Origin of the sequence: Nocardia xishanensis NBRC 101358 (assembly GCF_001613365.1) — a bacterium.
GTDB lineage: Bacteria > Actinomycetota > Actinomycetes > Mycobacteriales > Mycobacteriaceae > Nocardia > Nocardia xishanensis.
Genome location: NZ_BDCF01000038.1, coordinates 1 through 57,106 on the forward strand (window position 1 = coordinate 1; position 57,106 = coordinate 57,106).

The 57,106-nt window shown below is 69.7% G+C and carries 56 protein-coding genes (1 of these 56 cut by a window edge); 27 read left to right on the top strand and 29 right to left on the bottom strand.

Annotated features, from left to right (window positions below):
- A partial coding sequence (locus tag NX1_RS24960; protein ID WP_068063990.1) for a DUF3710 domain-containing protein occupies positions 1 to 581 on the bottom strand: 581 nt, incomplete at its 3' end.
- A 7-nt stretch (positions 582 to 588) separates the two neighbouring features.
- Positions 589 to 1,089, bottom strand: a complete 501-nt coding sequence (gene dut / locus NX1_RS24965; RefSeq protein WP_068063994.1) for a dUTP diphosphatase — start codon at positions 1,087 to 1,089, stop codon at positions 589 to 591.
- Between the two features lie 62 nt (positions 1,090 to 1,151).
- On the opposite strand from dut, the gene NX1_RS24970 reads away from it, so the two are divergent.
- Positions 1,152 to 1,664 carry a DUF3093 domain-containing protein gene (locus tag NX1_RS24970; protein ID WP_084501739.1) on the top strand — a complete coding sequence of 171 codons (513 nt, stop codon included), beginning with the start codon at positions 1,152 to 1,154 and terminating at the stop codon, positions 1,662 to 1,664.
- 55 nt (positions 1,665 to 1,719) lie between these two features.
- On the opposite strand, the gene NX1_RS24975 is transcribed toward NX1_RS24970, so the two are convergent.
- Entirely contained in the window at positions 1,720 to 2,022 is a 303-nt protein-coding gene (locus tag NX1_RS24975) for a DUF4193 domain-containing protein (RefSeq protein WP_068063997.1), read from the bottom strand.
- 376 nt (positions 2,023 to 2,398) lie between these two features.
- Here NX1_RS24975 and cei point away from each other — a divergent pair, with 376 nt between their 5' ends.
- Complete coding sequence (cei, locus tag NX1_RS24980; RefSeq protein ID WP_068064110.1) at positions 2,399 to 3,085, top strand: envelope integrity protein Cei; 687 nt, start codon at positions 2,399 to 2,401, stop codon at positions 3,083 to 3,085.
- Between the two features lie 85 nt (positions 3,086 to 3,170).
- On the opposite strand, the gene NX1_RS24985 is transcribed toward cei, so the two are convergent.
- Positions 3,171 to 4,076 (bottom strand): inositol monophosphatase family protein, encoded by a 906-nt coding sequence (locus NX1_RS24985; RefSeq protein WP_373864912.1) that lies wholly within the window; start codon positions 4,074 to 4,076, stop codon positions 3,171 to 3,173.
- Positions 4,077 to 4,254: 178 nt separating this feature from the next.
- Between NX1_RS24985 and ppgK the strand changes: the two genes are divergently transcribed.
- From ppgK to NX1_RS25005, 4 genes are all read left to right on the top strand, one after another.
- Positions 4,255 to 5,013, top strand: a complete 759-nt coding sequence (gene ppgK / locus NX1_RS24990; protein WP_068064000.1) for a polyphosphate--glucose phosphotransferase — start codon at positions 4,255 to 4,257, stop codon at positions 5,011 to 5,013.
- Between the two features lie 222 nt (positions 5,014 to 5,235).
- Positions 5,236 to 6,615: an RNA polymerase sigma factor gene (locus NX1_RS24995; RefSeq protein ID WP_068064001.1), complete on the top strand. Its 1,380-nt coding sequence runs from the start codon at positions 5,236 to 5,238 to the stop codon at positions 6,613 to 6,615.
- Between the two features lie 239 nt (positions 6,616 to 6,854).
- The gene (locus NX1_RS38570) at positions 6,855 to 8,123 is read left to right on the top strand and encodes an MHYT domain-containing protein (RefSeq protein ID WP_307651505.1); all 1,269 of its coding nucleotides are present in this window, start codon (positions 6,855 to 6,857) and stop codon (positions 8,121 to 8,123) included.
- 78 nt (positions 8,124 to 8,201) lie between these two features.
- A complete protein-coding gene (locus NX1_RS25005) occupies positions 8,202 to 8,951 on the top strand; it encodes a rhomboid-like protein (protein WP_245668670.1) in 750 nt (249 codons plus the stop codon).
- Here NX1_RS25005 and NX1_RS25010 read toward each other — a convergent pair.
- Positions 8,948 to 10,129 carry a cation:proton antiporter gene (locus NX1_RS25010; RefSeq protein WP_068064006.1) on the bottom strand — a complete coding sequence of 394 codons (1,182 nt, stop codon included), beginning with the start codon at positions 10,127 to 10,129 and terminating at the stop codon, positions 8,948 to 8,950. The two genes, NX1_RS25005 and NX1_RS25010, sit on opposite strands and share 4 nt — an antisense overlap.
- A 3-nt stretch (positions 10,130 to 10,132) precedes the next feature.
- Positions 10,133 to 10,615, bottom strand: a complete 483-nt coding sequence (locus NX1_RS25015) for a cation:proton antiporter regulatory subunit (protein WP_068064009.1) — start codon at positions 10,613 to 10,615, stop codon at positions 10,133 to 10,135.
- A gap of 123 nt (positions 10,616 to 10,738) precedes the next feature.
- Here NX1_RS25015 and NX1_RS25020 point away from each other — a divergent pair, with 123 nt between their 5' ends.
- Positions 10,739 to 11,959, top strand: coding sequence for a sensor histidine kinase (locus NX1_RS25020; protein ID WP_068064112.1), 1,221 nt, complete (start codon positions 10,739 to 10,741; stop codon positions 11,957 to 11,959).
- 250 nt (positions 11,960 to 12,209) lie between these two features.
- Positions 12,210 to 12,857, top strand: a complete 648-nt coding sequence (locus tag NX1_RS25025) for a response regulator (protein ID WP_068064011.1) — start codon at positions 12,210 to 12,212, stop codon at positions 12,855 to 12,857.
- Positions 12,858 to 12,867: 10 nt separating this feature from the next.
- On the opposite strand, the gene NX1_RS25030 is transcribed toward NX1_RS25025, so the two are convergent.
- Complete coding sequence (locus NX1_RS25030) at positions 12,868 to 13,227, bottom strand: DUF952 domain-containing protein (RefSeq protein WP_068064013.1); 360 nt, start codon at positions 13,225 to 13,227, stop codon at positions 12,868 to 12,870.
- 275 nt (positions 13,228 to 13,502) lie between these two features.
- Between NX1_RS25030 and NX1_RS38150 the strand changes: the two genes are divergently transcribed.
- Entirely contained in the window at positions 13,503 to 13,697 is a 195-nt protein-coding gene (locus tag NX1_RS38150) for a DUF7455 domain-containing protein (protein ID WP_029903635.1), read from the top strand.
- 128 nt (positions 13,698 to 13,825) lie between these two features.
- Here the strand turns inward: NX1_RS38150 and NX1_RS25040 are convergent, their stop codons facing one another.
- Positions 13,826 to 14,581 (bottom strand): TetR/AcrR family transcriptional regulator, encoded by a 756-nt coding sequence (locus NX1_RS25040; RefSeq protein WP_068064017.1) that lies wholly within the window; start codon positions 14,579 to 14,581, stop codon positions 13,826 to 13,828.
- 61 nt (positions 14,582 to 14,642) lie between these two features.
- Here NX1_RS25040 and NX1_RS25045 point away from each other — a divergent pair, with 61 nt between their 5' ends.
- Both NX1_RS25045 and NX1_RS25050 read left to right on the top strand, forming a co-directional pair.
- Positions 14,643 to 16,556, top strand: coding sequence for a DEAD/DEAH box helicase (locus NX1_RS25045; RefSeq protein ID WP_068064019.1), 1,914 nt, complete (start codon positions 14,643 to 14,645; stop codon positions 16,554 to 16,556).
- A complete protein-coding gene (locus NX1_RS25050) occupies positions 16,556 to 17,101 on the top strand; it encodes a hypothetical protein (RefSeq protein WP_068064021.1) in 546 nt (181 codons plus the stop codon). The genes NX1_RS25045 and NX1_RS25050 overlap by 1 nt, the downstream gene beginning before the upstream one ends.
- 3 nt (positions 17,102 to 17,104) lie before the next feature.
- Here NX1_RS25050 and NX1_RS25055 read toward each other — a convergent pair whose 3' ends face one another.
- Positions 17,105 to 17,845: an SDR family NAD(P)-dependent oxidoreductase gene (locus tag NX1_RS25055; protein ID WP_068064022.1), complete on the bottom strand. Its 741-nt coding sequence runs from the start codon at positions 17,843 to 17,845 to the stop codon at positions 17,105 to 17,107.
- Between the two features lie 104 nt (positions 17,846 to 17,949).
- Between NX1_RS25055 and NX1_RS25060 the strand changes: the two genes are divergently transcribed.
- Positions 17,950 to 18,546 (top strand): TetR/AcrR family transcriptional regulator, encoded by a 597-nt coding sequence (locus NX1_RS25060; protein ID WP_068064025.1) that lies wholly within the window; start codon positions 17,950 to 17,952, stop codon positions 18,544 to 18,546.
- A 12-nt stretch (positions 18,547 to 18,558) separates the two neighbouring features.
- Here NX1_RS25060 and NX1_RS25065 read toward each other — a convergent pair whose 3' ends face one another.
- Positions 18,559 to 20,325, bottom strand: coding sequence for a DEAD/DEAH box helicase (locus NX1_RS25065; RefSeq protein WP_068064027.1), 1,767 nt, complete (start codon positions 20,323 to 20,325; stop codon positions 18,559 to 18,561).
- 167 nt (positions 20,326 to 20,492) lie between these two features.
- On the opposite strand from NX1_RS25065, the gene NX1_RS25070 reads away from it, so the two are divergent.
- The gene (locus NX1_RS25070; protein ID WP_068064029.1) at positions 20,493 to 21,602 is read left to right on the top strand and encodes a YihY/virulence factor BrkB family protein; all 1,110 of its coding nucleotides are present in this window, start codon (positions 20,493 to 20,495) and stop codon (positions 21,600 to 21,602) included.
- A gap of 20 nt (positions 21,603 to 21,622) precedes the next feature.
- Here NX1_RS25070 and NX1_RS25075 read toward each other — a convergent pair whose 3' ends face one another.
- Positions 21,623 to 21,859, bottom strand: coding sequence for a DUF3039 domain-containing protein (locus tag NX1_RS25075; RefSeq protein WP_169812280.1), 237 nt, complete (start codon positions 21,857 to 21,859; stop codon positions 21,623 to 21,625).
- A 108-nt stretch (positions 21,860 to 21,967) separates the two neighbouring features.
- On the opposite strand from NX1_RS25075, the gene NX1_RS25080 reads away from it, so the two are divergent.
- Complete coding sequence (locus NX1_RS25080; RefSeq protein WP_084501740.1) at positions 21,968 to 22,384, top strand: DUF3099 domain-containing protein; 417 nt, start codon at positions 21,968 to 21,970, stop codon at positions 22,382 to 22,384.
- A 4-nt stretch (positions 22,385 to 22,388) separates the two neighbouring features.
- Here the strand turns inward: NX1_RS25080 and NX1_RS25085 are convergent, their stop codons facing one another.
- Complete coding sequence (locus NX1_RS25085) at positions 22,389 to 23,675, bottom strand: MFS transporter (RefSeq protein ID WP_068064116.1); 1,287 nt, start codon at positions 23,673 to 23,675, stop codon at positions 22,389 to 22,391.
- A 198-nt stretch (positions 23,676 to 23,873) separates the two neighbouring features.
- Between NX1_RS25085 and NX1_RS25090 the strand changes: the two genes are divergently transcribed.
- From NX1_RS25090 to NX1_RS25100, 3 genes are all read left to right on the top strand, one after another.
- Entirely contained in the window at positions 23,874 to 24,614 is a 741-nt protein-coding gene (locus NX1_RS25090; RefSeq protein WP_068064034.1) for a VOC family protein, read from the top strand.
- A gap of 95 nt (positions 24,615 to 24,709) precedes the next feature.
- Entirely contained in the window at positions 24,710 to 26,227 is a 1,518-nt protein-coding gene (locus tag NX1_RS25095; RefSeq protein WP_068064036.1) for a DUF7782 domain-containing protein, read from the top strand.
- A 210-nt stretch (positions 26,228 to 26,437) separates the two neighbouring features.
- On the top strand, positions 26,438 to 27,406 hold the full coding sequence (locus tag NX1_RS25100) for a sigma-70 family RNA polymerase sigma factor (protein ID WP_068064038.1): 969 nt from the start codon (positions 26,438 to 26,440) through the stop codon (positions 27,404 to 27,406).
- A 135-nt stretch (positions 27,407 to 27,541) separates the two neighbouring features.
- Here NX1_RS25100 and NX1_RS25105 read toward each other — a convergent pair whose 3' ends face one another.
- From NX1_RS25105 to NX1_RS25115, 3 genes are all read right to left on the bottom strand, one after another.
- Positions 27,542 to 27,847, bottom strand: a complete 306-nt coding sequence (locus NX1_RS25105) for a DUF4333 domain-containing protein (RefSeq protein ID WP_068064040.1) — start codon at positions 27,845 to 27,847, stop codon at positions 27,542 to 27,544.
- Positions 27,848 to 27,967: 120 nt separating this feature from the next.
- Positions 27,968 to 30,655 (bottom strand): bifunctional acetate--CoA ligase family protein/GNAT family N-acetyltransferase, encoded by a 2,688-nt coding sequence (locus NX1_RS25110; RefSeq protein WP_068064042.1) that lies wholly within the window; start codon positions 30,653 to 30,655, stop codon positions 27,968 to 27,970.
- Positions 30,648 to 31,913: an acetoin utilization protein AcuC gene (locus NX1_RS25115; RefSeq protein ID WP_068064044.1), complete on the bottom strand. Its 1,266-nt coding sequence runs from the start codon at positions 31,911 to 31,913 to the stop codon at positions 30,648 to 30,650. The genes NX1_RS25110 and NX1_RS25115 overlap by 8 nt, the downstream gene beginning before the upstream one ends.
- A 185-nt stretch (positions 31,914 to 32,098) precedes the next feature.
- Between NX1_RS25115 and NX1_RS25120 the strand changes: the two genes are divergently transcribed.
- Complete coding sequence (locus NX1_RS25120) at positions 32,099 to 32,788, top strand: iron-dependent transcriptional repressor DtxR (RefSeq protein ID WP_068064046.1); 690 nt, start codon at positions 32,099 to 32,101, stop codon at positions 32,786 to 32,788.
- Between the two features lie 3 nt (positions 32,789 to 32,791).
- Positions 32,792 to 33,772, top strand: coding sequence for a UDP-glucose 4-epimerase GalE (gene galE, locus NX1_RS25125; RefSeq protein WP_068064048.1), 981 nt, complete (start codon positions 32,792 to 32,794; stop codon positions 33,770 to 33,772).
- A 50-nt stretch (positions 33,773 to 33,822) separates the two neighbouring features.
- On the opposite strand, the gene NX1_RS25130 is transcribed toward galE, so the two are convergent.
- Together NX1_RS25130 and NX1_RS25135 are read right to left on the bottom strand one after the other, a co-directional pair.
- The gene (locus NX1_RS25130; RefSeq protein WP_084501741.1) at positions 33,823 to 35,178 is read right to left on the bottom strand and encodes a DUF4192 domain-containing protein; all 1,356 of its coding nucleotides are present in this window, start codon (positions 35,176 to 35,178) and stop codon (positions 33,823 to 33,825) included.
- A 264-nt stretch (positions 35,179 to 35,442) separates the two neighbouring features.
- A complete protein-coding gene (locus NX1_RS25135; RefSeq protein WP_245668671.1) occupies positions 35,443 to 36,150 on the bottom strand; it encodes a DUF5642 family protein in 708 nt (235 codons plus the stop codon).
- Between the two features lie 294 nt (positions 36,151 to 36,444).
- Between NX1_RS25135 and NX1_RS25140 the strand changes: the two genes are divergently transcribed.
- The 4 genes from NX1_RS25140 (at position 36,445) to speD (ending at position 42,371) form a co-directional block, all read left to right on the top strand.
- Positions 36,445 to 37,377: a PAC2 family protein gene (locus NX1_RS25140; protein ID WP_068064123.1), complete on the top strand. Its 933-nt coding sequence runs from the start codon at positions 36,445 to 36,447 to the stop codon at positions 37,375 to 37,377.
- A 66-nt stretch (positions 37,378 to 37,443) separates the two neighbouring features.
- The gene (locus tag NX1_RS25145) at positions 37,444 to 39,942 is read left to right on the top strand and encodes a DEAD/DEAH box helicase (RefSeq protein ID WP_068064050.1); all 2,499 of its coding nucleotides are present in this window, start codon (positions 37,444 to 37,446) and stop codon (positions 39,940 to 39,942) included.
- 96 nt (positions 39,943 to 40,038) lie between these two features.
- The gene (locus tag NX1_RS25150) at positions 40,039 to 41,151 is read left to right on the top strand and encodes a type III PLP-dependent enzyme (RefSeq protein ID WP_068064052.1); all 1,113 of its coding nucleotides are present in this window, start codon (positions 40,039 to 40,041) and stop codon (positions 41,149 to 41,151) included.
- Between the two features lie 8 nt (positions 41,152 to 41,159).
- A complete protein-coding gene (gene speD, locus NX1_RS25155) occupies positions 41,160 to 42,371 on the top strand; it encodes an adenosylmethionine decarboxylase (RefSeq protein ID WP_068064054.1) in 1,212 nt (403 codons plus the stop codon).
- Positions 42,372 to 42,460: 89 nt separating this feature from the next.
- Here speD and NX1_RS25160 read toward each other — a convergent pair whose 3' ends face one another.
- The 7 genes from NX1_RS25160 to NX1_RS25190 form a co-directional block, all read right to left on the bottom strand.
- Positions 42,461 to 43,855: a cation:proton antiporter gene (locus tag NX1_RS25160; protein WP_068064056.1), complete on the bottom strand. Its 1,395-nt coding sequence runs from the start codon at positions 43,853 to 43,855 to the stop codon at positions 42,461 to 42,463.
- A 201-nt stretch (positions 43,856 to 44,056) separates the two neighbouring features.
- A complete protein-coding gene (locus NX1_RS25165; protein WP_068064058.1) occupies positions 44,057 to 44,260 on the bottom strand; it encodes a tautomerase family protein in 204 nt (67 codons plus the stop codon).
- The gene (locus NX1_RS25170; RefSeq protein WP_068064059.1) at positions 44,260 to 44,997 is read right to left on the bottom strand and encodes an SDR family NAD(P)-dependent oxidoreductase; all 738 of its coding nucleotides are present in this window, start codon (positions 44,995 to 44,997) and stop codon (positions 44,260 to 44,262) included. The genes NX1_RS25165 and NX1_RS25170 overlap by 1 nt, the downstream gene beginning before the upstream one ends.
- Before the next feature lie 75 nt (positions 44,998 to 45,072).
- On the bottom strand, positions 45,073 to 45,663 hold the full coding sequence (locus tag NX1_RS25175; RefSeq protein WP_068064062.1) for a TetR/AcrR family transcriptional regulator: 591 nt from the start codon (positions 45,661 to 45,663) through the stop codon (positions 45,073 to 45,075).
- A 24-nt stretch (positions 45,664 to 45,687) separates the two neighbouring features.
- The gene (locus NX1_RS25180; RefSeq protein WP_218024181.1) at positions 45,688 to 46,230 is read right to left on the bottom strand and encodes a gamma-glutamylcyclotransferase family protein; all 543 of its coding nucleotides are present in this window, start codon (positions 46,228 to 46,230) and stop codon (positions 45,688 to 45,690) included.
- Positions 46,231 to 46,315: 85 nt separating this feature from the next.
- The gene (locus tag NX1_RS25185) at positions 46,316 to 47,095 is read right to left on the bottom strand and encodes an MBL fold metallo-hydrolase (protein ID WP_068064066.1); all 780 of its coding nucleotides are present in this window, start codon (positions 47,093 to 47,095) and stop codon (positions 46,316 to 46,318) included.
- 57 nt (positions 47,096 to 47,152) lie between these two features.
- The gene (locus NX1_RS25190) at positions 47,153 to 48,061 is read right to left on the bottom strand and encodes a hydrogen peroxide-inducible genes activator (protein WP_068064070.1); all 909 of its coding nucleotides are present in this window, start codon (positions 48,059 to 48,061) and stop codon (positions 47,153 to 47,155) included.
- Positions 48,062 to 48,171: 110 nt separating this feature from the next.
- Here NX1_RS25190 and NX1_RS25195 point away from each other — a divergent pair, with 110 nt between their 5' ends.
- The 3 genes from NX1_RS25195 (at position 48,172) to NX1_RS25205 (ending at position 50,243) form a co-directional block, all read left to right on the top strand.
- Positions 48,172 to 48,759, top strand: a complete 588-nt coding sequence (locus tag NX1_RS25195) for a peroxiredoxin (RefSeq protein ID WP_068064071.1) — start codon at positions 48,172 to 48,174, stop codon at positions 48,757 to 48,759.
- 106 nt (positions 48,760 to 48,865) lie between these two features.
- On the top strand, positions 48,866 to 49,405 hold the full coding sequence (ahpD, locus tag NX1_RS25200) for an alkylhydroperoxidase, AhpD family (protein ID WP_068064072.1): 540 nt from the start codon (positions 48,866 to 48,868) through the stop codon (positions 49,403 to 49,405).
- 163 nt (positions 49,406 to 49,568) lie between these two features.
- Positions 49,569 to 50,243 carry a PhzF family phenazine biosynthesis protein gene (locus NX1_RS25205; protein WP_157120043.1) on the top strand — a complete coding sequence of 225 codons (675 nt, stop codon included), beginning with the start codon at positions 49,569 to 49,571 and terminating at the stop codon, positions 50,241 to 50,243.
- A 56-nt stretch (positions 50,244 to 50,299) separates the two neighbouring features.
- Here the strand turns inward: NX1_RS25205 and NX1_RS25210 are convergent, their stop codons facing one another.
- The 4 genes from NX1_RS25210 to NX1_RS25225 form a co-directional block, all read right to left on the bottom strand.
- Positions 50,300 to 51,022: a DUF5134 domain-containing protein gene (locus tag NX1_RS25210; protein ID WP_068064078.1), complete on the bottom strand. Its 723-nt coding sequence runs from the start codon at positions 51,020 to 51,022 to the stop codon at positions 50,300 to 50,302.
- A 123-nt stretch (positions 51,023 to 51,145) separates the two neighbouring features.
- Positions 51,146 to 52,975 carry a vWA domain-containing protein gene (locus tag NX1_RS25215; RefSeq protein ID WP_068064080.1) on the bottom strand — a complete coding sequence of 610 codons (1,830 nt, stop codon included), beginning with the start codon at positions 52,973 to 52,975 and terminating at the stop codon, positions 51,146 to 51,148.
- Between the two features lies 1 nt (position 52,976).
- Complete coding sequence (locus tag NX1_RS25220; protein ID WP_068064081.1) at positions 52,977 to 54,035, bottom strand: AAA family ATPase; 1,059 nt, start codon at positions 54,033 to 54,035, stop codon at positions 52,977 to 52,979.
- Between the two features lie 81 nt (positions 54,036 to 54,116).
- A complete protein-coding gene (locus NX1_RS25225) occupies positions 54,117 to 55,154 on the bottom strand; it encodes an AraC family transcriptional regulator (RefSeq protein ID WP_245668672.1) in 1,038 nt (345 codons plus the stop codon).
- 217 nt (positions 55,155 to 55,371) lie between these two features.
- On the opposite strand from NX1_RS25225, the gene NX1_RS25230 reads away from it, so the two are divergent.
- On the top strand, positions 55,372 to 56,100 hold the full coding sequence (locus NX1_RS25230) for an SDR family NAD(P)-dependent oxidoreductase (RefSeq protein WP_169812281.1): 729 nt from the start codon (positions 55,372 to 55,374) through the stop codon (positions 56,098 to 56,100).
- Here NX1_RS25230 and NX1_RS25235 read toward each other — a convergent pair.
- Positions 56,097 to 57,106 carry the 3' portion of an acyl-CoA synthetase gene (locus NX1_RS25235; protein WP_068064084.1) on the bottom strand. 628 nt of this gene lie beyond the right edge of the window, so 1,010 of the gene's 1,638 nt are visible here — the last part of the coding sequence; the start codon falls outside the window, past its right edge — the gene reads right to left on this strand; its stop codon occupies positions 56,097 to 56,099. The genes NX1_RS25230 and NX1_RS25235 overlap by 4 nt on opposite strands.

Below are 57,106 nucleotides of genomic sequence, written 5' to 3' on the forward strand. Positions count from 1 at the left end.
GCCACCAGCGGCGCGCCGTCGTCGGCCGCGCCCGAGGGGCCCGCCGCGACGAGGCGCACCATCCAGCGGTAGCCGTCCACGCCGATGAAGCGCAGGTCGGCTCCTTCGGTGATGGCCAGGATCTCGCGGCCCCACGGACCGGTCTCCACCGCGACGCGCGCGCCCTCCTTGCGCAGTGAGTCGGCCAGGTCGGCCGCCACCGCGCGCCACTGGCCCGGCGATTTGGGCGCCGCGTAGGCGGCGACCGTGATGCGGCCGTGCTCGGTGGCCAGGTGCACCGCCTGCGGGGTGCCGTCGGGGCTCATCTCCACCTGTAGCTGGCCGCCGGGCGGCACCGGCAAGATGACCGAACCCAGGTCGAGACGCTGCTCGGCCACCGTGTCCAGCAGCTCGGACACGTCGTCGTAGTCGTACGGGCCGGTCCCCTCGCCCGCCGGGCTGTCGTCGAAACCGGCTGCTTCCTCGACGGATTCGACGATGGGCAGCTCGTCGGTGTCGTACTCCTCGTCGTCGTACTCGCCGTATTCGTCGTACTGATCCTCGTCGAACCGGTCCGACCGCTTGTTTCTCTTTCCGAACATCGTCGCCTCACGCCTCCCGGCCGGTCGCCCGGCCCACCCCGTCGGCCTCCGCGCCCAGGCTGGCGTGACCGCCGCTGGACCCGTAGCCGCCCGCACCTCGCGTCGTCTCGTCGAGCTGGTCGACCTCGACGAAGTCGACCAGCTCCACCCGCTGCACAAGCAGCTGCGCGATCCGGTCGCCACGGCGCAGTTCGATGCGCGTGCGCGGATCGTGATTGATCAGGCACACCTTGATCTCGCCCCGGTACCCCGCGTCGACGGTGCCCGGCGTGTTCACCACCGACAGCCCCGTCTTGGCGGCGAGCCCCGACCTGGGATGGATCAGCCCGACCGTGCCGACCGGCAGCGCCACGGCGACGCCGGTGCCGACCAGCACCCGCTCGCCCGGCTCCAGGATGACGTCCTCGGTGGTGCACAGGTCCACGCCCGCGTCGCCCGGATGGGCGCGCGTCGGCACGGGAATGCCCGGATCCAGCCGCAGCAGGGGTATCGGTGAAAGTGCGCTCACGTTGGTCGAGCCTACGCGTACCTCGGCGTTCGTCCGGCGGGACGGTGGCCTACTGTTGAGTCGTGTCGGACAGGCCCAACCCTTCGGTGACGGACAACGAGAAGCGGACTCGCCAGCCTTACAGTGAGCGCCTCTGGGTGCCGCTGTGGTGGTGGCCCGTCGCGTTCGGCATCGCCGGGCTGCTCGCCGCCGAGATCCACATGGGCGCACCGGGAATCCGGGCCTGGCTGCCCTACGTTCTGCTGCTCCCGATCCCCGCGTGGGTGCTGTTGTGGTTGAGCCGCCATCGCGTGGCGGTGACCGAGGACGACCGGGGGACGCCGGAACTGCGCGCCGACCGGGCCCATCTGCCGGTGAATTTCGTCGCTCGTGCCGCGGTGGTCGCTCCCACCGCGAAGAGTGCGGCCATGGGCCGCCAGCTCGATCCCGCCGCGTATGTGCAACACCGTCCGTGGATCGGCCCGATGGTGTTGCTGGTCCTCGATGATCCTGATGATCCGACGCCTTACTGGTTGATCAGCACCCGCAGGCCGGAGAAGATCCTTGCCGCGCTCGGGCTGCCGAGCGCGGGCTGACAGTCGTCCTCGGCCGAACCTGGTGGTCCGGCCGCCTTCCGAACTCCGCGGACGATCAGGCCGCGCAATCCATGCAGATCATCTGACCGCCGGATTCGCTGGCCAGCCTGCTGCGGTGGTGAACAAGGAAGCAGCTGGAACAGGTGAACTCGTCGGCCTGCTTCGGGATCACCCGAACCGAGAGCACTTCCTCGGACAGGTCCGCGCCGGGAAGCTCGAACGACTCCGCGGTATCGGATTCGTCGATATCCACGACGGCGGACTGCGCCTCGTTGCGACGAGCCTTCAGCTCCTCCAGCGAATCTTCCGACACATCGTCGGATTCGGTGCGCCGCGGTGCGTCATAGTCGGTTGCCATGTCGTCTTCCCCTCGTCCTTACTCCGTATATCCCGGACCGGCTGCCGACACTCCGATTCCTCGCCGGAATCGCGCGTCCACACCGCCCCGCCGGTGGTGCACATCACACGTGCACCGGTCACCTATCAGGGAGGATCACTAGGACCCATACCCGGTAGCGCTCGGTAAACGCAGGACATGCCCTACTTGTTCCCGCGACCGACCACCGTTTTCGCCGCTGGTGATTCGATCTGGGCCGCCAGACAATAGCGGACCGCGCGACAAAAGTCGCAATCAAAACACAGCCGAGTCGAAACTGTCGGGGAATCGACACCAAAGGTCGAACTCGCCGAGACCTTCCGCACCGTCACCGCGACATTTTCGTAGAGTGTGGCTCGTGGTTTCACTGATCACCGAAGGCAGCGCGTCGGATTCGCAGGGTCGACCCTACGCGCGGCGCCGCCCCAAACCCTGGCTCATCATGCTCGGCGTCATGGCGCTGATCTGCGCGATCGTGTGGATCAAGGCGCTGACGACGCAGGACACCGACACGACCGCGATGGCATGCAATTCGCCGAGCCCGGCCAGCGATACGGGCGCGACGCAAGCGGCTCCCGCCCCGAAATTGGGCCAGCGGGTGGGCCCGTCGCGCCTGGAGGACGTGGAACCCGCGCCGCTCGCGACGAGCAAGGTGCGCGTGCTCAACGCGAACAACCAGCGTGGACAGGCCGCGCACGTCGCCGCGCAGCTCGGCGACCTCGGCTTCGCGAGCGCACCCGGGACGCAGTACGGCAACGATTCCGTATACGTCAACGGCGACCTCGAATGCGCCGGCCAGATCCGCTTCGGCGTGAACGGCAGGCCCGCCGCGGCGTCGGTGCAGCTGATCGCGCCGTGCGCCGAGCTGATCGAGGACCAGCGCGAGGACGACAGCGTCGACCTGGTGCTCGGGTCGCTCTTCCGTGATCTGCGGCCGAGCAACGACGCCGAAGAGGTGCTGCGCTCGCTGAAGAACCCGGCGCCGGGCTCCAGCCCCGCGATCGACAGCGACCTGCTCGACGCCGCGCGCACCACGCACTGCTGACGCCGAACAGCTTGACCATTCACCCCGGCGTGTAGCCGGGGGCTCACCGTGCCGAGCCGCGCCCCCTAAGTGGCGCGGCTCGGCATCAACGATCCGGAATCGGCTCGGTCGCTCCGACTTCCGCGAGCAGCGCGCCGAGTTCCGCTGCGATGCCCGGCGCCGCGGCGACGACGAGATCGCCCGCCGTTCCGCTCGCGGTCGCGGGCGGAAGCGTCAGGCGCGCTCCGGCTTCGGCGGCGATCAACGCGCCCGCACCCCAGTCCCAGGCGTGCAGTCCGTGCTCGTAGTACGCGTCGACCCGTCCGGCGGCCACATGACACAGATCGAGCGCGGCCGCGCCGAAGCGGCGGATGTCGCGTACCCGCGGCAGCACCAGCGCGATCATCTCTGCCTGCCTGGCGCGCCGGTGCCTGCCGTAACCGAACCCCGTGGCCACCAACGCCATCGAGAGGTCCTCGACCGGATTGCAGCGCAGCTGTTCGACCGCGCCGTCGGCGGCCGTCGCCGTCGCGCCGAGACCGCGCGCGGCGCTGTAGGTCACCTCCCGCGCGACGTCGACCACCGCGCCCGCGACGGGCTGTCCGTTGCGCAGCGCGGCCACCGAGACGGCGTAGCCGGGAATGCCGTACAGAAAGTTGACGGTTCCGTCGATCGGATCGACCACCCAATGCACCGCGTCGTCGTCGGCGGACAGGCTGCCGCCGCCTTCCTCGCCCACGATCGGGTCGCCTGGCCTGTGTTCGGCGAGCAGCCCGCGGATCAGCTCCTCGCTCTCGGTGTCCACCACGGTCACCGGATCGGTGGCGTGACCCTTGGTCTGCACGGCCCCGTCGGCCGCGGCGCCCTCCGGGCCGAACACTTCGGGGCGGCGAGCGCGCACGTGCGCGGCGGCTCGCTCGGCGAGCTCTACCGCGACGCGGCGCAGTTCGGACGCGGTTTCGCGCGGGTCGGCGGCGGAATCTTCGGCTACGGGGCTAGTGGATTGCGGCACGCCGCCCATCGCATCACAGATCCTCGGAGGCGCGCAGCACCGATCGCGCATTACTCTTGTCGTGCACGACACAGCGCCGTCGTCGGGCACCCCACCGCACCCGCTCCTGCGGCGGCGTGGGTCCGGTGCGGCGGGCGCTGTCATCTCACCGGCCAGCTATGGGAACGAGGGGTTAGCCATGTCCGCTCGGGGGCACGCATTCGGTATCGACATCGGCGGCAGCGGCGTCAAGGGCGCCGTGGTCGATCTAGCCACCGGCGAACTCGTGCACGAGCGGATCAAGATCGCTACCCCGCATCCTTCGACCCCGGAGGCCGTCGCCGACGCGGTGGCCAAGCTCGTCGCGGAGGCGGATTGGCCGGGTCCGGTCGGCATCACACTGCCGTCCGTGGTGCTCGAGGGCGTGGCACGCACCGCCGCCAATATCGACAAGGCCTGGATCGGCACCGACGCGCGCGCCCTGTTCTCGGCGGCGCTCGGCGGCAGGCCGGTGACCGTGCTGAACGACGCGGACGCGGCCGGACTCGCCGAGGACCGCTACGGCGCGGCGAAGAACTACGACGGTCTGGTGCTGCTACTGACCTTCGGTACCGGCATCGGCTCGGCGCTGCTCTACAACGGCACGCTGGTGCCCAACAGCGAACTAGGGCACCTCGAGATCGGCGGCATGGAGACCGAGCACCGCGCCGCGGCATCGATCAAGGATCGCGACGGGCTCAGTTACGAGCAGTGGGCCACGGAGGTCAGCACCGTGCTGATCGGTCTGGAGAACCTGTTCTGGCCGAAGGTGTTCGTCGCGGGCGGCGGCATCAGCCGCGACGCCGATCAGTGGATTCCGTTGCTGACCAACCGAACTCCGGTGGTTCCCGCCCATCTGCGAAACACCGCGGGCATCGTCGGCGCCGCCATGGCCATAGACGCGGGTATCGTTCCGTGACCGGCGCGGCGGCGGTGCGCGACGAGGCGGAAAACGCGCCAGGCGGGCGTGCGACAACTGGCATCGTGCCGTGAGTACCCTGGTTGGATCGTTACAATGGAACATGCCCGGCGGTGAGCCGGAGAAACCCGACCGGCCCTCCGCCGGTGAAACCCGACAGATCGCTCCGCCGGAACACAACTCTGGCGTGACGCCGCACGAGACCGTCACGAAAGGGCGTACGTGGTAGCCACGACCCGTCAGACCGCCGAATCGGCCGATGCCGACTCCACAGATGTAACCGCAGCACGGCCGGTCCGCAAGGCTGCCGCCAAGAAGGCACCGGCCAAGAAGGCCGCGGCCAAGAAGGCGCCCGCGAAGAAGGCCGCGGCCAAGAAGGCCCCCGCGAAGAAGGCCGCCACCAAGAAAGCGGGCCCCGACGGCGAGCCCGGCGCCGAGGAGGCGCTGGAGGACGAGGCTCTCGATCTCGAGGATCTGGACGATCTGGAAGTCGACGAGGGCGACCTCACCGACGACGCGGACCTGGAGGACGACGCGGCCGAGGACGTCGCCGAAGACGAAGAGGCTGAAGCCGAGGGCGCCGAGGAGCCGACGGAGAAGGACAAGGCCTCCGGCGATTTCGTCTGGGACGAGGAGGAGTCCGAGGCGCTGCGCCAGGCGCGCAAGGACGCCGAGCTCACCGCCTCCGCCGACTCGGTGCGCGCCTACCTCAAGCAGATCGGCAAGGTCGCGCTGCTCAACGCCGAGGAGGAGGTCGAGCTCGCCAAGCGGATCGAGGCAGGCCTCTACGCGGCGGAGAAGGTGCGCGAGTTCGCCGAGGCGGGCGAGAAGCTGCCCGTCGCGATGCGCCGCGATTTCAACTGGATCGTGCGCGACGGCAACCGGGCCAAGAACCATCTGCTCGAGGCCAACCTGCGACTGGTCGTGTCGCTGGCCAAGCGCTACACCGGCCGCGGCATGGCGTTCCTGGACCTGATCCAGGAGGGCAACCTCGGTCTGATCCGCGCGGTGGAGAAGTTCGACTACACCAAGGGCTACAAGTTCTCCACGTACGCCACCTGGTGGATCCGGCAGGCCATCACCCGCGCCATGGCCGACCAGGCCCGCACCATCCGCATCCCCGTGCACATGGTCGAGGTCATCAACAAGCTCGGCCGCATTCAGCGCGAGCTGCTCCAGGATCTGGGCCGCGAGCCCACCCCGGAGGAGCTGGCCAAGGAAATGGACATCACGCCGGAGAAGGTGCTGGAGATCCAGCAGTACGCGCGTGAACCGATCTCCCTCGACCAGACCATCGGCGACGAGGGCGACAGCCAGCTCGGCGACTTCATCGAGGACTCCGAGGCCGTGGTCGCGGTCGACGCGGTGAGCTTCACCCTGCTGCAGGATCAGCTGCAGTCGGTGCTGGAGACGCTGTCCGAACGCGAGGCGGGCGTGGTCCGGCTGCGCTTCGGCCTCACCGACGGCCAGCCGCGCACCCTCGACGAGATCGGTCAGGTGTACGGGGTCACCCGTGAGCGCATCCGGCAGATCGAGTCGAAGACCATGAGCAAGCTGCGCCACCCCAGCCGCTCCCAGGTGCTGCGCGACTACCTGGACTGAGTTCGAACGGACCTACGGGCCCGCATCCTTTGTACCGCTTGCCTTTTCGGCGACGGAACGGGATGTGGGCCCGTTGTCGTCTCTGGCGCCTCGCCGAGAGGTACTGCCGCATACCACTTTCCAAATGGAATCAAACCCGAAAGTGATCCAAAACACTGGCGGGCGCACGGCTTCGAGGGCCCGGCTGCCGTACAGTCTGACCCACAAGTTTTTCGACGCCGGGCGGTCTCGGCCCAGCCATGGGGATTCACGTGCTCGACATTCACCACTTCACTTACGGGTGGTTGACACCGATACTGGCCTACATCATGTCCTTCACGGGGTCGCTGCTCGGCTTGCAGTGCGCCGCGCGGGCCCGGGCGGCCGAGGGCAGGGCGGGCTGGCTGGTGCTCGCCGCGTTCGCCATCGGCGGCACCGGGATCTGGGTCATGCATTTCATTGCGATGCTTGGCTTTTCGATCCGCGGCACGGAGATCCGCTACGACGTCCCGCTCACCCTGCTCAGCGCGGCGACCGCGATCGTGGTGGTCGGCATCGGGCTGTTCGTCGTGGTGACGCCGCGGCCGACGCTGGTCGCGCTGTTCGCGGGTGGCGCCGTCACCGGCCTCGGCGTGGCGGCCATGCACTACCTCGGCATGTTCGCGATGAAGTCGAGCGCGACCATCAGCTACGACCTGCCGACGGTGGTGCTCTCGGTCGCGATCGCGGTGATCGCGGCGACCGTGGCGCTGTGGTTCACGTTGCGGGTCAACGGTTTTCTGGCGACCACCGGCGCGGCCGGGATCATGGGTCTGGCCGTGTGCGGCATGCACTACACCGGCATGGCCTCGATGCACGCGCACCACGCCGGGCACGACGGGCCGGTCGCGGGAACGGGCGCGATGCAGCTGCTCGCGCCGCTGATCGTCGGCATCAGCATCGTGACGATGATGCTGCTGATCGCGGTGAGCCTCACCTCGATCGAGCACGACATCGATCTGCCGCCGCTGCGCGCCGCCTCCGTCCGCCCGGCCGCCGACGACCTCGCGCCGGCCCCGCGTCCGCGTCCCGCACCCGCCCGAGCCCTCACCGAGAAATTCACGCCCGCACCACCGGCCGCCGCGCGCCCCGCCGTCGAGAACATCGCGCCCGCATCGCCGCAATTCACCGTGCGACCCGCCGCCGAGAAGCTCGCGTCCGCATCGCCGCAATTCACCGTGCGACCCGCCGCCGAGAACATCGCGCCCACACCTCCGCCGGCCACGGTGCGACCCGCACCCGAGGACATCGCGCCCGCCCCACCACCCGCCACAGTGCGCCCCGCCCCTGAGAACATCGCGTCCACACCCCCGCCGGCCGCGGTGCGACCCGCCGAGAACCTCACACCGACGCCCTCTCCGGGCACGGTCACCGCCGAGAACGTCGCGCCGACGCCTCCGCCGCGCCCGGAACCGTTCCCTGCCTCCGTCCCACCCGTCAACGGGACACCGTACTGGCCGACGACTCGCGACGTTCCGCGCCGGAAGTAGCCCCGCGAGCTGCGTTCACCACACGCCGAACGCGGCGTCGGGTCCATTCGACGGCTGGCGACCCGGCAGACTGCTTGTGTGGCAGCCACTCCGATCAGCGCGCCGTGGGTCCGGACCGTCGACCTCGGCGACGAAGTGCGGAAGGGCGTCGAAAGACTGCGCCGCCCGCACCTGCTGCGCCGCATCCTTCCGGCGATCCGGCGGCATCTGGGGGCGGCACCCGCGAGCACCGCGTACGCCTTCACGCTCTTCGTCACCTGGTGGACGCTGCGGGGCCTCGGAGAGGCGGTCCAGCACCGGCTGATTCTGTCCGCGTCCACGAATCTCGCCAATATGCGGCGCGATCCGGTACAGGTGCTGGTGGCGTCCGCGTTCTGGACCGAGGGCAAATTCCCGTGGCTGACCATCCTCGAGTTCCTGGTGGTGATGGCGGCGGCGGAGCGATGGCTCGGCACCGGCCGCTGGATTCTGTTGTTCGCCACCGGGCACATCGGCGCCACGCTTATCACCGTCACCGGCATCTCCCGCGCCATCGATCGCGGCCTCATTCCACTGCGTGTGGCGATCGCCCCCGATGTCGGCGCCAGCTACGGGTTCACCGCCGTGCTGGCCGCGATGGCGTTCCGGTTCCGCGGCGTCGTCCGGGCGCTGTGGGCGACGACGCTCGTGGTCGTGCTCGCCGCGGCGATCTGGATCGGGCCGACCTTCACCGATTACGGCCACCTGTGCGCGGCCCTCATCGGCCTAGCGGTCGGCGGCATCTCGACCGCGTTCTGGACTCGCGTCGAACGCCGCCGCGCCGCGGCATCGAGCGCAGACGCGAGCTAGGCGGCGACCGCAGGGCCTGGCTCGGGTCGCACCAAGCGCACCAGCGGCTCGACCACCCGCGCCGCGACCGGGCCGAGCACCGCCATCAGCAGCACGTAGGCCGAGGCCAGCGGGGCCAGCTCGCTCGCGACCGCGCCGACGCTCACCGCCAATCCCGCGATGACGATCGAGAATTCGCCGCGCGCCACCAGGGTCGCTCCCGCCCTGGCACGGCCCATCCGCCGGATGCCCTGCCTGCCCGCGGCCCACCATCCGGTCGCGACCTTGGTCGTCGCGGTCACCACGGCGAGCAGCACCGCCCAGCCGAGCACCGGCGGGATCGCGCGCGGGTCGGTGCTCAACCCGAAGGCGACGAAGAAGATGGCCGCGAACAGATCCCGCAGCGGCTCCAGCAGCTTCGCGGCCTGGTACGCGGTCGATCCGGAGATCGCGATGCCGAGCAGGAACGCGCCGACCACCGCCGAGACGTTCAGCGCCGAGGCGACGCCCGCCACCAGCAGCGCCGCGCCGAGCAACTTGAGCAGGAACACCTCGTTGTCCGAGCTGTCCACGATCGATGACACGTGCCGTCCGTACCGCAGCGCCACCACCAGCACCAGTGTGACCGTCACCAGCGCGATGGCGAGCGTACGCAGTCCGCTCAGAAAGCTCATTCCCGCGAGAATCGTGGTGAGGATCGGCAGGTATATCGCCATGGCCAGGTCTTCGAACACCAGAATCGAGAGCACGACCGGGGTTTCCCGGTTGCCGAGCCGCCCGAGATCGTTGAGCACCTTGGCGACGATGCCCGAGGAGGAGATGTAGGTGACGCCGCCCATCGTGATCGCGCCGACGACGCCCCAGCCGAGCAGCAGCGCCACCAGCACACCGGGGATCGCGTTGACGACGATGTCGACCAAGCCTGCGGCCCAGGACCGCCGCAGCCCGGTCATCAGCTCGGCGGCGGTGTATTCCAGGCCGAGCAGCAGGAGCAGCAGCACCACACCGATCTCGCCCGCGACATGGCCGAATTCATTGGCCTCGGCGAGATCGATGAACCCGCCCGACCCGAACGCCAATCCCCCCAGCAGATAGAGCGGGATCGGCGACATGCCGAACCGTCCCGCCACCCGCCCCAACATGCCTAGAGCGAAGAACACCGCTCCGAGCTCGAGGAAAGCGAGCGCGGTCTGGCTCACAGGTCAACCGTGGGAGAGGATCTTCGCGGCGGCGTCCAAGCCGTCGGGGGTGCCCACGACTACGAGCAGATCATCTGCGGCGAAGGTGAAATCGGGTCCTGGCGAGGGGTGCAGCTGACCGGCGCGCATCACCGCGACGATCGAGACCTTGGTGCGGGTGCGCATCGCCGTCTCGCCGAGGGTGCGGCCCTCGTACGGCGATTCGTCGGCGATCGGCAGCTGCCGGGTGGTGATGCCGGGCAGGTCGCGGTGGTCCTCGCGGAGTGCGGCCACCAGTTGCGGAGCGCCGAGCAGGTTGGCGAGCACCGCGGCCTCGTCGCTCGTCAGCGGCACCTGCGCGGCGCACGCGTCCGGGTCGTCGAGTTTGGAGACGATCAGGTCGATGCCTCCGTCGCGGTGGTCGACCACGCCGATCCGGCGACCCGACCGGGCCTCGAAGTCTTTGCGTACCCCGATACCGGGTAGAGCGGTGACGTCGACGTTCACTCGTTCAGAGTAGCCCCAGGCGGGCGAAGTCCGTCCGAAGGATCGCGCACGCGCGTGGGCCGGGGGCACGCGTCATCACTTCGGCGGACCCGCGTTTGCTCGCGCGTGTGCTGTGATGAGGCGGTGAAGCAGTGGCACGCGTTGTCGGCGACCGCGCAGGACGTGCTGGTCGCGTTCTTCGCGTTCGTCTTCGGGGCGTTCCTGTACCTGTCCGGGCTGTACCCGATGGCCGACGGGAGCGCCGATCCGCCGCTGGGCGTCCGGTTCGGTGTGCTCGCGCTGCTGTGCGCGGCGACGCTGCTGCGGCGGCGAGCGCCGCTGGTGACGCTGGTGGCGGGCCTGGTCCCGCTCACCATCGATCTGGTATTGGGTGCGACGGTGCCGGTGTGGCTCGTCTACTCGGATTCGATCTACGCGGCCGTCCTGTACGGCTCGCGCGCGGTGTCGCGCTCGGTGACGATCGCCTGTGCCGCGCTGACGACGGTGATCACGGTGGCCGTGTTCGCCGCGACCGGTGACTGGCGGGCGCTGGTGCTCGCCATCGCGGCGGCGGCGGCCTTCGTCGGCACGCCGATCTGGTGGGGACTGTCGGTGCGGACGCACAAGGAGATCGCCGAGGCCGAACGCGCGCGGGCGCAGGCGATGGCGCTGGTGGCCGAGCTGGACCGGCGCGCGGCCATCGCCGATGAGCGCAGGACGATGGCGCGCGATCTGCACGACGTCATCGCTGGACACCTCTCGGCCATCGCGATCCAGTCCGAGGCGGCGCTCGGCGAGCTGACCCGCCGGGATGCCGACCCCGTGATGGCCGGAATCCTGGGCTCGATCCGCGCCAACAGCGTCAGCGCGCTGCAGGAGATGCGCACCATGATCGGTCTGCTGCGCCGCGACGACGGAACGGAGGACGAAGCCGTCGCACCGCGCACACTGGCCCAGCTGCCGATCCTGGTGGACGCCGCCCGATCGGCGGGAACCGCGGTGCGCGTTGCGGATTCGCTCGACGGCACCCCGCTGCCCGGCGCGGTGGACCAGGCCGCCTATCGGATCATCCAGGAGGCCTTGACCAATGCGATGAAGCACGCGCCAGGTCAGCGGGTCGATATCGCGGTGCGCGCCGATCCAGCGTCACTCGACGTCACCGTCCGCAATCCCGCCCGCGCCGCGGCGGTTTCGTCGCAGCCGGCGAATTCCGCGGCGCCGCACCGCGGCCTGATGAACATGCGCGAGCGCGCCGCAGCGCTGGGCGGAAGCTTCACCGCAGGACCGGAAGCCGAAGGCTGGATGGTCCGCGCCAGGCTTCCGCTCGGCACGTCCGAGACGAGCGCCGGCGAGGCGCAGGCATGAGCGAACGCAGTGAGCGAATCATGTGCCAGCCCCATCGGGGCATGCACGAGACGAGTGCCGGCGAGGCGCAGGCATGAGCGAACGCAGTGAGCGAATCATGTGCCAGCCCCATCGGGGCATGCCGGAGACGAGTGCCGGCGAGGCGCAGGCATGAGCGAACGCAGTGAGCGAATCATGTGGCAGCCCCATCGGGGCATGCCGGAGACGAGCGCCAGCGAGGCGCAGGCATGACCCGAACGACGGAGGCGGCGTGACGATTCGCGTGCTGATCGCCGACGATCACGGCGCGATTCGCGCGGGGTTGCGGATGATCCTGGACAGCGCCGAAGGCATCGAGGTGATCGGCGAGGCCGCCGACGGGGACATCGCGGTGGCCCAGGCCAAGGCGCTGCGGCCCGATGTGGTGCTGATGGATGTGCGGATGCCCGGCGTGGACGGCCTCACCGCCACCGAACGCATCACCGCCGACGCGTTGGCGCGTGTGCTCGTCCTCACCACGTTCGACTTGGACGAGTACGTCTTTCGCGCCTTGCGCGCGGGCGCGTCCGGGTTCGTGCTGAAATCGACGTCGGGACAAGCCCTCGTCGACGCGGTGCGCGCGGTCGCCGCGGGTGACGGGGTGCTGGCGCCGGAGGTCACCCGCGCCGTGATCGCCGCGTTCGCGTCTTCTGTCGCCGGCGCCGAACCCGTCGCACCGGACGGCTTCGCCGATCTCACCGAACGCGAACGCGAGGTGCTGGACTGCCTCGGCGATGGCCTGTCGAACGCGCAGATCGCGGCGCGACTGTTCATCGGGGAAACCACGGTGAAGACTCACGTCTCGCGCGTGCTCACCAAACTCGGTGTGCGGTCCCGGGTTCAGGCCGCCATTCTCGCGCGGCAGGCGCGCGAGCGCTGATCGGCGCGGCTCACTCCGCCGACGGTGCGAAGGCGCCGTCCGGGCCGGGCAGGTAGTCCTCCACCGATGTGACGGCGCTCACAGGAAGCGGCCCGTAGAGATGAGGGAAGAGCATTCCCTCCGGATCCGTCGGCACCCCCGGCTCCCACTTCACCGGATCCACGAGCAGATTCGCGTCGATGCGCAACAGCACCAGGTCGCGCCGCCCGGCGAAGAGCCGGTTGGCGGGCAGGTGCACCTGCCGGGTAGTGGAAAGGTGAACGAAGCCCACCTCGGCCAGCGACGGCGGCCGGTGCTCGCCGGTTTGCCGAGCGTTGCGCCATTCCGGCAAAGTACAAAGGTGAACCAGCGTGTGAGTGTCACAGGTCACGGGTAATCTCCCAACAGACCAACTGGATAGGCGTGTTCGTGGGGTGATCGAGTGCGATTCGAGCCCCGAACTGGAATGTTCGCCGTGAGCGAAATACCAGGTCGTGTTAGAGAAAACACACAGAATCACTTGCGGGAACAATGCCCCCGTCCCGAACGTCTGACAGAGTAGTCATACCACTGCTGGGAAGTAGCGGTAGCGAGCTCGTGGTGAGTGACCACGGGCCCCACACCAGGTGAACGGACTGTAGTGCCGGGAGCCAGGACGGAGGAGTCATGCCAGGAACCCTGACAAGCACCCCACTGACCGCGGTCGATCGTTGCGACCGTTGCGGGGCGGCTGCCCGAGTGCGTGCCGTTCTGCCCGCAGGTGGAGAGTTGCTCTTCTGCCAGCATCACGCGAACGAACACATGGATCGGCTGCGTGAGCTCGAGGCCGTGATCGACACGGAGTCGGCTCCCGCCCTCTGACCTGTTTTCGCTTTCCGACACAACAGCATCGAACAACAGAACATGGCCTTACCCGCAGCGGGCGACGAATCGTCGCCCGCTGCGGCATGTTCGAGGGCTATACGTGCCCAACATCACAGTGTTCTAGGTCACATCAGCTCGCGTCCACGCTCGGCCAGAATCCCGTCGAGCAGGCGCTCCACCCCGAACTCGAAAGCGCCGTCCGGGTCCGCGGGCGCCTGATACCGCTCCCCCACCGCCGCACCGACCCGCGCCGCCAGCGGGAACTCCTCGACCGGCATGATCCGCGTCAGCTCCGGGCGGTAGCGCTCCCACCACTGCGCGTCGCTCAACTCCGCCGCGCCGCGGGCCGCGGCTACCGCCATGCGCGCGTTCCCGGTGGCGAACTCGGTCAGCACCGCTACAGCCCGGTCCATCGCCAGGTCCGTGAGACCGATCCCTTCCAGGACGGCAAGCTGGCGTTCGTAACGCCGCATCCGCCCCGGACCGAGCACCGCCCGCCATGGCGACACCTCGAGCAGCCACGGGTGGGCGAGCACCTCGGCGCGCACCTGTCGCGCGATCTCGGCGATCCGCTCCCGCACCGGAAGCTCGGCGGGGATGGGCGCGTCCTCGGCGGCGACGGCGTCGACCATCAGCACGGTCAGCGCCTCTTTGCTCGGCACGTAGGTGTACAGGCTCATCGGCCGCAGACCGAGCTCGGCCGCGACCGCGCGGACCGACACCTTCTCGTACCCGTCGCGATCGGCCAGCGCGACGGCGGCCGCGACGACGGCGTCGACACTCACCGTCTGCTTCGGTCCGCGCCCGCCCGTGCGCGGCGGCAGCGCTTGGCGCCACAGCAGGTGCAGCAGCCGCTTCACCTGATCGTCGTCGCTCTCCATGGGGCTCCTCGGAACAAACCCGGTACGGTGTGCGTTGTCACCATACTCCGTACGCCATACGATGATCTGGGGGTTCGCTCTGCGCAGCACACAGGCCACCTACCTGCCCGACCGCCATCTCTTCGCGCTGTGGACGTGGACGGGTCACGGCGCGGGACGCGCTCCCACCGGTCTCGGCGACCGCGAAACGCTCGCGCTGGCGGTGCCGACCGGCGGGCGAGGAGCGATCGAGATCACCGAGGTCGACTGCGCGCTGATCCCGCCCGCGGAACTCGCGGCACTCGACTTGGCCCCGATCTCGGGGACGACACCGACCGGAAGCGCGAACGGATACGTCACCGACGCCCCGACGACGTCGACGCGCCACACCGAGCCGGATCCGACGGAGGCGGAGACTCTCGACGCACAGCGACTCCCCGACGCGGGCGCGTCGCTGCGGGCTTGGCACACCGTGCTGCGTGGCGAACTTGTCGCGCTACCCGCCGCGGCCCACGCGGTGCCGGACGCGTCGGGAACCGCGATCGTGTCAGAGGCCCGCGCCTTGCACACCCTGCTCGACACCGAGGCGATGGCCGCGCACCTGGCGGCGACGTTGCACGCTGACCTGCGCCCCTACCAGGCGCGCGGGGTCGGCTGGTTGACCGAGACGACCGCCGCCTTCGGCGGCGCGGTGCTCGCCGACGAGATGGGCCTCGGAAAGACCGTGCAAGCCATCGGTTTTCTGCTCGGCCGCGCGGCCGAGGGCCCGCAACTCGTGGTCTGCCCGACCTCGCTGGTCGGCAACTGGGCGCACGAGATCACCCGTTTCGCGCCGGACCTGCGTCCGATCACGTGGCGCGGCGGTGAACTGGCCGTGAGCCCCGGTGACGTCGTCGTGGCCGGTTACCCGATCCTGCGGCTGCACGGCCACGTCCTCGCCGAACGCGATTGGGCGAGCACGGTGTTCGACGAAGCGCAGGCGCTGAAGAATCCGCGCACCCAGGTCGCCAGGGCCGCCCGCACACTCGCCAGCCCCGCGAAGGTCGCGCTGACCGGCACGCCGGTGGAGAATCACTTGGAAGAGCTGTGGGCGCTGCTCCATCTGGTCGCACCGCGCCTGTTCGCCCATCGCGGGCAGTTCCGCCGCCGCTTCGTGCGGCCCATCCAGGAGGGTTCGGCGGCGGCCGCCGCCCGGCTGCGCGACGCCATCGAACCGGTCGTGCTGGCGCGCAGGAAGTTCCAGGTCGCGGCGGCGCTGCCCGCCAAGATCCACACCGATCTGCTCTGCGATCTGACCGCGGAACAGGAACAGCTCTACGACCGGCTGCTGGACCGGGCCATCGACGACGGGTTCGGTTCCGGCGCGCAACGGCAGAGCCGAGTGCTCGCCGCGCTCACCGCGCTCAAGCAGGTGTGCAACCACCCGGGGTTGGTGACCGGCGACCTCGCAGAGCTAGCCGGCCGCTCCGGCAAGCTCGATCTGTGCACCGACATCATCGCCACCAACCTCGAGACCGATTCCCCGACACTGATCTTCACCCAGTACCGGCAGACCGGTGAACTGCTGGTCCGCCATCTGGCCGAACAGTTCGGCGTCACCGCGCCGTTCTTCCACGGCGGCCTGAACCAGGCCTCGCGCGCCGCGATCGTGCGCGACTTCCAGGCCGAGGACGGGCCGCCGGTGCTGGTGCTGAGCCTGCGGGCGGCGGGCACCGGCCTCACGCTGACCCGCGCCGCCGATGTCGTCCACTTCGACCGCTGGTGGAACCCCGCGGTGGAGGCGCAGGCCTCCGACCGGGCGCACCGCATCGGCCAGACCCGCACCGTCACCGTCACCACACTGACCTCGGGCACCACCGTCGAGGAGCACATCGCGGGCATGCACGACCGCAAATCCGCGCTGACCGACCTCTCGGACTCGGCGGGCATCGCCGCGCTGGCCCGCCTCGACGACGACCAGCTCGTCGAGATCCTGCGGCGGAAGCGAGAGAACTGATGGCGGACAAAGAATTCGGCTACACCGCCTGGGGCATGGACTGGGTCCGGCTCGCCGAGCCGCTGCGCCAGACCCGGCCGGAACCGCTGCTGCCCCGCGCCCGCAGCATCGCCCGCAATCACGGCGTTCGAGCGACCGTCGAGGGCCGCGTGGTGCGCGCACACATCCATCGCGGTGGCCAAGCCTCGGTGGCCCACCTGGAGGTCGCGCCGCTGCCGGGCCAGGCGGTGGCGGCGATCGCCGAGGTGATCCCTGATCCGACGCTGCTGACCGACGAGACGCATCGCGCGCTCGTCACGGCCGGTGTGCGTCCGGCGCCGGAGCTCGCGGCCGTCGACTGCTCGTGCTCGGCGCGCACCGAGCGCTGCGTCCACGTCCTGGCGACGCTCTACGACATGGCGCGGCAAGTCGACGAGAACCCGCGGCTGGCGCTGGAGGTCCGAGGGTATTTCGAAGCGGCGCACGGCGATCCGGAGATCAGCGCCGAACAGCCGCGCTGGACGCCGATCAACACCCTCGACCCCGCCCGCTACTTCACCAGCTGAGCGTCAGGCGTTGGTGCCGCTGTCCACGGTGAGAATCGCGCCGGTGATGCTGCGGCCTGCGGGTCCAGCCAGGAACGCTACAGTCGCGGCGACATCGTCGGCGGCCCCGAAGCGGCCGAGCGCGGTGAGGCCGATTTGGTTCGGGGCGTGTTCGCCGTCGGCCGGATTCATGTCGGTGTCGGTCGCACCCGGCTGCACCAGGTTCACCGTGATCGAGCGCGGGCCGAGCTCACGCGCCAGCGCCTTGGTGAATCCGTTCAGCGCCGACTTGCTCAGGTTGTAGAGCGCGATGCCGCCGAACGGGGCGTGATCGGTCAGATTGCTGCCGATGCTGATGATCCGGCCACCCTCGGTCATGTGCCCGACGGCGGCTTGGGCGCCGACGAACGCCGCGCGGGCGTGCACGTGCAGCGCGCGGTCGATCTCCTCGACGGTGAACTCCTCGAAAGGCTTGCTCGGGAAGATCCCGGCATTGTTCACCAGCACGTCGAGCCTGCCCAGTTCCGCGGCGGCGCGGTGCACGGAGTCCGCCACCTCGCCCGCGTCCGCGCTGTCGGCGCGCACGGCGATCGCTCGCCTGCCCAACGCCTCGACCTCGGCCACCACGGATTTCGCGGCGGTTTCCGCGCTCTGATAGGTCAGCGCGACGTCCGCGCCCGCGGCGGCCAGCCGCCGGGCGATGGCCGCCCCGATCCCCCTGCTGCCGCCGGTCACCAGTGCCACCTTGCCGGTCAGGTCGGACATCGGTACTACTCCTTTTTGTGTCGATCAGTACATAAATAGCTAAGCCCACGGCAGCGACGCCGTCAAGGGGTATATTTAACGATCGACACAGAAAGGAGTTCGCCGTGGCCGAACGGGGTCGTCCCCGGGCATTCGACCGCTCGATCGCGCTGCGCCGGGCCATGGAAGTGTTCTGGGAGCACGGCTACGAAGGCGCGTCGATGAGCGATCTCACCGCCGCGATGGGCATCAACTCGCCCAGCCTCTACGCCGCGTTCGGCGGCAAGGAAGCGTTGTTCCGGGAAGCCATCGAGCTGTACGGCCGCACCGACGGCGGCTACACCGAGCGCGCCCTGCGCGAGGAGCCCACCGCCCGTGCCGCCGTCGAGGCGATGTTGCGCGACAACGCCGCGGCATACACGGTCGAGGACAAGCCGCACGGCTGCATGGTGGTGCTGGCGGGCGCGACCTACACGACCCGCAATACCGGCGTGCGCGACTTCCTCGTCGAAAAGCGCAGGGGGACCACCGACGACATCCACGCGCGCTTGCTCCGCGGGGTCGCCGAAGGCGATCTACCCGCGCAGACCGACACCGCCGCACTCGCCGCGTTCTACACGACGGTGCTCTACGGACTGTCCATCCAAGCCAGGGACGGCGCGGCGCTGGACGAGCTCACCCGGTCCATCGACTGCGCGATGGCGGCGTGGCCCGCGGGCTGACGACGCGGCGCGCTATCGGCGGCGCAGGGCGGCGATGCGGTCGCCGAGCTGTTCGGCGGTGGCCAGCGCGGTCGGCGGCCCGCCGCACTCGCGGCGCAGCTCGCCGTGGATCACCCCGTGCGGTTTGCCCGTGCGGTGGTGGTGCATGGCCACCAGGCTGTTGAGTTCCTTGCGCAGCTCGCCGAGCCGGTCCGAGGTGGCCACCCGCTCGGCGGCGGCCGCGACCTGCGGCGCGGGCGTCGCGGACTTCGCCTCGCCGCGGTCGGCCAGCTGACGGGCCTGCCGGTCGCGCAACAGCGCGCGCATCTGGTCGGCGTCGAGCAGGCCCGGGATGCCGAGGTAGTCGGCCTCCTCGTCGCTGCCCGCGAACGTCGCGGTGCCGAACGAGGACCCGTCGTAGATCACCTGGTCGAGTTCGGCGTCCGCGGCGAGCGCGATGAACTTCTTCTCGTCCTCGCCCGGCTCGTCCTTCTGCTTGGCCGCGTCGACGAGCAGCTCGTCGTCGAGGCCGTTCTTCTCCCGGTGCGGCTTGCCGATGACGTGATCGCGCTGCACCTCCAGCTGCGCGGCCAGATCGAGCAGGACCGGCACCGAGGGCAGGAACACGCTGGCCGTCTCGCCCGCGCGGCGCGCACGCACGAAACGGCCGATGGCCTGGGCGAAGTAGAGCGGTGTCGAGGCGCTGGTCGCGTAGACGCCGACGGCGAGGCGCGGCACGTCGACGCCCTCGGACACCATGCGGACCGCGACCATCCAGGGCTGGGTGTTGTTGCTGAATTCGGCGATCCGGTTCGAGGACGCGGGATCGTCGGAGAGCACCAGCGCGGGCCGCTCGCCCGAGATGTGTTCGAGCAGTTCGGCGTAGTCGCGGGCGCGCTCCTGATCGGTGGCGATCACCAGGCCGCCCGCGTCGGGCATGCCGGAGGCGCGCTTCTGGCGCAGCCGGATGTCGGCGGCGCGCAGCACCGCGGAGATCCAGTCGCCCGCGGGGTCGAGCGCGGTGCGCCAGGCGCGCGCGGTCTGTTCGGCGTTGAGCGGCTCGCCGAGTCGGGCGGAGTGCTCCTCGCCCGCGCTGTCGCGCCAGTGCGCGTCCCCGGAATAGGCCAGGAAGACCACCGGACGGACGACGCCGTCTGCCAGCGCCTCGGCGTAGCCGTAGGTGTGGTCGGCCCGCGACTTCGGGAAGCCGGATTCGTCGGGCTCGTAGGTGACGAACGGGATCTGGCTGTCGTCGGAGCGGAACGGCGTACCGGTCAGCGCCAGCCTGCGGGTCGCGTCGCCGAACGCCTCGGCCGCCGCGTCACCCCAGCTCTTGGCGTCGCCCGCGTGGTGGATCTCGTCGAGAACGACCAGTGTCCTGCGATTTTCGGTGCGCACCCGGTGGCGAGAAGGATGCGACGCGACCTGCGCGTAGGTGACGACCACACCGTGGTAATCGCCGGAGGTGCCGCCGGTGGCGTTGGAGAAACGCGAGTCGAGCTGGATGCCGTTGCGGGCCGCCGAGGCCGCCCATTGATGCTTGAGGTGTTCGGTCGGCGCGACGACGGTGATCTGGTCCACGGTGCGATCGGCGAGCAGCTCGGCCGCCACCCGCAGCGCGAAGGTGGTCTTACCCGCGCCGGGCGTCGCCACGGCGAGGAAGTCGCGCGGCTTCGTGGCCAGGTACTTCGTGAGTGCGCGCCGCTGCCACGCGCGTAGCGAACCGCCCCCGGATGCCGGCTTTCCCGAATCGCCCGGCGTCGCTCCATTTCCCGCCGCAGCGCCATCCGACCCAGTCACGCAAAAGACAGTAGCGGCCGGGGACGGCGTGTCGCCAAACCGACGCGGCGGTCGCGATCCGCATCACATAATTCACCGCGCATAGCCCCGTGTTCGCCTGATGCCCGCCGACACGATGCGGTGACGGACCGGTGCGCGAGCGCGGAGTGCGCGATGCTGTAGTCACGATGACCGACGACCGATCCCTACCCGCGAGCGGGCCCGAGCCGATCCACAGCGGTGGTGCGGGCGCATCCGCGCGCGACTCGGGCGTCGTCGCCCGGCGGATCCAGCACGCCGGGCGGCAGGCTCGCAGGCTCGTCGCCCGGGTCGCCCAGAAGGCGTGGGGCGATTCGATCTTCGCGAAGTCGGCGGCGGCCGCGTTCTGGCAGACCCTGTCGCTGGCCCCGCTGCTACTGGGAGTGCTCGGCAGTCTCGGCTATGTCGGCGGCTGGTTCGGGCCCGACACCGTGGAGATCGTGCACGCCAAGATCATCACCTTCAGTCGCGAGTTGTTCAGCGAGTCCGTGGTGAACGACCTGATCGAACCGACCGTCGGGGACGTGCTCGGCCGCGGGCGCGGCGCGGTGGTGTCGTTCGGCTTCGTGCTCTCGCTGTGGGCCGGGTCCTCGGCCATGGCGACGTTCGTCGACTCGATCGTGGAGGCGCACGACCAGCAAGACGCGAGGCACCCGGTGTGGCAGCGCATCTTCGCGCTGCTGCTGTACGTGCTGTTCCTGGTGGCGGCGGTGTTCATCCTGCCGCTCGTCGCGCTCGGACCCGCCATGATCGGACGCGCGCTGCCGGACGCCTGGCGGGAACCGGGCCTGCGACTACTGGACAGCTTCTACTATCCCGGCGTCGGCCTGCTGCTCATCGTCGGTCTGACCACGCTGTACAAACTGGCGCTGCACCGCACGCTGCCCTGGCACCGGCTGTTCGGCGGGGCGCTGGTGGCGGGTGTCTTCTTCATGGCGGCCAGCGAGGTACTACGCCGGTACCTGTCCTGGATCACCAGGACCGGCGTGAGCTACGGCGCGCTGGCGACGCCGATCGCGTTCCTGCTGTTCACGTTCTTCCTCGGCTTCGCGGTGATCCTCGGCGCCGAGTTCAACGCCGCGGTGCAGGAGTTCTGGCCCGCCAGGGCCACGCGCATCGAGCAGATGAAGGAGTGGATCTCCAACCAGGTGCGCGGTGAGACGCCGGACGAGGAGGCCGACGCCGACGCGGCGAACAGCGCGGAATCGGCGCGCGACATCACCCCGGCCACGCGGGACGCGGTGCGCAGCTCGGGGTAGTCACGCGGTGCGAGGCGGACTCAGTCGCCCTTGCGCAGGGTCTCGTAGACCTTCTTGCACTCCGGGCAGACTGGCGAACCGGGCTTGGGCGACCGGGTCACCGGGAACACCTCGCCGCACAGGGCGACCACCACCGTGCCCATGACGGCGCTTTCGGCGATCTTTTCCTTCTTCACGTAGTGGAAGAACTTCGGGGTGTCGTCGCCCGTCGTCTCGTCGGTGGTCGTATCCGGGCGAACCAGGGTGTCGGTACTCACGGAATCCATGATGCCGTATGGCGGCGTCCCAGCGCGCCCGTGCCCGGCCCCGGTGACGAATCGACCTCGGTGTGTGCGCCCGGGACACCGGAGTGGAAGACTCGGGGTATGCAGCAGCACGGCGACTCCCCCGACGCCGACGACATCGGCCGCGGTGTTCGCCCGGACGTCACACCCTCCGCTCCTCCGCCCTCGCGGGGTTACTTCCCCGGCAGCGACGAGAAGCACCCGGTGCTCATCACCGAAGCGGCGCCCTCGCTGGAGGATCAGCATCGCGCCCGGGTGCGCAGGTACACGATCCTGATGGCGTTCCGCATTCCCGCGCTGGTGCTGGCCGCGGTCGCCTACAGCGCCTGGGGCAGCGCACTGATCTCGCTGCTCATCATCGGCGCGTCCATCCCGCTGCCGTGGATCGCGGTGCTCATCGCCAACGACCGCCCGCCGCGTCGCAAGGACGAGCCGAGCCGCTGGGACCGGCCGCGCAGGGCTATCGAATCCCGGCCGCACAACGCCATCGACGGGTGAACCCTCACACGGCGGCCGGCCTGCGGATGACGATCGACATCAGCGCCGCGAGCCCGCACAGCGTGCCCGCCACGTACCAGGCCGTGTCGTAGCTGCCCTGGAGGTCGCGAAGCACGCCGGCACCGGTCGCCGCGATCGCCGAACCGATCTGGTGCGAGGCGAAGACCCACCCGAAGGCCACCGGTCCGTCCGCACCGAACAGCTCCCTGCACAGCGCGACCGTCGGGGGAACGGTCGCGATCCAGTCCAGTCCGTAGAAGATCACGAAGACCCACATGCTCGGCTCGGTGTGCGGCGAGAACAGTGAAGGCAGGATCAACAGCGACGCGCCGCGCAGGGTGTAGTAGGCCAGCAGCAGACAGCGCGGGTCGACCCGATCGGTCAGCCACCCCGAGGCGATGGTGCCCGCCACGTCGAATATCCCGACCAGCGCGAGCAGCCCGGCCGCCGTGGTCGGCGGCATTCCGTGATCGTGCGCCGCGCTGACGAAATGGGTGCCGACCAGGCCGTTGGTCGACGCGCCGCACACCGCGAAACCGCCGGCGAGCAACCAGAATCCGCGCGTGCGCGCGATCCGCGCCAGCACGGTGAGCGCCCGCGTAGCGCCGCCGCGCACGGTCGTGCGCGTCCCCACCGTCGAGCCCGGCTCCGCACCGTACGCGGAAACGCCCTTGTCGCTGGGGAAATCGCGGATGAACAAGAGCACCAGCGGCGTCACCGCCAGCGCCGCACCGGCCACCACCAGCGCGGGCAGCCGCCAGCCGTGCTCGTGCGCAAGCGCCGAGACCAGCGGGAGGAAGATCAGCTGACCGGTCGCGCCCGCGGCCGTCAGTACGCCGGTGACCAGCCCGCGGTGCCGCACGAACCAGCGCCCGGTGATGGTCGCCACGAACGGCATCGACATCGAGCCGACACCGACGCCGACCAGCAACCCCCAGGTGGCGACCAGTTGCCAGGCCTGCGTCATGAAGACGGTCGACCCGCTGCCCGCCGCGACCAGCACCAGCGCGCAGGCCACCACCCTGCGGATGCCGAACTTGTCCATCAGCGCCGCGGCGAACGGCGAAATGAGCCCGTAGAGCAGCAGATTCAGCGAGACCGCCAGGCCGATGGTGCCGTGCGACCAGCCGAACTCCGCGTGCAGCGGATCCATCAGCACGCTCGGCACCGAGCGGAACGCGGCCGCGCCGAGCAACGCGACGAAGCCGACCGCCGCGACGCCCCAGGCGGGATGCCACCGCGGCGGCGCCGAATCGATGGGCTCGGCGGGGGCGGTGCGCAGTTCGGTCACCCGCTGAGACTGCCGGAAAACCGCGCGGCGAACGAGTGGCACGAATGCCACAGAACGTCGAGATCCCGCCAAATCGGTTCGACAGCCCACCGGCCGCGCCCTACTGTGTCCCGGGGCACGGCAGCGCGATCGCGTGCGCCGTCGCCCAGTGACCACGTCGGCGGTCGCGGGCACGTCCCGCGCGGCACAGGAGACAACATGATTCGCTGGGTCTGGGCGTTCCTCGACCGTCCCACACAACGTTTCGACGACTGCGCGGCCTTCTGGTCGACCGTCACCGGCACCCAGCTCTCGCCGCGCCGCGGCGACGACGACCAATTCCTCACGCTGCTGCCCGATCCCGCGCTCTTCGCCGCGGCCGGGGTCAAGATGCAGTCGGTGCAGGGCCTGTCCGGCGTGCACTTGGATTTCGACGTCGACGACATCGCCGCCGCCGTGCGCACCGCCCTCGATCTGAACGCCGAGCTGGTCGCCAATCACCCGGACTACGCGGTGCTCCGTTCGCCCTCCGGCCAGATCTTCTGCTTCACCCCGAGCGGACGCGCCAAGGGCCGACCCGCTCCCGCCTTCCACGCCCCCGACGGCACGCTGACCCGCCTCGACCAGGTCTGCCTCGACATCGGCGCCGCCGATCACGAAGTGGAGACACGTTTTTGGGCCGACCTCACCGGATGGCGGCACACCCCGGGCCGTCTCGCCGAATTCTCCCGCCTGCGCGCCGAGGAGACGCTGCCGGTCCAGCTGCTGCTGCAACGCCTCGGCGAGGACCGCCCCGCGAGCGCCCACATCGATCTGGCCTCCTCCGACATCGAGGCCACCGCCGCGTGGCACCAGTCCCTCGGCGCCCGCCTGGTGCAGCGCTACGAGCACTGGATCGTGATGACCGATCCGGCCGACGCGGTGTACTGCATCACCGGCCGCGATCCGAACGGCGTGTGATCCGCACCCGGGTTCGGCCCCCGCCGCGCTTCGCCTCCCGGTGACACGGGCAACAGGCTGCGGATGCCCGCCGACAGCGGTGGCAGAGTACCGGTGTGCCTACGAACCAGACGACCACCGGATCCCTGCTCACCGCCCTGTGCCCGGAGCTGCGGACGGCGCTGACCCGCGTCGGCTACGACGCCGACACTCTGCTGTCGGCGCTGGGTCCTGACGTGCACGCCGCGCTCGGCCGTTCCGAGCCGGTGCCGGTGCGGCGGGCCGCGCGCGCGGCCGGTGAACTCGGCACGCTGATCCGGCTGCTGTTGCTCGGCGACGCGCTGCCCGAGCGGGAGGTGGCGGCGGCGCTCGCGCCGGTGGACGTCGACCGGGCCGTCGCGGCGGGTCTGCTGGCGCGCGACGGCGACGAGGTCCGCGCGGCGCTCGATCTGCGTCCGCTGGACGCGGGCGAGGGCAACCGCTGGATCCTGTCGGATCTGGACGACTCCATGCGCAGGCGCACCCTCACCGAGAATCACGTGCTCGGCGTCGGTCACGCGTCGCTGTCGCTGCTGCGCGCCACGCCCACCCGGCCCGTCGGCTCGGTCCTCGACCTCGGCACCGGCTGCGGTGTGCAGGCGGTGCACGCCGCGTCCTACGGGCGCACCGTCACCGCGACCGACCTGAACCCGCGGGCGCTGTGGCTCGCCGAGGCGACCGCCGCGCTCAACGGCCTCGACATCGAACTGCTGGAGGGTTCCTGGTTCGAACCGGTGGCCGGGCGGCGTTTCGACCAGGTGGTCGCCAATCCGCCCTTCGTCGTCGGGCCCGCGCGCATCGAGCACACCTATCGTGATTCGGGTCTCGCGCTGGACGGGGCCAGCGAACTGGTCGTCTCCCGTGCGCCGGAGCTGCTCGCGCCCGGTGGCACGGCGGCCATGCTGGCGGCTTGGGTGCACGTCGACGGGGAGGACTGGCGTCAGCGCGTCTCGTCCTGGCTGCCCGCCGAGGGCGTCGACGCATGGGTGGTCCAACGCGACGTCGCCGACCCCGCGCTCTACGTCGGCACCTGGCTGCGCGACGCCGGCCTTGACCCGCGCGATCCGGCGGCGCAGGCCCGCGCCGAACAGTGGCTGGACGCCTTCGCGGCCGCCGACGTGGCGGGCATCGGCTTCGGCTTCGTCTATCTGCGCGCCATCGACGGCCCCACCGAACTGCTCGCCGAGGACCTGACACACGGCTTCGACGACCCGCTCGGCGCCGAGGCGAGCGCCTATTTCGAGCGTTCGGCCTGGCTGCGCGCGGTGGCCGGGAACGAAAACCTCGCCTGGTCGGCACGTTTCGCGGTCGCGGAGGCGACCGCGCTGGAGCGGGTGTTCCTCGCGGGAGCCGAGGGCTGGGAGGAACGCGTCGCGCGACTGCACCGCGGCGACGGTCCGCGCTGGCAGCACGAGGTGGATGAGACGACGATCTCGCTGGTCGCGGGAATGCGGCCGGACGGGCTGCCGTTGTACGAACTGATCGAACTGCTGGCGCTCGCCCACGGATTCGAAGAGGTGACGCCGGAGTTCGCGGCCGACGCGCTGACCGTCGTGGCCGGACTGGTCCGGCACGGGTTGATCGCGCCCGTGTGAGCCGCCCGTGTAAGCACGGGGCAACCGGGTATGCGTCGGCGGAGGCATCGGACAGGGAGCCCGTTCCCACCCGCGGGGGTTCTCAGGAACTTCTCAGACGTAGGTGACCGAAACCGCAGTTCAGGGTCGGTTTATCGGGGCACCAGCGGGGAACTTTCTCTCTGTCGGGTCCGTTGATCGGAGTGAGACACCACCGACAGGAGGCAAGTCATGACCAGCCCCGCCACCACTCGAGTGCGCACCAGCGAATCGGACCTCGACGCCCAGAGCCCTGCCGCCGACTTGGTACGCGTGTACCTGAACGGAATCGGTCGCACCGCGCTGCTCTCGGCTGCCGACGAGGTCGAGCTGGCCAAGCGCATCGAGGCGGGCCTCTACGCCCAGCACCTGCTGGAAACGGGCAAGCGGCTTTCCGCCGGCCGGAAGAAGGATCTCGCCATCATTGTGCGCGACGGCCAGTCCGCACGGGCGCACCTACTCGAAGCCAACCTGCGCCTCGTGGTCTCGCTCGCCAAGCGCTACACCGGCCGCGGCATGCCGCTGCTGGACCTCATCCAAGAGGGCAATCTCGGCCTGATCAGGGCCATGGAGAAGTTCGACTACGCCAAGGGCTTCAAGTTCTCGACGTACGCCACCTGGTGGATCCGGCAGGCGATCACCCGCGGCATGGCCGATCAGAGCCGCACCATCCGGCTCCCCGTCCACCTCGTCGAGCAGGTGAACAAGCTGGCCAGGATCAAGCGTGAACTGCACCAGCAGCTCGGCCGCGAAGCCACCGACGAAGAGCTGGCCAACGAGTCGGGCATCCCGGTCGACAAGATCTCCGATCTGCTCGACCACAGCCGCGATCCGGTGAGCCTGGACATGCCGGTCGGCAACGACGAAGAGGCGCCGCTGGGCGATTTCATCGAGGACTCCGAGGCCACCTCGGCCGAGTCCGCGGTGATCGCCGGACTGCTGCACCACGACGTGCGCAGCGTGCTCGCCACCCTGGACGAGCGTGAACAGCAGGTCATCCGCCTGCGCTTCGGCCTCGACGACGGTCAGCCCCGCACCCTGGATCAGATCGGCAAGCTCTTCGGTCTGTCCCGCGAGCGGGTGCGTCAGATCGAGCGTGAGGTCATGGCGAAGCTGCGCAAGGGCGAGCGGGCCGACCGCCTGCGGGCCTACGCCAGCTGACCCATCGACGCCGGGTGTTTCCGAGGCGCCCCGGCGTCCGGCTTGGTGGCCGACGCGTCACCGCATAGACGCCGACCGGTGTCCGCGCGACCCGTCCCCTCCGGGTTCCGCGCGAACCGGTCGGCGAACTCTTGCTCAGGCCGGGTCGACGGCGACGTCGTAGTTGACCGTGTCGCCTTCCACCGAGGTCACCGTGACGGTGAGACCGAGCGTGTCACCGCCCGCCGCCAAAGTGCAGCGCATGGTCGTGCCGACCTTGCCCGCCAAATCGCCCGGGCAATCGATCGCGTCGGGCGTTTGCCCGACCTGCTCGGTCAATGTCTGCTTCACCGACTTCTCCAGCTCGCTCTCCTTCACCTCGGGCGTGGTGGAACCGATCTCCACCGAGCAACCCGCGGCAAGGAACGCGGCGAACAACCCGGCAAGGGCGATGGCTTTCATGGCGACACGAACCTCTCTGGTCGAATCCTTCGGATCTTCACCAGATCGGGTGCCGCACAAGGGCCGTTAACGCCGACGTGCCCCCGAAGCCGATCGGCAGCAGCAGGCCGGTCGCGGTGCTCACGCCAATCGGCGCGGGCCGACATCGAACCGGCTCGGCTCGGGACCGATGCGGCCCCGCGCGTAGAGGATCTCCGCCGAGGTCGGCGAGGCCAGCACCGGATCGAAAGACAGCTCGCGCATTTCCGGGATGTCGTCGAACAGTGCCGAAATGCGTTGGGCCAGTTCGGCGAGCGTAGCCTTGTCCACCCGCGGGCTGGCGGGCGTGCCGGACAGCAGCGGGGCCGCGCGTGGCGCGTCGATCAGGGCCGCCGCCTCGTCGCTGGTCAGCGGCAGCGCGCGGTAGGCGCGGTCGCCGAGCATTTCGATGATCATGCCGGACAGGCCGAATTCGATCACCGATCCGAACGACGGGTCGTCCTGGACACGCAGGATGCAACCGACGCCCTTGGTCGCCATCTTCTGGATGTGCAGCACCGGATCGCCGCAGACCTCCACCAGGTCGGTGTAGGCCTGCCGCACCGCCTCCGGTCGCCACAGGTCGAGGCGCACGCCCGTCAGATCCGGTCTGCGCCGCCACATTTCCCCGGTCGCCTTCGCCGCCACCGGATATCCCAGCTCCTCCGCCGCGGCCACCGCCTGCTCGGCGTCGCGCACCTCGCGGAACTCGACCACCTGGATGCCGTAACAGGTGAGCAGTTCGGCGGCTTCCAAGTCCGTCAGCCAGCGACCACCGGAATCGCCCATCCACCGCGCCACCAGTCTTCTGGCCCGCTCGGTGTCGATCCCGTCAGGTCGCACCACCACCGAAGCCGGCTTGTCCCGCCACTCCGCGTAGCGGCGGACCCGGGCCAAAGCCCGCGCCGCCCGTTCGGGATCCGGATACGACGGAATCGATCCACGCAATGCCATCCCACCCTGGCCGCGCACCGCGAGCAGATGCGGGATGCCCTGCTCGGCGATGAAGGTGGTGAGAATCGGCTTGCCCGCCTCGGGCACCGCCGCGGCGGCCGACCGGATGGCGTCGGCGAATCCGGCCATCGGCAACGGCACCGGCGGCGCGAAAACCACGATGACGGAATCAATCTCGGTCGCGCGCAGGGCCTCGACCACGGCGTCCAGATAGGCGCCCGGCGTCGCCTGCGGACCGAGGTTCACCGGTTCGGCCACATCCAGGCCCTCGCCGCGGGCCGCGTCGACGGCCAGCCAGCTCAGCGCGGTGCTGTTGCTGATCACCGCCAGCCGGGACCCGCCGGGCAGCGGCTGGTAGCCGAGCAGCGCGGCGCAGTCGAACAACTCCGAGATCGAGTCCACCTGCACGATGCCCGCCTGCGCGAACAGATCTCGCACGATCGAGCGATCCATGTCGCGCGGCGGCTGGCTGCGCCCCGCCTGTCGCCCGCTGCTCACCGCGACGATCGGTTTGCTGCGTGCCACCCGGCGCGCGATCCGCGAGAACTTGCGCGGGTTACCGAAACTCTCCAAGTACAACAGGATCACGTCGGTGTCGGGCGCGGTGTCCCAGTACTGGAGCAGGTCGTTGCCGGACACGTCGGCGCGGTTGCCCGCCGAGACGAACGTGGACAGCCCCAGGTTGCGCGCGGCGGCCTCGCCGAGAATGGCGGCGCCCAACGGGCCGGACTGACAGAAGAACCCGATCCGCCCGCGCGCGGGCAGCACCGGCGCCAGCGTCGCGTTCAACGACACCGCCGGATCGGTGTTCGCGATGCCGAGCGCGCTGGGGCCGACCACCCGCATGCCGTGCACCCTGGCGGCAGCCACCAGGTCGCGTTCGGCGGCGAGGCCCTCCGGACCGGTCTCGCCGAAACCGGCGGTGAGCACCACCAAGCCCTTGACGCCCTTGGCCATACAGTCGTCGAGGACCGAGTCGATCGCCGCGGCGGGCACCGCGACCACCGCCAGGTCCACTTCGTCGGGAATCTCGCGCACGGTGGCGTAGGCACGGACGCCGCGCACCGACTTCCGGGTGGGATTGACCGGATACACCGGCCCCTGGAACACACCCGACAGCAGATTCGCCAGCACCACACCGCCGACCCGGCCCGCGGCGGGCGTTGCGCCGATCACCGCGACCGAACCAGGCGCGAGCAGATTCCCGACGCTGCGCGCCTCGGAGGCGCGTTCCCGCGAATCCCGCACCGACACCAAGGCTTCGGTGGGGTCGATGGCGAACTCCAAGTGCAGCACCGAGCCGTCCCTGCTGCGCTCGACCTGATAGCCCGCCTCCCGGAACACGGTGACCATCACGGTGTTCTCGGCGAGCACCTCGGCGACGAAGGTCTCGATCTTGCTCTCCGCCGCGGCGCCCGCCAGGTGCTCGAGCAGGATGGAGCCCAGTCCGCGGCCCTGGTGCTCGTCGGCCACCACGAAGGCGACCTCGGCCGAGCGGGGGCCGGTGCGGTCGAGCAGTTCGTAGCGGCCGACGGCGATGATCTGCTCACCGAGCTCCACCACCAGCCCGACCCGGTTGTGGTAGTCGAGGTGGGTGGTCCGGTACAGGTCCTTGGGCGAGATGCGCGGGTAGGGACCGAAATACCGCAGGTACCTGGTGCGGTCGGAGAGGGCGGCGTGGAATTCCTGGAGCTGGTCGCCGTCCTCGGGGGTCACCGGCCGCAGCCGCACCACTCCACCGTCGGAGGCGAGCACGTCGGCGAACCAGTGCTGCGGCGGCGGGGGCGGCGTCGCGGGGGTGGACGGAGAGTCCGGGACGGGAATCTGCTCAGTCACGGGGGTCCTCCGGGTCCAAGCCGAGCAATCCGAAGCTGGCTCGGCGCGTTGCCAATACGGCCGTGTCGACGGCCCGCTGCGCACGATCGGCGCGCGCGTCTCCAGTTTCCCCGGTCCCGCCGGGACCGTCCCACGGACGGTATGTGATGTCGCCCCCTTCGCCCATGGTGCGCGGCGGCTCCGTGTTCGGCGCCACGGAGCGAACCATATCGATCCACTTCTGCGGCACCGCGGTTTCCGGCGCGATGTCACGGTCCAGCGCGGTGGCCAGCAGGTGGGTCCAGGATCGCGGCACCACCCGGACCAGACCGTAACCGCCGCCGCCGAGCGCGAGCCAGCGTCCCTCCGCGTATCGGTCGGCGAGATCGCGCATAGCATGGAACGCCGCGCGCTGCCCGTCCACCGTGAGCTCCATATCGGCGAGCGGGTCCTCGCGATGCGTGTCCACACCGCATTGGCTCACCACGATCTGCGGGCGGAACGCCGCCACCGCGCTGGGCACCACCGCGTGGAAACCCCGCAGCCACTGGGCATCCCGGGTGCCTGGCAGCAGCGCGAGGTTGATCGCGGTGCCGTCGGCCGCGCCGACGCCGGTCTCCTCCGGCCAGCCGGTGTTGGGCCACAGGGTCGCCGGGTGCTGATGGATCGAGACGGTCAGCACCCGCGGGTCCGCGTAGAAGACGCGCTGCACCCCGTCGGCATGGTGCACGTCGACATCGAGGTAGGCGATGCGGTCGAAACCGTGCTCGAGCAGCCAGGAGATCGCCACGGCCGCATCGTTGTATATGCAGAAGCCCGAGGCGGTCGAGGCCATCGCGTGGTGCATGCCGCCGCCGATGCTGACCGCCCGCCTGGTGCGGCCCTCGGCGATCTCGCGCGCCGCGGCGAGCGTGCCGCCGACGATGATCGAGGCCGCCTGGTGCATGCGCGGGAACACCGGGTTGTCCGGCGAACCGAGACCGTAAGGCGGGGCGAGTGGCTCGTCGGCGGGCGCGACCGCGTGCTCGACCGCCTCGATGTAATCGGCCGTGTGGACGCGCAGCAGATCGCCGCGGTCGGCGGGCGCGGGCTCCAGCCGCTCGACACCGTCGAGCAATCCCAGGCTTTCGGCCAGCGTCATGGTGAACTTCAGGCGCGCCGGTTTCATGGGGTGCTCCGGCGTCCAGCTGTAGTCGAGGTAGCGATCGCTCCACACGACGGTGCCCGAACTCCGGTGCGCCCCTGGCTCGCGGGACGATGCCGAGGGTGCAGTGGCCATGCTCGCAACGGTACGCGGGAAGCTACGCGCCCCGTCGGACGTTTGTATGCAGTAGAAAGAGAGCAAGTACGAACACGGCGACAGGCCGTGCGCCGACAGGGTTCCGATGGTGGGACGCGAACCGACACGGCACACGGTGCTGTCGCCGTGCGTGGGTAGAATTCGTGCCGACGAAGGGGTAACAGGTGAAGGATCTGGTCGACACCACGGAGATGTATCTCCGTACCATCTACGACCTCGAGGAGGAGGGCGTGGTGCCCCTGCGCGCCCGGATCGCCGAGCGCCTCGAGCAGAGCGGCCCGACCGTGAGTCAGACGGTCGCGCGCATGGAGCGCGACGGGCTGCTGCTCGTCGCGGGCGATCGCCATCTCGAGCTCACCGAGAAGGGCCGCAGCATGGCCGTCGCGGTGATGCGCAAGCACCGGCTCGCCGAGCGGCTCCTGGTCGACATCATCGGCCTCGACTGGCAGAACGTGCACGCCGAGGCGTGCCGCTGGGAGCACGTGATGAGCGAGGACGTCGAGCGGCGGCTCGTCGAGGTGCTCAACCACCCCACCACCTCCCCGTACGGCAACCCCATCCCCGGTCTGGACGAGCTCGGCATCACCGCGCCCACCTCGGTCGAGGAGACTCTGGTGCGACTGTCGGACCTGCCGCACGGCCCGCTGCACGCGGTCGTCGTGCGCCGCCTCGCCGAGCACATCCAGACCGACCCCGAGGTCATCGGCCAGCTGCGCGAGGCCGGTGTGGTGCCCGACGCGCGCGTGACGGTCGAGACCAAGCCCGGATCCGTGATCATCAGCGTGCCCGGCCACGACAGCGGCTTCGAGCTGTCGGACGAAATGGCCCACGCCGTCCAAGTGAAGCTGGTCTGATCCGTGAAACTTCTGGTCACGGGTGGCGCGGGCTACGTCGGGGGTGTCTGCGCGCAGGTGCTGCTGGAGGACGGCCACGAGGTGGTCGTCGTCGACGATCTGTCCACCGGTAACGCCGACGGCGTCCCCGCGGACGCGCGCTTCGTCGAGGGCGATGTCGCCGAGCTCGCGCCCGCGCTGTTGCGCGACGAAACCTTCGACGGCGTGCTGCATTTCGCGGCCCAGTCGCTGGTCGGCGAGTCGGTGCAGCAGCCGGAGAAGTACTGGCACGGCAATGTCGTCAAGACGCTGGAGCTGCTCGAGGCCATGCGGCTGACGGGCACGCCGCGCCTGGTGTTCTCCTCGACCGCCGCCGTGTACGGCGAACCCGAGCAGGTGCCGATCACCGAGGACGCGCCGACCCGCCCGACCAACCCCTACGGCGCGTCGAAACTCGCCATCGACCACGCGATCACCTCCTACGCGATCGCACACGGCCTGGCCGCGACCAGCCTCCGATACTTCAACGTCGCGGGCGCCTACGGCGGCCTCGGCGAAAACCGCGTGGTGGAAACGCATCTCATCCCGCTCGTGCTCCAGGTCGCGCTCGGCCACCGCAAGGCCATCTCGGTCTTCGGCACCGACTGGCCGACTCCCGACGGCACCGCGGTGCGCGACTACATCCACATCCGCGATCTCGCCCAGGCCCACCTGCTGGCGCTGAGCTCGGCCGAGGCCGGCGTGCATCGCGTCTACAACCTCGGCAGCGGCGCGGGATTCTCGGTGCGCGAAGTGATCTCGGCGTGCGAGCGGGTCACCGGCCTGCCCATCGCCGCCCAGGACGCGCCGCGCCGCCCCGGCGACCCGGCCACACTGATCGCCTCCAGCGAACGGGCGATCGCCGAACTCGGCTGGCGGCCCGAGCACAACGATCTCGACGAGATCGTCGCCGACGCTTGGGAGTTCCTGCGCTCGCTGGGTTCCCGCGCGCACAGCGCGCCGTAGCCACACGCCGAACCGGCCGAGCCGCCGCGCCGGACCGCGCCGACCCCCGCTCATCGGATCATCGGTCCGAGGTCGACGCCCAGCCACGCGGCGGTGGCGTAGCCGCTGCGGGCGAGCCTGCGCAGCTGTTCCGGACGCATGCCCGCGCGTAACGCGGTCTCCAGCAGAATCGCCATCGCGTTGGACGGGTCGGCATCCAAGGCCGCCTCCAGCGCGATGCCGGCGAACGGCCCGTCGCCGCGCAGGTAGGCGCTGTAGCCGAGCAGGGCCGCGAACTCCGCGCGATCCGACCCGGAGGAACCGCGGGCCAGGGTCAGCCAAAGCCGTTCGGCGGCGGCCGCATGGTCGCCCGCGGCCAGCGCGAACATCGCGTCGCGGACCACCCGATCGCGCAGGGCCGCAACGATTTCCGCGATCTCCGGAGCGGTCAGCAGAGCGCCGGATTCGATGTTGGCGACCTGCCACAGCACATGTTCCAGCGATCGCCTGCGATATCCGGGCAGCTCGTCGTGCCGTACCGCCCTGGCGAACCGGTCCCTGGCCACCGCCACCGCGCTGTCGAGCTCCGCGCCGACCTCGGCGCACAGCGCCGCGTCCACTGCCACGCGGTCGGTGAGCTCCGAGCGGGAGCGCAGGATCGGCCGCCCGTCCAGCACATGCGCCAACGCCACCGTGGACGCGCTCGGATCCGGCACCGCGCCGCCCTCGGACCGGTCGGACAGGCTCCACCACGGCCGCCCCTCCTCGATTGCCGCCACCGCCCACGCTCCGCCGATCCGAATGCCGTCGGCGCCGAGTCGTTCGGCCAGCGCGCCGATCAACGCCCGGCCTGCCGCACCGGATCGCGCGCCACGCTGGGCCTTGCGCGCGGGTCGGCCCGCTCGGTCGTCGACGATCACCGCCAACACCTCGGTCGCGCGCTCCGCGGCGCAGATCTGGCCGATCAGTGCCGCGAACGACGCGGCGAGACCACGACGCCCGCCCTCGGGCTCCAGGTCGAACCGCAGCACCGCGGCTATGGCCGGGCTCGCGCCGGGCTCGCTGGGCCCGAGCACCGCGACGACGAGGGAGCGAGACGGATAGAAGCCGACCATCGCGGGGACCGCGGCGATCAGTTCGCCCGGATCGTCGACCCGCAACGGCCGCGCCGAATACCCGCCGCGGTACACCGGCGACGGCTGTCCGCACAGCACACCAGCCGCCGGATCGTCCTCCTCGCCCGTCCTGCGGGTCCGTGAGCCGACGAAGGAGGGGCGTAGACACAATCGCGGCCGTACACGTTGCGGCCGCCGGTCGATGCGCGCCGAGTCGCTGTGCTGCCGTGCGGGCGGGCCGGCCGGTTCGCCGCTCTCGCCGCCGCCGCGCCGGGCCCCTGCGTCGCGGGGCGGGTTCGCTGGAGTCGTCATGCCGCCATCCTGCGCGCCGCCCGGACCGCCGCCGCCCGCCCGACCTGCGGAAACAACGCCCCTGTGGATAGCGGGCACACTGTGGACGAACCAGGGCGGGCCGACGTCCGGCGGCGCGCGATGTCGGACCCCGCGAGTATCGGGCCGACGCCCGTGCCGCGCCCTTCCGTGAAAGCCTGTTGCATCGCCGGAGACGACGCGAATCATCTTGTCCCCCAGACCGGCTCGGCAAGCAACCCGGTCACCGGCTCCGCAGGCCGATCGTCAGGCCTCGCGCACCTTCCGCACGGACGTCGTGAACAGCTCGTCGAGCGCCGCGCTGTCCGCGGGCTCCTCGCCGAATGTCATGTACGTCACCGCGATTCGCACATCGCCCAGCTGTCCGATCAGCGTCCGCATGTGCTGGGTCAGACCGGGTCCGCCGACGTCGGGTGCCACCGTGCGGCGCAGCGCCAGTATGTCGTCGGCATCGATAAGCGGCGCCGGAACCAGTTCGGTCGACACGGTCGTGGTCGCGCCGGCGCGGGAGACACGTACCTGGCCGCACCGCCGGACCTGTTCGCGCAGTGTGGAAAGCGGCTGCCGGGTCCGGGTGAGTTCAACGGTCAGCGTAGCGCGGGACACCTCGTCGGCGCCGACCGCGATGGCGGTGTGGTCGGGGCCGAACTGCTGCTCGGCGGGCGCGCATCCGTCCGGCCGCACGGTCGCGCCACGGGTCACGCCGTTCAGGTCACCCGCCGCCTGGGCCGCCGCTTCCGGGGGCAGTACCACCGCCGGATAGCGCCCGGGGAACTGCGCCGGGCCGGGCAGCAGCGTGGTCAATCCCGCCTCGATGTGCCGGACGGTCGTCTGGTGGGCCGCGACCGGGCTTCCGCCGACGAGCGATCCGCAGCCCGCGAGCGTCAGCGCGCACACGGCCGACGCGCAGGCGCTCAGCACGCGCGCGCGTCCCTTCGACGCCAGCACAGTCACACGGCCCACTGTGCCAAACGCGGGTTTCCGCTTCCACGCCGCCACGCCGACGGCCCGCCCCGAGCAGGGCGTATCGCTCGGCGCGCTGTGCGGTGTAACCCGCCATGACGAGGGAATACCGGTGTCGAACCGGCCGGGAATGCCTGGGGTTCGGGCGCTGTTGGCTCGTTCTATGGGTCGGTGTCCGCACCGTGCGCGGTACGTGTCATCGCCATGGGGGACAATAGACATGGGTTCCCCGCTGTGCTGCCCTCGATCGGCGGCCGCGGTGGACCGCGCAGGAAGGAGTACGCGATGGACTACGAGTCGCGAATGTACGAGCTGGAGTTCCCCGCTCCGCAGTTGTCGTCCGCCGACGGCGCGGGTCCGGTCCTCGTACACGGGCTGGAAGGCTTCACCGACGCCGGGCACGCTGTCCGCTTGGCCACAACGCACCTGCGCGAGAGCCTGGAAAGCGAACTGGTCGCCTCGTTCGACGTGGACGAGCTGCTCGACTACCGCTCGCGCCGTCCGCTGATGACGTTCAAGACCGATCATTTCGCCGATTACGCCGACCCCGAGCTGAACCTGTGGGCGCTGCGCGACACCGCGGGCACCCCGTTCCTGTTGCTCTCCGGTATCGAGCCGGATCTGCGCTGGGAGAAGTTCACCACGGCGGTGCGGCTGCTGGCCGAACAACTCGGCGTACGCCGCAGCATCGGCCTGAGCGCCATTCCGATGGCCATTCCGCACACCCGCCCGCTCGGCGTCACCGCACACTCGTCCAATCGCGACCTGATCTCCGAGCACCAGCGTTGGCCCGGCGAGCTGCAAGTGCCGGGCAGCGCGTCCTCGCTGCTGGAGTTCCGGATGGCCCAGCACGGTCACGAGTCGGTCGGGTTCTCCGTGCACGTGCCGCACTATCTCGCGCAGACCGCGTACCCCGAGGCCGCGCAGACGCTGCTGGAGAACGTCGCCGAGAACGCGGGCCTGGAGCTGCCGCTCGCCGCCCTCGGCGAGGCCGCCGCGAGGGTGCGCGAGCAGGTCAACGAGCACATCGCGGGCAACTCCGAGGTCGAGACGGTGGTCAGCGCTCTGGAGCGCCAGTACGACAGCTTCGTCACCTCCCAGGAACGCCAGTCCAGCCTGCTCGCGGGCGACGGCGAGCTGCCGAGCGGTGACGAACTGGGCGCCGAATTCGAGCGTTTCCTCGCCGAACAGGGCGGCTACGACGGCGACAACATCTGACGCGGGCGCCGCGGTGGCCCGATCGCGGTGACGGCCGTCGACGACGCCTGCCCTAAGCTGGTCGGAGTGGATCTGACCGAACTGCTCGACATTCCAGGAACCGACGCCGACGCGCTCTACGAGTCGTTCGGCATGTGGGCCGCCGAGCAGGGCACTCCGCTGTATCCCGCGCAGGACGAGGCGCTGCTGGAGCTGGCGTCCGGATCCCACGTCATCCTGGCCACGCCCACCGGCTCCGGTAAGTCACTGGTCGCGGTCGGCGCGCATCTGTTCGCGCTGACCAGGGGCCAGCGCACCTACTACACCGCCCCGATCAAGGCGCTGGTCAGCGAGAAATTCTTCGCGCTGTGCGAGGTGTTCGGCGCCGACAAGGTCGGCATGGTCACCGGCGACGCGGCGGTCAACGCCGACGCCCCGATCATCTGCGCCACCGCCGAGATCCTGGCCAACCTCGCGCTGCGCGAGGGCGCGAACGCCGACGTCGGCCAGGTGGTGATGGACGAGTTCCACTTCTACGCCGACCCGGACCGCGGCTGGGCCTGGCAGGTTCCGCTGCTGGAGCTGCCGCGCGCCCAGTTCCTGCTGATGTCGGCGACCCTGGGCGAGGTGGACTTCTTCGCACGCGACCTGGAGCGGCGCACCGGCCGCGGCGCCGCGATCGTGGCGGGCTCCGAACGCCCGGTGCCGCTGACCTTTTCGTATGTACGCACGCCGATCACCGAGACGCTCGAGGAACTGGTCACCACCCACCAGGCCCCCGTCTACGTGGTGCACTTCACCCAGGCCGCGGCACTGGAGCGGGCGCAGGCGCTGACCAGTGTGAACTTCGCCACCCGCGCGGAGAAGGACGCCATCGCGGCGGCGATCGGCGACTTCCGCTTCGCGGCGGGCTTCGGCAAGACGCTGTCGCGGCTGATCCGGCACGGCATCGGCGTGCACCACGCGGGCATGCTGCCGAAATACCGCAGGCTGGTGGAGCGGCTCGCCCAGGAGGGACTGCTGAAAGTGGTCTGCGGCACCGACACTCTCGGCGTCGGCATCAACGTCCCGATCCGCACCGTGTTGCTGACCGGACTGACCAAGTTCGACGGTGTGCGCACCCGCAGGCTCAAGGCCCGCGAGTTCCACCAGATCGCGGGCAGGGCCGGACGCGCGGGCTTCGACACCATGGGCACCGTCGTCGTCCAGGCCCCCGAGCACGAGGTGGAGAACGCCCGGCTGCTCGCCAAGGCCGGTGACGATCCCAAGAAGCAGCGCAAGGTCCAGCGCCGCAAACCGCCGGAGGGCTTCGTCTCCTGGAGCGAGGAGACCTTCGACCGTTTGGTCGCCGCCCAGCCGGAGCCGATGGTGTCCCGCTTCGCCGTGACCAACGCGATGCTGCTGAACGTGATCGCGCGGCCGGGCAACTGCTTTCATGCCATGCGGCATCTGCTCGAGGACAACCACGAGCCGCGGCCCGCGCAGCGCAGACACATCCTGCGCGCGATCCGCCTCTACCGCGCGCTGCGCGACGCCGGGGTGGTCCAGCAGCTGTCCGAACCCGATGCCACCGGCCGCTACGCCCGCCTGACCGTCGACCTGCAACGCGATTTCGCCCTCGACCAGCCGCTCTCGCCGTTCGCGCTGGCCGCGCTCGACCTGCTCGACCGCGACTCCCCCGGCTACACCCTCGACGTGGTCTCGCTCATCGAGTCGACCCTCGAGGACCCGCGCCAGCTGCTGATGGCCCAGCAGCACAAGGCGCGCGGCGAGGCCGTGGCCGAGATGAAGGCCGACGGCATCGACTACGACGAGCGCATGGAACTGCTCGAGGAGGTCACCTGGCCCAAGCCGCTGGCCGAGCTGATCGAGCCCGCCTACGAGACCTACCGCGCCGGACATCCGTGGGTCTCGGAGTTCGCGCCCTCCCCCAAGTCCGTGGTGCGCGACATGATCGAACGCTCGATGACCTTCGCCGAGCTCATCTCGCACTACGAGCTGGCGCGCTCGGAAGGCGTCGTGCTGCGCTATCTGGCCGACGCCTACCGCGCGCTGCGCCGCACCGTGCCCGACGCGGCACGCACCGAGGAGCTCGACGACCTCACCGAATGGCTGGGCGAGCTTGTCCGGCAGGTGGATTCGAGCCTGCTCGACGAATGGGAGCAGCTCACCGGCCCCGGCGCGGAGAGCGACGCCGAGCAGCTCGCCTTCGGCGCGGAGACCATCCGTCCCATCTCGGCCAACGAGCGCGCCTTCCGCGTCATGGTGCGCAATGCCATGTTCCGCCGCGTCGAACTGGCCGCGCTGCGCCGCTGGGAGGCGCTCGCCGACCTCGGCATCGGCCCGGACTGGGCCGAGGAGCTGGCTCCCTACTTCGCCGAATACGAACGCATCGGCACCGGTCCTGACGCGCGCGGCCCCCAGTTGTTCCGGATCGAGCAGCGTCCCGGTTTCTGGCACGTGCGCCAGGTCATCGACGACCCCGCGGGCGACCACGGCTGGGCCATCGAGGCGGTGGTCGATCTCGCCGAGTCCGACGCCGCGGGCGAGGTGGTGTTCGACGAGGTCACGGTGTCCGAAGGGTAGGGCGGGCGCCCCGGCTCGGATACGGTTTCGACGGATTCGTATCTGGGTAGGGGCCGCTGATACTCTCTCCGCTGCTGCCCACGCGAAAGATCAACTATGCCCGAATCTCCGTATCTTGTCATCCACTCCGAGCGAGTTCGCGAAAATTACCGTGCGCTCGATGCCGCCGTCTCCGTCCGAGGGGACAAGGCCCGCATTCGCTTCGCGGTGAAGGCAAGCCCGGTGGCGGAGCTGATCAGCCTGCTCGATGCCGAGGGCGCGGAGTTCGACGTGGCGAGCATCGGGGAGATCGACCTGTGCCTCGACCTCGGGGTGACGCCGGACAAACTCTGCTACGGCAACCCCATCAAGAAGGCCGCCGACATCGCCCGCGCCTACGCCAAGGGTGTGCGTCGTTTCGCCTTCGACACCGAGGACGATCTGCTGCGCATCGCCGAGCACGCCCCCGGTTCGGAGGTCGAGTGCCGGTTCCTGAGCTCGGCCCCGGAGTCGCGCACCCCGTTCGGCACCAAGTTCGGCTGCGCGCCCGCCGAGGCGCTGCGACTGCTGGTGCGGGCCCGCGATCTCGGGCTGGTCGTGTCGGGGCCCTACTTCCACGTCGGCTCCCAGCAGCTGGATCCCGCGGCGTGGCGGATCGGTATCCAGCAGGCCGGTGAGATCGCGGAAGCGTTGGCCGCCAAGGACATTCACATCACCTCGGTGAACATCGGCGGTGGGCTGCCGATCTCCTACGCCGAGTCGGCGCCCGCGCTCGGCGAGATCGCCGCGGTCGTCAACGCCGCCGCCGCCGAATTCCTGCCCGAGACCGCCGGACTGGTCGTCGAACCCGGTCGCGCGCTGGTCGGCAACGCGGGCACCATTCACGCCGAGGTCGTCGGCGTCCGGATCGCACCGGACGGACGGCGCTGGGTGTATCTCGACATCGGCCGCTACAACGGAATGGCCGAGACCGAGAACGAGTACATCGCCTACCGGTTCGTCACCGAACGCGACGGAGACCCCGTCGACGAGGCGGTGGTCGCCGGTCCAACCTGCGACGGCGACGATGTACTGTATCAACGCACACGGGTCCTTCTGCCGACCACGTTGCGAGCCGGTGATCGCGTCACGATCCTCGACACCGGCGCCTATACCGCGAGCTATTCGTCGGTGTCCTTCAATGGTTTTCCGCCCTTGACCGTTCATGTCTCGGGCGCTGAGCGAGAGTGAGTTTGCCTATGACGGCGGAATTCACCGGCTGGCACGTGCTGGCCGAGTTCGGTGGTGTCGACGCAGATCTCTGCGACGATCTCGAACGACTCGAATCGGCGTTGCGTGAGTCTCTGATCGCGGCGGGCGTCACCATCTGCGATGTCGTTCACAAGAAGTTCGATCCGCAGGGGGTGACCGTCCTCGCGCTGTTGTCGGAGTCCCACGCCTCGATTCACACTTATCCGGAGTCCGGCGACATCTTCGTCGACGTCTTCACCTGCGGCAGCATCGGTGCGGGCGCGACGAAGGCCGTCGAGATGCTGCGGGACAAGCTGTCTCCCAAAGACGTTCGCATGAAGGTCATTCAGCGGGGGCACGGCGCGCAGAAGATCGAGGAGCCGGTCGGCGCGGGCCTGACCCGGATCTGGGATCTGCACGATGTGATCGTCGACACCAATACTCCCTTCCAGCACATGGTCATCGCGCGCACCGAACAGGGCATCAGCCTGTTCTCCGACGACGACCGCCAGTCCACGGAGTTCTCCCAGCTGACCTACCACGAGGCGATGATGGTGCCCGCCTTCGTGCTGGCCGAGAAGCTGGACAACGTGCTGATCATCGGCTCCGGCGAGGGCGTCGCGAGCCAGATGTCGGTGGCCGCGGGCGCCACCCACGTCGACCACGTCGACATCGACCAGCTAGAGGTCGAGCTGTGCGCCGAGCACCTGCCCTACGGCTACACCACCGAGGAACTCGCCGCGGCCGTCGCGGGCGAGGGCCCGGTCACGGTGCACTACGCCGACGGCTGGGACTTCCTGGCCAACGCGCAGCAGGCGGGCACCCGCTACGACGTCATCGTGATCGATCTGCCCGACGAGCGGGTCGAGGACGCGCAGCACAACCGGCTCTACGAGTCGGAGTTCCTGTCTCGATGTCGAGCGCTGCTCGCCCCTGGCGGCGTGCTCAGCGCGCAGGCCGGCTGCGCGACGATGTGGCGCAACGAGACCCTCGAGCGGTCGTGGAAGCGCTTCCACGAGCAGTTCGGCACGGTCGTGCACTACGGCAGCGACGAGCACGAGTGGTCGTTCCTGTTCGGCCTCGTCGACGCGATCGAGGATCCGGTGCCCGGCATGGTCGACCGCCTGGCCACCCTGCCCTACCGCGCGGAGACCATCGACGGTCGCGCGCTGGTGCGCGGCGCCATCGAGCCGCACGCGCTGCGTGCGACCGCTCAGTAGGTCGCTGAAATACGCCGAATCGCATCGGCGCCAAGGATTTTCGATCCTCGGCGCCGGTGCGATCCGGCTTTTCGGGCGCAGACCGGCGGTCAGGTGGTGACGGGCGCGGGATCGCCGGAGCGGTCCGGCTCACCGCCGGGCTCCTTACGCGCCGTCTCCGGCCTCGGCTGCTCGCCTTCCGGGCCGAAGACCAGACCCGCCTTCCACGCGCCGCGTTCGAAGATCCGCTGCACCGGGGTGGCAACGAACGTCGTGATGATCGTCATCAGCGCCAGGATCGTGTAGAGCTCGCCGTTGATCAGCCCCGCGCTCAGGCCGATGTTCAACAGGATCAGCTCCATCAGCCCGCGGGCATTGGCCAGCGCGCCCATCGAGGCGGCCTCGCGCCTGCTCATGCCCTGCCAGCGCGCCGCGAGCCCGACCGCGCCGAATTTGCCCGCGAACGAGACGATCAGCACGATCGCCGCGACGAGCAGCACCTCCGGGTCGAAGATCAGGCTGAGCTGGGTGTTGAGACCGGAGTAGATGAAGAACGCGGGCAGCAGCAGGTAGGCCACCAGCGGCTCGAAACGCTCTCGGATGGTGTCGAGCAGCTCGCCGCGCGGCATCACAGCGCCCGCCACGAACGCGCCGAACACCGAGTAGATCCCGCACCAGTCGGTGAACCAGCTGGCCAGCAGCACCACCAGCAACACGACCGACAGCTGCGCGATCGGCAGCCCGCCCGCGCGCTCGGTGTCGCCGCGTCTGGGCTGCCAGGTCTCCAGCTTGGCCAGGAACCGCCGCGCGACGAACGCCATGAACAGCAGGTAGGCCAGTCCGCCGCCGACCGCGAGCAGTGCGCCGTTCATGCTGTCCTTGGTGGTGGCGACGACGGTGGCCAGCAGGATCCACGCGCACGCATCATCGACGGCGGCGCAGGCCAGCGACATGGTGCCCAGGCGCGTGTTCAGCAGACCTGAGTCGTAAATGATCCACGCCAGCATCGGGAACGCGGTGATGGCGACGGCCGCCGCCACGAAAAGCCCGCCCTGCCACGGCTCCACCTTGTCGGTGAAGTATCCGCCCGCGCCGACCATCCACCAGCCGAGCGCGCCGCCGAGCGCCAGCGGCACCGCGACACCCGCGGACGAGGTGGCGCCCGCCTTGCGCAGATGCGAGGACAGGATGTCCAGCTTGAACGACGCGCCGACGAGGAACATGTAGAGCACCAGCCCGAGTTGACCGACGACGTAGATCGCGCTCAGGTTCGGGTGCGTGATGCTCGCGCCTCCCACCGCGAGCTTCGTCGGGAACAGCCATTCCTGGGCCGCGGGCCAGATCAGACCCAGAATCGACGGTCCGAGAACGAATCCCGCGACCATGATGGCCACCACCTGCACTTGGCCCAACCGGCGGAACACCGGCCAGAGCAGGCGATAGGTCACCAGGATGACCGCGAGTTGAAGAAAGAAATGGGTGGTGATTTGCAAGAGCGATGGCATCGCAGCTCCCCTCCGTCGAGCTGGATTGTGCACTGACACTGTGAGATCGCGAGAATCCTCCGTAACGCAACGCAGTGCTCCAGTCTGCGCCTGATCCGCTCACCGTGCCGTCGCTTTCGTCCGGTGCACCGGAGACGGAGACGCCCGGCGACGCGAGGCCGGAACCGTGGTCCGGGCCGATCGCGTGCGCCGGGCGCCGCCTCAGGAATTCCGTGCGCGCCAGTCCGCCACGTTCATCCCGCCGACGCCCCAATCCGTCAGCGCCACTTCGTCGATCACCACGAACGTGCTCGCCGGATCCTTGCCCAGCACATCTTGCAGCAGGTCGGTGACGCCCTTGATGAGCCGGTTCTTCTGCTCGACGGTGACGCCTTCGTCGGTGACTTTGATGTTGACGTACGGCATTACGCTGCCCTCCCGGAGATGAACCCGCCGTCGACGGGGAAGATGTGTCCTGTGGTGAATTCGGCGTCCGCCAGATAAAGGACGGCCGCGGTGGTTTCGGCGACTTCGCCGATACGGTTGAGCAAAGCCAAACGGCCCGCCGCCCTTTCGTCGCCGTCACCGAACAACGGTGTGCGGACGATACCGGGAGCGACCAGGTTGACCCGGATGCCATCGGCCGCCAGTTCGGCCGCCAAGCTCGTGGTCAGCGCGTGCACTCCGCCCTTGCTGACCAGCGCCGCGGACGCGGGCAACCCGGCGAGCGCGTGGTCGATCAGCACGGTGCCGATGTTCACGATGCTCCCGCCGCCGCCCTGTTCCCGCATTCTGCGCACCACCGCCTGGGTGGTGAAGTAGGTGCCCTTGAGATTACCGTTCAGGTAGTCGTCCAACTCAGCTTCGGTGACGTCGACGAACGGCTTGGCGCCGAAGATCCCGGCGTTGTTCACCAGCACGTCCACCCGGCCGAACCGCTCGGCCGCGGCCTGAACCAGCTCGGAACCCGTTGCGGCGGAACCGATGTCGCCGACCACCTGGGCGACGCGGCCGGGCGCGCCGAGCTCGGCGGCGACGGCGGCGAGCTTGTCCGGATCGCGCCCGTTGATCACCACGTTGTCGCCGCGGGCAACCAGCGCCCTGGCGATATCGCGGCCGATCCCACTGGAGGATCCGGTCACGATGACCGTTTTCGCTGACATGTTGTTTCCTTTCTTCGATACGACCGGTCGTCTTGGAATGGGTGCGAAGCGGCCCGCCGAAGCGGGCAGCGGAATTCAGGGGCGGAAATAGTCGTCCAGGAGGCGCCGCAGGCACTTGTGCAGCGGGTCGAGCGAGCGGTCGACCTTCATCCGAATGACCGAGCCCTCCCACGACTCGACCAGCAGGTCGGCGAGCTCCTCGGCCTCGATGTCGCCGCGCACCAGACCCAGTCGCTGCGCCTCGCGCAACGCCTCGGCGACGCCGTCACGCCACGTGCGGAACGCGCCGGACAGCGATTCGCGCAGCGTCTCGCTCCCCTCCAGCTCGCCACCCAGGTTGGCGATCAAACAGCCGCCGGTGTAATCGGATTCGACGAACTCGTCCATCTGCTTGGCGAAGAACGCCCGCAGTCCGGTCACCGGATCCGGCGCGGGCCCGAGCGCCTCGGCGAGATTCCGCTGGATACAGCGTGCGTGGTAGTCGATGACAGCCCGCCCGAAGCTCTCCTTGCTGTCGAAGTAGTTGTAGAACGAGCCTTTCGGCACGCCGACCGCGTCGAGCACCTGCTTGATGCCGGTGCCGTGATAGCCGTTGGCCAGGAACCCGGCGGCGCCTTCCTCCACCAAGAGCTGGCGGGTGTCGTCACTGCGTCGCGGTCGTGCCATGCGAGGAAATATACGACCGGTCGTCTAGGAATCGCAACCCGAGGGGTCGCGCGTCCGTCGCCAGCCCGCGCATCGCACGGCGAACGCGCTCAGGTGCTCAGCGGCGAACGCCTCGGCCCGCCACTCCACCGACGTCGCGTCGGCGGTCCACACGTACGTCCACACCACACCCGGCGGGACACATACACCGCCCCCGGAATTTCCAGGGCGCGCTCGCAGCGAGCCGGACCCACCGGTGTCGGCCGGTTCTCCGTCGAAAACGACTGCGCGCAAGTCATACTCGTCGTCCTCGAAGGCGTCCAGCACCGCCCACTCCCCCGCAGTCAAACCGGAGAGCAACACCCCGCCCACCGTCGCTCGCCCGTCCGGCACCAAGCCCGGATACACCCGGCCGGGCAGCGCGGCCGCGCGCCATCCGGTCAGCTCTGCGGGCGCCAGGTCGGGACACCGGCCGAGCAGCTCGCGCAAGACTTCGGGGAACTGCAAGGTGCCGTAGACGAAGAGCGCATGCTCGGCCGCCGACACCCGCTCGAGGCGTCCGAAGGGATGACCATCGACAACGTGCACCACAGCTCCTCTCGGCCGTCACCACCACTGTGCCGTATCAGCGGCGGCGGCGCGGACGCGGCTCCGTGACCGGGACGGACCGGCGTCAGCGCCGTCCCGCGAGCCGCGCGAAGGCGTCGGGATCGTGCGACGAGAACACCGTGATCTCGCCGCCGTGCGCCCGGTTGAGTTCGAGCAGCCGTTCGCGGTTCTCCCGGAAATCGCGCGACCCCAGGGAACGCAACTCCATGAGCTGCCAGATCAACGGCGTCCTCGGGTGCACCGGGTCGACCTCGCTGCCCACGTAGAAGGCGTCGCCCGCGTGCAGCAGCCAGCCGTCGCCGGTATCGACCGCGACGCCGACGTGACCCTCGGTGTGGCCGTACAGCGGAACGACGAGGATCTCCAGCGGCAGGCCCGGCAGGTCGCGTACCGCGCGGAAGCCGAACCACTCTGCGCCGCCGTCGATTTCGTTGGTCAGCCACTTCGGCCGGTGCGCCCACTGCGCCCGCTGGTAGCGCAGCCGGTCGAACAGGCCCTTCGCCGAGTTCGCCGCGCGCAGTTCCGGGCCGTGCACGTGCACGGTCGCGTCCGGGAAATCGGCCAGCCCGCCCGCGTGGTCCAGATCCAGGTGGGTGAGCACGATGTCGCGGACGTCGGCCGGATCGTAGCCGAGACCCTCGATCTGCCGGACAGCCGTCTCTCGTTCGAGCAGCTTGGCGCCCAGCGAGAATCGCGCGGGCCCCATCATCCGTGCGGGATCCCGCACGCAGTCCAGGCCGTACCCGGTGTCGACCAAGACCAGCCCGGTGTCCGTCTCGATCAACAGGCAGTGGTCGACCATGCCCAACGCCATCGACCCGCAGTTCAGGTGGTGAATCCGCACCCGCCGAGCGTCTCAGCCCGCGCGCCCCCGGTCAATGCCGGCCCCGCCCGCGTTCCCTCACATCGGCCGCTGCGCGCGGATGATGGCGGCGAGGTATTCGTAGTCTTCTCTGCGGGCGCTGGAGGCACGGAAGGCGAGGCCGATGGTGCGGCCGGGGGCAGGGTCGGCGAAGTGGGCGGTTTCCAGTGTGCCCCTGGCCGTTTCGGCGGGGACAGCCATCTCGGGAATGAGGGTGACGCCGAGTCCGCCCGCCACGCACTGCACCACGGTGGCGAGCGAGGCAGCGCGGGTGTCGCCGACGGCGCCGGGGTGAACGTCGACCGAGCGGCACAGATCCAGAGCCTGGTCGCGCAGGCAGTGTCCCTCGTCGAGCAGCAGAAGGGGCAGCGACCCGAGCACCGCGGGCGCGATGTCCTTGCGGCCCGCCAGTTCGTGACCGCGCGGGGTCACCAGCACGAACTGCTCTGTGTAGAGCGGAATCTCCACCAGCCCCGAATTCTCGGTGGGCAACGCGAGCAGCGCGACATCGAGCACGCCGGTGCGCAGCCCCTCCAGCAGGCGCGCGGTCTGATCCTCGACCACCTGCGGCACCAGCGCGGGCAGCCGCTTGCGCAGCTCGGGCAGCAGTCCGGGCAGCACGTATGGCGCGACGGTCGGGATGATCCCCATGCGCAGTGTGCCGCCGAGCCCGTCGCCGGTGGCCGAGGCCAGGAAGCGGTCCGCCGCCTCCAGCGTCGCCATAGCCTTGGGCAGCAGTCGCATTCCGGCCGCGGTGACCAGGACCCGACGCGTGCTGCGCTCGATCAGCTGCAGCCCGAGTCCGTTTTCGAGCGCGGCCAATGCCTGCGATAACGTGGGCTGGCTCACATTGAGCCGGGCGGCCGCGGTGCCGAAGTGCCGGTATTCCGCGATCGCCACGAACGCACGCAGCTGCGAGAGTGTCGGCTGATAAGTCTGATCAGTCACGCCTATCAGTGTAGTGCGACTGATCACCTTTACCTTTCACTGCCCTTTAGGCAAGATCACAAAGAACGTTCCGCACGCCCAAAACCCCACGAAGGACGAGGAGACAAAGCATGGCCCTGCTGACCATCGGCGACCAGTTCCCGGCGTACAACCTCACCGCGGTCATCGGCGGTGACCTGTCGAAGGTCGACGCTCAGCAGCCTGACGACTACTTCACCAAGGTCACCAGCGACGACCACGCGGGCAAGTGGCGGATCGTCTTCTTCTGGCCGAAGGACTTCACCTTCGTCTGCCCGACCGAGATCGCCGCGTTCGGCAAGCTGAACGACGAGTTCGCCGACCGCGACGCCCAGGTGCTCGGCGCCTCGGTGGACAACGAGTTCGTGCACTTCCAGTGGCGCGCGCAGCACGAGGACCTGAAGACCCTCCCGTTCCCGATCCTGTCGGACCTCAAGCGTGAGCTGGCCACCGCCACCGGCGTGCTCAACGCCGACGGCGTCGCCGACCGCGCGACCTTCATCGTCGACCCGAACAACGAGATCCAGTTCGTCTCGGTCACCGCCGGTTCCGTCGGCCGCAATGTCGACGAGGTGATGCGCGTGCTCGACGCGTTGCAGTCCGACGAGCTGTGCGCCTGCAACTGGAAGAAGGGCGATCCGACCATCAACGCCGGTGAGCTCCTCGCCGCCAGCGTCTGATTCGGGACATCCCACCCCCCAACTGATCCCGCTCCCCGCCCCCGCGGGGAGCGTCATCGAGAACATCCCCGTGCGCGGGGCCTGAACCACACAGAGGAAACGTCGAATGAGCATTGAGAACCTGAAGAACTCCCTCCCCGAGTACGCCAAGGACCTCAAGCTCAACTTGTCATCGCTCGCGCGCACCACCGTGCTGAACGAACAGCAGCTGTGGGGCACCCTGCTCGCGTCGGCGGCCGCGACCCGGTCGGCGACCACGTTGCGCGAGATCGCCGAGGAAGCCGCCGACGTCCTGTCGGCGGAGGCGTACAACGCCGCGCTCGGCGCCGCCTCGATCATGGGCATGAACAACGTGTTCTACCGGGGCAAGGCGTTCCTCGGTGGCCGCTACGACGACCTGCGGGCCGGTCTGCGCATGCAGATCATCGGCGCCCCCGGCGTCGACAAGGCCGATTTCGAGCTGTGGTCCTTCGCGGTCTCCTCGATCAACGGCTGCGCCCACTGCCTGGAGGCGCATGAGCACACCCTGCGCGAGGCAGGCGTCTCCCGCGAGGTGATCTTCGAGTCGCTGCGCGCCGCCGCCATCGTGGCGGGCGTCGGCCAGGCCGTGGAATCCACCGAGACGCTCGCCGCCGCGTCGGTCTGACGCGACGACGACCTGGCGGCCCCGTCCTTGTCGGACGGGGCCGTCGTCGTTTCGCCCACCTCGGCGGACCGGGCGGAAAGTGACCAAGGCTACATTTGCTAGCTGATAGCCAGCACTGGGAGCCGGTAGGCTCGCGTGCATGGGCACACAGGAACCGGAAGCCGTGGGCACACGGGTCGAGGTGGTGCGCGTATTCACGGATGCGACCGGCCGCCTCGGCAACCCACTGGGCATCGCCCGCGCGAAAGATGTCGGCGACGCCGACGCGCAGGCGCTCGCGGCACGGGCCGGATACAGCGAGACGGTCGTCGTGGAGGACCCGGTCGACGAGATCGCAAGGATGCGGATCTACACCCCCGCCATCGAACTCCCGTTCGCCGGACATCCGTCGGTCGGCACCGCGTGGTGGTTCGCCGAACAGGGCATACCCGTGCGGGTGCTCGACCTGCCCGCCGGACCGGTGCCCGTCGAGCTGGCCGACGGCCTGACTTGGATCAAGGCCCGCGGCGAGTGGGCGCCGGACTTCACCTTCCACCAGCTCGACAGCGTGGACGAACTGACCACCCTGCGGCCCGACGAATTCCCCGGCGGACCGCACTACCTGTGGTGCTGGACCGACGAGCACCGCGGAGCGATACGCTCGCGAATGTTCGCCCCCACCATGGGCATCGAGGAAGACGAGGCCACCGGCGCGGCGGCCGTCGCGCTCACCGCGCTGCTGCGGTGCGGGCTGATCATCACCCAAGGCCATGGCTCGCAGTTGTTCACCGAATGGGACTCCGACGGCTGGGTGCGCCTCGGCGGACGGGTGGTCGCGGACACCGTCGTCGAGCTCTGATCGCCGACCTGGCGAGCGCCGCTTCTTCGAGCGACGTGTTCACTCGATAACCCGTTTCACCCCAGCGGGGCATGCCCTCCCAAGACGGCGGCGACCAGCATGTACGCCGTGCCGAGATCCATCACCACGTGCGGGGCGACGGCCGATGAGCCACCGCCGGCCCGGTGCGCGAGCCGATGCCATCCGCCGCCGCGCAGGCACAGCACCGCGACCGCGTCCGCGAGGAAGAGCGCGGCGAGCGTGAAGGCCGCGAGTGGCGCGGGACCGGTGTGACCGCCGACCGAATGGCCGGACATCGCGTAGAGCATGGCCGCCGCCGTGATGGCGTGGTACCCGATCGCGAAGACCTGTCCGCCCGCCGCGCCCCCTACCGAACGCCATTCCACGATCCGGCTCACCAGCAGCGCGCCGAACGCGACCATCATGGCGATCAGCACGCCGCGCACCGCGTGCGGGCTCGCACCGGCCGGAAAGATCAGCATCGCCAGCATGATCAGGCACATGACCAGATGAGCGGCGTCCGATTCCTGATGGTCCACGCGAGTCGTCGGTGAAAGCGACTGAACCGAAGGCTGATTCGCGGACATGGTCGGCGCGGCAGTCGTAAGTGACTCGAGCAGTGCGACATCCGGCCCAGCCGCATCCGAGTGGTGATCGACGGCTTGGACACCGCCGAGAGCCGATCCGGCCACCCGCAGCACCACGATCACCGACGCCACCAAGAACGCCGCCGCCACCGCCCACCGCAACGCGGCGTATTCCTGTACGAACTCGGCCACACCCCACCACCTTTCGCCGCGGCGATCGTGAGACAGCCCTTCCATGCTCGCATCTCACGCATGGTCAGGGTGGCCTTTCTCGTGACCCGACGCTCGTGCGAACGGTAGGAAGCCTCACCTCGCTCACCGCAGACGAAAAACCGGCCCGTTCGGGCGAAACGGCAACGACGCGCCCGCGGGAATCAGGTAGGCGTGCTCGCGTCGCACCCGCAACACATCGCAGGCACCGTCGGTGATGATCAGCATCGGGCCGTCGGCGGGAAAATCGTCGGCGCGTTCGAGCAGCCGCACGCCCGGCTGCAATACGGTGCCGCCGCGACCGCGCACCCGCGCCCCGCGCGCGATCTCCTCGACCGGCAGGTATCCGGCGTCGTAGGCCGCGGCGTCGCAGTAGACCACCCTGGCGCGCGGCACGTCCCTGGCCAAGGCGTAGGAAGCGATGGCGCCCAGGCATTTTCCGAGCAACGTTCGGTCCATCGAGCCCGACGTGTCGAGGACGACGCCGAAGGTCGGCAGGCGCGCGGTCTCCTCCGGCCGCACCCAGGCCGGGCGCGGAATATCCGGCGTCGCCGCCTGCCTGCGCGAGGCGCGCGCGTAACTGCGGCGCTTCTGGGCAGCGAGGACGTGCTCGTCGAACCAGTGCGCCAACTGCGCGTCCCATGGCAGCGGCGGCTGGTCCATGGCGCGAATCGCCTCCTCCAGCGCCGCGGGGACATAGCCGCGCCCGCTGTTCAGGTGATACGCCAGGCCGGTGCTCAGCGCGTTGCGGTAGTACTCGTCCAGATCGACATAGCGCCCGGCGCCGCCGGGGTGCGGCAGCGGTTCGCCGAGCACGTCACCGCGACCCCGCCCGCGCAGCGTCGCCAGTTTGCGCAGCCGCCGCAGATCCACCGAGATGCGGTCGTACACTTCCTCGGCCGAACAGCCTTTCAGCCCGGGGTCGTAGAGCAGCCCTTCGGGCATGACCCCGACCCCGAGTTCCACCAGCCAACCGTTCACGACGTAGTCGCAGGCGATGTTGAACAGGTACGGGTCGCGCCATCCCGCGCGTTCACCGTGTCGTAGTGCGGCATGCAGCATTTCGTGGCCGAGCACGAAACGCCACTCCTCCTGGCTCAACCCGGCCAGCGGGTTGACGTAGATCTCCGCCGCCTCGGCGTTGACCGCGGCGATGGCGATATCCCAGCCGCGCGCCAGATCCGCGTCGGCGACCACCGTCATCCCGGCGGCCAGCGCGCCGAGCAGCGGATAGGAGGACACGAACCAGCTCAGCGCCGCATCCCAGGCACGAAGCGGCCTACGACCCTCCGGCGTCGTCTCCCCGCCCGCGACGGTCAGCGCGTCGCGGGCGGCCGCGGCGATGCCCGCCGCGAAGCACCCCTGATGGTCGGCGTGCTCGGCGGCGGCCGCGCCGCTGATGAGGAAGTCCGGCGGGTCGTCGCGCCGGTATTCGACCGGGACGGCGCTGTCGCGCCAGTGCGCGGCGGCGGCGCGCTCGTCGGACAGGCTCGGCGCACTCGGGAATTCGATCGGCCGACGCCCGATCTTCATGGTGCTCAGGTACTGGTCGACCACCGCGCAACAGGCTGCGCGGTAGGCCGGGTGTGGTTCGGCCGCGTCGATGGCCCGGCTCTCGATCAGATCGATCTCGGTGACGATGTCGGCGGGATCGACGCCACGCGGATCCAGGTGCCCGAACCCCGCGTGCAGCAAGCAGTGCGCGAAAACCCATGCCCACTCCACGGATTCGGCGCGACGCTTCGGGTGATAGCCGACGCCGGATCCGGTGATACGCGCCCACACCTCCGGCGGGGTCACGCGCTGGTCGAGCTCGTAAAGCCGTCCCGGCAGGTAGCCGAAGGCACGGTGTGCCCTGACCATGCCCCAGCCGTCCAGTACCGCCTGGCGCCAGGGGTCGACGGTCGCGCGGCGCTTCCCGCGCGCGGCGCTCACGCTATCGCCGCGCGGCCAGGCGCGGCAGGTCGCGGGTCACCTCGACGAGGAACCAGGAGGGCAGTACGGGCGAGCCGTCGGCGTCCGAGGCGATCACCAATTGCGCGCACTCGACCGAGATCTCGGCCAGCTCCACGAGCATCGTCTTGGCTCGCAACACGAAACGGTGCACCCCACCGGAGACGTGTTTGCGCGAACCGGGCAGTTCCTTGATCAGCCGCGCGCGGAAGGTCTCGGACAGGAAGTACAGCAGATCCCGGTCGCCCGGGTCGTGCGGCCAGCCCGCCTCGCCTTTGATCACGGCGTCCAGATCGTAAGCGTGGCGGATGGTTTTGACGAAGGCGCGGAACGCCGACGCGTGAGCGGGCGTCAGCGTGCCCGCGGCGAGCACGTCGAGCAAGGTGTCGTCGAGGTCGTCGCCGCAGGAGTGCAGTGCGTCGGAGAGCATGTGCCATCCGCGCGGGGTGGAGAAGGGCGCCTCGGACTTCGGCGCCGCCGACCACAGGTGATCCGGGCGCTGGGTCACGTAGCGCACCACCCAAGGGTGAATGTCGTTGTGCGCGGCCCACTTCAACCAGTTGTCCACGTCGGCGCGCAGATGCAGATGCACCATGCGGTTGACCAGCGCCGAGGCCATCGGCCGCGCCAGCGCGTTGTCGGTGGCGCGGTTGCCCGCGCCGATCACCACCGAACCGACGGGCAGCTCGTAGGAGCCGATGCGGCGGTCGAGGATCAGCGAGTAGAACGATTTCTGCACCTCGGGCGCGGCCGCGTTCAACTCGTCGAGGAACAGGCAGTAGGGCGTCGGCCTGGCGATGAACTCGGGCGGCGCGAACCGGCTGCGGTCGCCGACGATCTGCGGCACCCCGATCAGATCCTCCGGCGCCAGCTGAGTGCCCAGCAGCGTGACGCACTCGAGCCGGAGCGATTCGGCGAACGAACGCACGAGCGAACTCTTGCCGATACCCGGTGCGCCCCAGAGGAACACCGGCCGCACCACGGCGACGTGCAGCAGCAATTCCGGCAGCTGGTCCGGGGTTACCGTGACCGTCGCCTCCATACCTTTCCTCCCCCGTCGAGCATCACGAGGGTCGAAGGTACGCCCGCCGACCCCGGCCGGGCCACCGGTTTTTCCGCTACATCAGGCGAGCGAGGGCGGGCCGTGCCGCTCGGCGGCCGCGCGGGCGAACCTGCCGGGCGAGATGCCGCGCCACTGTTTGAACGCGTTGGAGAAGCTCGGCGCGCCCGAGTAACCCATGCGGTAGGCGACGTCCTCGACGGTCAGGCCGGTGGCCAGCAGCTCCTCGGCCAGGTTGCCGTAGGTCTCGCTGGACAACCTGCGGTAGGAGGTGCCCTCGTCGGCCAGGCGGCGGCGCATGGTGCGCAGGCTCATGTGCAGCGCGGCGGCCACGTCCTCCTGCGAGACGCGTCCGCCCAGCCTGCGTAGCAACACCTCGCGGACCGATCCGGCGATGCCCTGCGCCAGCCCGCGCCGCCGCAGCAACTGCGCGCACTGCTGTTCGAACAATGCCGCGGTGAGCGGACTGGCCTGCGGCAGCGGGTCGTCGAAGCCCGCGGTGTCGAACACGACCAGATGCGGTCCGGCGCCGTCGGTGGCGGTGATGCCGTACTCGTCCAGCAGCGGCCGCAGCCGCGGACGCAGTCCCCAGGCGACCTCGCCGCCGACGATCGGCGCGGGAGCGTGGTAGACGGTGGCCCAATTCGTCAGCAGCACAGCGACATCGCGCTCCAGCAGGAAGCCGCGCAACCGATCCGGCACCTCGCGGTCGTCGGCGTAGAGCAACAGCCGCCCGTCCCGGTAGACGTGCCGGGTGCGGGCGAAGGTCGTGGTCATCCTGATGTAGCGCATCATCAGCTCCACCGCGGACCGCACGGTCGGGCTGCTGAGCAGCGCCAGTCCGAGTGCACCGTAAGTGGTGACGTGCGTGCGCATTCCGGCCTCAACCCCGAGACCTGGCCGGTCGCCGAACCGAGTGACCAGATTGCCGATCAGAGCGAGTTCCTGCGCGGCGGTGACCTCCGTGCCCGGCGTCGTCAGCTGCGCGGGCTCGATCCCGGTGTCGCGCAGGCATTCCTCGAGCGGGACACCGTGGTCGCGCGCCAGCTCGACCAGCACAGCCGACAAGGCCACCGAACGCCGCCACTCCCATGTGGACACGTCTCCATCGTCGTCCGCAATGGCCGGATTCCGCATGGGTTTGGCCGGACAGCGCAAGGACAGCCGCGCGTCCGGTCCGTCCGCCGCGCGGCGCGCCGAACATCGCGCGGCGCAGGTACAACTGGCCGATATCCGAAATGTCCTGACCCGACATCGCATGGCACCGCGACCGCGACGCGTCCTACCGTCGAGTCGAGGCGGAAGCGAGCGAAATCACATGTCGAAGAAGACACTTGTGGGCAAACGGGTAGCGATCACCGGCGGTGCGCACGGTGTCGGTAAGGAGACCGCGCTGGCCTTCCTGGCGGCGGGCGCGGACATCGCGCTCGGGGACTCGGACACGGGACGGGCGCGCGCGGTCGCCGAGCAGTTCGCACGGATGCACGGCGGCACCATCGTCGGGCTCGCGCTGGACGCCACCGACAGCGCGAAGTTCGCCGAGTTCCTGGCCCGCGCCGAACGCAAACTGGGCGGACTGGATGTGGTCGTGAACGCCGCCGACGCCGCGCCGACGGGGTCTTTCTTGAGCGAGTCCGACGCCGACTCGGATTTCCAGATCGACGTCAACCTGCGCGCGGTCGTCACCGGATCCCGGCTGGCCGGAAGGCGTTTCGTGGAGCAGGGGCACGGCCATATCGTCAACATCGGCTCGGCTGTCGGCGTCACCGCGGCGCTCGGCGCCGCGGTGTACAGCGCGACAAAGCACGCCGTCGTCGGGCTCGGCGCGGCACTGCACCGCGGGCTCGCCCACCAGGGCGTGCTGGTCAGCACCATCGCCCCCGGCTATGCCCCGGCCCCCGAGATGATCGCCGACGCCATCGTGGATTGCGTCGAGCATCGCAAGGCCGGACTGGTGGTGGTGCCGCCCGACGGCTGGTTCCGCACCACCGTGCCCGATCCCGTCCAGCTGCGTCAGACCATGCGCCGCATGTTCGGGATGGCCTAACTCAATTCGCGCAGTAGCCGTTTGAGCACCTTGCCGGTCGGGTTGCGTGGCAGGCTGTCGACGAAGAGCACGTCGCGCGGCACCTTGAACCGAGCCAGGTGCGCCTTCACGTGCTCGCGCACCTCGTCCTCGGTGAGCGCGTGCCCGGCGCGCACCACGACAACCGCCCGCAGGCGCTGGCCGTAGCGCTCGTCGTCGACGCCGAATGCGCTCACCTCCTCGACCGCGGGGTGAGCGGCGAGCAGTTCCTCGACCTCGCCGGGAAAGACGTTCTCACCGCCGGAGACGATCATGTCGTCGTCACGACCGTCGATGAAAAGCCTTCCTGCGCTGTCGAAATGGCCGACGTCACCGGTGGACATCAGGCCGCCGATACGTACCTTGTCGCCACCACCCGTGTAGCCCTCGAACTGATAGTCGTTGCCGACGAAGACGCGCCCGGTGCGGCCGGGCGGCAGCTCGGCGTCGTTGTCGTCGAAGATCTTCACCGTGGTGCTCGGCACCGGGGTGCCGACGCAGCCCGGCTCGACCGCCAGGTCCGCGGGCGTGGCGATGGTCGCGTAGGCCACCTCCGTCGAGCCGTAGAGGTTGTAGACCACGGGCCCGAACGCCTCGGTGACGCGCACGCACAGCTCCGCGCCCAGCTGCGAGCCCGCGACGAAGATGATCCGCAGCCGCGAGAAGTCGTGGCCGGCACGGGCTTCTGGCCCGAGATCGACGAGCCGCTGCAGCATCACGGGCACCGCGATCAACGCGGTGGCGCGATGGCGGTGCAGGCTGTCGAGCACCGCGCGCGGATCGAAACGGCGGCGGATCACCAAGGTCGAACCGAAGCCGACGGCCATCACGGCGTGCGCGAAGCCGAGTGTGTGGAACAGCGGCGCAGGACATTCGGTGATCTCCTTGACGCGGAAGGGAACCCGGCCGAGGACGGCGCCGAGCGGAGCCAGCGAGGTCGGCTCACGGCGCGGCGCGCCCTTCGGGGTTCCGGTGGTGCCGCTGGTCA

Excerpts from the sequence above, each read along its gene's own strand:
- NX1_RS24975 (WP_068063997.1), bottom strand. The coding sequence starts at position 2,022 with ATGGCAACCGACTATGACGCACCGCGGCGCACCGAATCCGACGATGTG.
- ppgK (WP_068064000.1), top strand. The coding sequence starts at position 4,255 with ATGTCCGCTCGGGGGCACGCATTCGGTATCGACATCGGCGGCAGCGGC.
- NX1_RS38570 (WP_307651505.1), top strand. The coding sequence starts at position 6,855 with ATGGGGATTCACGTGCTCGACATTCACCACTTCACTTACGGGTGGTTG.
- NX1_RS38150 (WP_029903635.1), top strand. The coding sequence starts at position 13,503 with ATGCCAGGAACCCTGACAAGCACCCCACTGACCGCGGTCGATCGTTGC.
- NX1_RS25040 (WP_068064017.1), bottom strand. The coding sequence starts at position 14,581 with ATGGAGAGCGACGACGATCAGGTGAAGCGGCTGCTGCACCTGCTGTGG.
- NX1_RS25045 (WP_068064019.1), top strand. The coding sequence starts at position 14,643 with ATGATCTGGGGGTTCGCTCTGCGCAGCACACAGGCCACCTACCTGCCC.
- NX1_RS25050 (WP_068064021.1), top strand. The coding sequence starts at position 16,556 with ATGGCGGACAAAGAATTCGGCTACACCGCCTGGGGCATGGACTGGGTC.
- NX1_RS25055 (WP_068064022.1), bottom strand. The coding sequence starts at position 17,845 with ATGTCCGACCTGACCGGCAAGGTGGCACTGGTGACCGGCGGCAGCAGG.
- NX1_RS25070 (WP_068064029.1), top strand. The coding sequence starts at position 20,493 with ATGACCGACGACCGATCCCTACCCGCGAGCGGGCCCGAGCCGATCCAC.
- NX1_RS25080 (WP_084501740.1), top strand. The coding sequence starts at position 21,968 with ATGCAGCAGCACGGCGACTCCCCCGACGCCGACGACATCGGCCGCGGT.
- NX1_RS25090 (WP_068064034.1), top strand. The coding sequence starts at position 23,874 with ATGATTCGCTGGGTCTGGGCGTTCCTCGACCGTCCCACACAACGTTTC.
- NX1_RS25100 (WP_068064038.1), top strand. The coding sequence starts at position 26,438 with ATGACCAGCCCCGCCACCACTCGAGTGCGCACCAGCGAATCGGACCTC.
- NX1_RS25105 (WP_068064040.1), bottom strand. The coding sequence starts at position 27,847 with ATGAAAGCCATCGCCCTTGCCGGGTTGTTCGCCGCGTTCCTTGCCGCG.
- NX1_RS25115 (WP_068064044.1), bottom strand. The coding sequence starts at position 31,913 with ATGGCCACTGCACCCTCGGCATCGTCCCGCGAGCCAGGGGCGCACCGG.
- NX1_RS25130 (WP_084501741.1), bottom strand. The coding sequence starts at position 35,178 with ATGACGACTCCAGCGAACCCGCCCCGCGACGCAGGGGCCCGGCGCGGC.
- NX1_RS25140 (WP_068064123.1), top strand. The coding sequence starts at position 36,445 with ATGGACTACGAGTCGCGAATGTACGAGCTGGAGTTCCCCGCTCCGCAG.
- NX1_RS25150 (WP_068064052.1), top strand. The coding sequence starts at position 40,039 with ATGCCCGAATCTCCGTATCTTGTCATCCACTCCGAGCGAGTTCGCGAA.
- speD (WP_068064054.1), top strand. The coding sequence starts at position 41,160 with ATGACGGCGGAATTCACCGGCTGGCACGTGCTGGCCGAGTTCGGTGGT.
- NX1_RS25160 (WP_068064056.1), bottom strand. The coding sequence starts at position 43,855 with ATGCCATCGCTCTTGCAAATCACCACCCATTTCTTTCTTCAACTCGCG.
- NX1_RS25165 (WP_068064058.1), bottom strand. The coding sequence starts at position 44,260 with ATGCCGTACGTCAACATCAAAGTCACCGACGAAGGCGTCACCGTCGAG.
- NX1_RS25170 (WP_068064059.1), bottom strand. The coding sequence starts at position 44,997 with ATGTCAGCGAAAACGGTCATCGTGACCGGATCCTCCAGTGGGATCGGC.
- NX1_RS25175 (WP_068064062.1), bottom strand. The coding sequence starts at position 45,663 with ATGGCACGACCGCGACGCAGTGACGACACCCGCCAGCTCTTGGTGGAG.
- NX1_RS25195 (WP_068064071.1), top strand. The coding sequence starts at position 48,172 with ATGGCCCTGCTGACCATCGGCGACCAGTTCCCGGCGTACAACCTCACC.
- ahpD (WP_068064072.1), top strand. The coding sequence starts at position 48,866 with ATGAGCATTGAGAACCTGAAGAACTCCCTCCCCGAGTACGCCAAGGAC.
- NX1_RS25220 (WP_068064081.1), bottom strand. The coding sequence starts at position 54,035 with ATGGAGGCGACGGTCACGGTAACCCCGGACCAGCTGCCGGAATTGCTG.
- NX1_RS25230 (WP_169812281.1), top strand. The coding sequence starts at position 55,372 with ATGTCGAAGAAGACACTTGTGGGCAAACGGGTAGCGATCACCGGCGGT.